General features: G+C 75.5%; 50 protein-coding genes (1 of these 50 cut by a window edge). 28 read left to right on the plus strand and 22 right to left on the minus strand.

Features of this window, described 5'->3' with window-relative positions; all coding sequences use genetic code 11:
- Positions 1-51: 51 nt before the first annotated feature.
- Positions 52-1,143 carry an alpha/beta hydrolase gene (locus OG618_RS29580; RefSeq protein ID WP_329490621.1) on the minus strand — a complete coding sequence of 364 codons (1,092 nt, stop codon included), beginning with the start codon at positions 1,141-1,143 and terminating at the stop codon, positions 52-54.
- Positions 1,144-1,500: 357 nt separating this feature from the next.
- Between OG618_RS29580 and OG618_RS29585 the strand changes: the two genes are divergently transcribed.
- From OG618_RS29585 to OG618_RS29615, 7 genes are all read left to right on the plus strand, one after another.
- Positions 1,501-2,520, plus strand: a complete 1,020-nt coding sequence (locus OG618_RS29585; protein ID WP_329490622.1) for a substrate-binding domain-containing protein — start codon at positions 1,501-1,503, stop codon at positions 2,518-2,520.
- The gene (locus OG618_RS29590) at positions 2,517-3,548 is read left to right on the plus strand and encodes an ABC transporter permease (protein ID WP_329490623.1); all 1,032 of its coding nucleotides are present in this window, start codon (positions 2,517-2,519) and stop codon (positions 3,546-3,548) included. Before OG618_RS29585 ends, OG618_RS29590 begins: the two co-directional genes overlap by 4 nt.
- Positions 3,545-4,378, plus strand: coding sequence for an ATP-binding cassette domain-containing protein (locus OG618_RS29595; protein WP_329490624.1), 834 nt, complete (start codon positions 3,545-3,547; stop codon positions 4,376-4,378). Before OG618_RS29590 ends, OG618_RS29595 begins: the two co-directional genes overlap by 4 nt.
- A gap of 41 nt (positions 4,379-4,419) precedes the next feature.
- Positions 4,420-5,481, plus strand: coding sequence for an ROK family glucokinase (locus OG618_RS29600; RefSeq protein WP_329492339.1), 1,062 nt, complete (start codon positions 4,420-4,422; stop codon positions 5,479-5,481).
- Positions 5,482-5,575: 94 nt separating this feature from the next.
- Positions 5,576-7,363: a gamma-glutamyltransferase gene (gene ggt, locus OG618_RS29605; protein ID WP_329490625.1), complete on the plus strand. Its 1,788-nt coding sequence runs from the start codon at positions 5,576-5,578 to the stop codon at positions 7,361-7,363.
- Positions 7,364-7,494: 131 nt separating this feature from the next.
- The gene (locus tag OG618_RS29610) at positions 7,495-8,298 is read left to right on the plus strand and encodes an exodeoxyribonuclease III (protein WP_329490626.1); all 804 of its coding nucleotides are present in this window, start codon (positions 7,495-7,497) and stop codon (positions 8,296-8,298) included.
- Between the two features lie 170 nt (positions 8,299-8,468).
- On the plus strand, positions 8,469-9,083 hold the full coding sequence (locus tag OG618_RS29615; protein ID WP_329490627.1) for a hypothetical protein: 615 nt from the start codon (positions 8,469-8,471) through the stop codon (positions 9,081-9,083).
- 80 nt (positions 9,084-9,163) lie between these two features.
- Here the strand turns inward: OG618_RS29615 and OG618_RS29620 are convergent, their stop codons facing one another.
- Positions 9,164-9,928, minus strand: a complete 765-nt coding sequence (locus OG618_RS29620) for a lysoplasmalogenase (protein WP_329490628.1) — start codon at positions 9,926-9,928, stop codon at positions 9,164-9,166.
- 225 nt (positions 9,929-10,153) lie between these two features.
- Between OG618_RS29620 and OG618_RS29625 the strand changes: the two genes are divergently transcribed.
- Positions 10,154-11,845: a DUF2398 family protein gene (locus OG618_RS29625; protein WP_329490629.1), complete on the plus strand. Its 1,692-nt coding sequence runs from the start codon at positions 10,154-10,156 to the stop codon at positions 11,843-11,845.
- Positions 11,846-11,966: 121 nt separating this feature from the next.
- On the opposite strand, the gene OG618_RS29630 is transcribed toward OG618_RS29625, so the two are convergent.
- The 4 genes from OG618_RS29630 to OG618_RS29645 all read right to left on the minus strand — a co-directional run bounded on the left by OG618_RS29630 (position 11,967) and on the right by OG618_RS29645 (position 15,306).
- On the minus strand, positions 11,967-12,146 hold the full coding sequence (locus OG618_RS29630; RefSeq protein WP_329490630.1) for a hypothetical protein: 180 nt from the start codon (positions 12,144-12,146) through the stop codon (positions 11,967-11,969).
- A 120-nt stretch (positions 12,147-12,266) separates the two neighbouring features.
- Positions 12,267-13,904, minus strand: coding sequence for a BCCT family transporter (locus tag OG618_RS29635; RefSeq protein WP_329490631.1), 1,638 nt, complete (start codon positions 13,902-13,904; stop codon positions 12,267-12,269).
- Positions 13,905-14,067: 163 nt separating this feature from the next.
- Positions 14,068-14,454, minus strand: a complete 387-nt coding sequence (locus OG618_RS29640; RefSeq protein ID WP_329490632.1) for a MerR family transcriptional regulator — start codon at positions 14,452-14,454, stop codon at positions 14,068-14,070.
- Positions 14,455-14,514: 60 nt separating this feature from the next.
- On the minus strand, positions 14,515-15,306 hold the full coding sequence (locus OG618_RS29645; RefSeq protein WP_329490633.1) for an alpha/beta fold hydrolase: 792 nt from the start codon (positions 15,304-15,306) through the stop codon (positions 14,515-14,517).
- Positions 15,307-15,695: 389 nt separating this feature from the next.
- Between OG618_RS29645 and OG618_RS29650 the strand changes: the two genes are divergently transcribed.
- Positions 15,696-17,081: a sulfite oxidase gene (locus OG618_RS29650; RefSeq protein WP_329490634.1), complete on the plus strand. Its 1,386-nt coding sequence runs from the start codon at positions 15,696-15,698 to the stop codon at positions 17,079-17,081.
- 6 nt (positions 17,082-17,087) lie between these two features.
- Here the strand turns inward: OG618_RS29650 and OG618_RS29655 are convergent, their stop codons facing one another.
- Together OG618_RS29655 and OG618_RS29660 are read right to left on the minus strand one after the other, a co-directional pair.
- Positions 17,088-17,726: a TetR/AcrR family transcriptional regulator gene (locus OG618_RS29655; RefSeq protein ID WP_329490635.1), complete on the minus strand. Its 639-nt coding sequence runs from the start codon at positions 17,724-17,726 to the stop codon at positions 17,088-17,090.
- A gap of 108 nt (positions 17,727-17,834) precedes the next feature.
- Complete coding sequence (locus OG618_RS29660) at positions 17,835-18,746, minus strand: acyl-CoA thioesterase (RefSeq protein ID WP_329490636.1); 912 nt, start codon at positions 18,744-18,746, stop codon at positions 17,835-17,837.
- A 147-nt stretch (positions 18,747-18,893) separates the two neighbouring features.
- Between OG618_RS29660 and OG618_RS29665 the strand changes: the two genes are divergently transcribed.
- The 3 genes from OG618_RS29665 to OG618_RS29675 all read left to right on the plus strand — a co-directional run bounded on the left by OG618_RS29665 (position 18,894) and on the right by OG618_RS29675 (position 24,052).
- Complete coding sequence (locus OG618_RS29665; RefSeq protein ID WP_329490637.1) at positions 18,894-20,279, plus strand: SWIM zinc finger family protein; 1,386 nt, start codon at positions 18,894-18,896, stop codon at positions 20,277-20,279.
- Positions 20,276-22,975, plus strand: a complete 2,700-nt coding sequence (locus tag OG618_RS29670; protein ID WP_329490638.1) for a DUF7824 domain-containing protein — start codon at positions 20,276-20,278, stop codon at positions 22,973-22,975. Before OG618_RS29665 ends, OG618_RS29670 begins: the two co-directional genes overlap by 4 nt.
- 129 nt (positions 22,976-23,104) lie before the next feature.
- Positions 23,105-24,052 carry a DUF389 domain-containing protein gene (locus OG618_RS29675; protein WP_329490639.1) on the plus strand — a complete coding sequence of 316 codons (948 nt, stop codon included), beginning with the start codon at positions 23,105-23,107 and terminating at the stop codon, positions 24,050-24,052.
- A gap of 51 nt (positions 24,053-24,103) precedes the next feature.
- On the opposite strand, the gene OG618_RS29680 is transcribed toward OG618_RS29675, so the two are convergent.
- The 3 genes from OG618_RS29680 to OG618_RS29690 all read right to left on the minus strand — a co-directional run bounded on the left by OG618_RS29680 (position 24,104) and on the right by OG618_RS29690 (position 26,628).
- Complete coding sequence (locus OG618_RS29680; RefSeq protein WP_329492340.1) at positions 24,104-25,297, minus strand: MBL fold metallo-hydrolase; 1,194 nt, start codon at positions 25,295-25,297, stop codon at positions 24,104-24,106.
- A gap of 287 nt (positions 25,298-25,584) precedes the next feature.
- Positions 25,585-26,037, minus strand: coding sequence for a MaoC family dehydratase (locus OG618_RS29685; protein WP_329490640.1), 453 nt, complete (start codon positions 26,035-26,037; stop codon positions 25,585-25,587).
- A gap of 159 nt (positions 26,038-26,196) precedes the next feature.
- Positions 26,197-26,628, minus strand: coding sequence for a pyridoxamine 5'-phosphate oxidase family protein (locus OG618_RS29690; protein ID WP_329490641.1), 432 nt, complete (start codon positions 26,626-26,628; stop codon positions 26,197-26,199).
- Positions 26,629-26,887: 259 nt separating this feature from the next.
- Between OG618_RS29690 and OG618_RS29695 the strand changes: the two genes are divergently transcribed.
- From OG618_RS29695 to OG618_RS29765, 15 genes are all read left to right on the plus strand, one after another.
- Positions 26,888-27,739 (plus strand): hypothetical protein, encoded by an 852-nt coding sequence (locus OG618_RS29695; RefSeq protein WP_329490642.1) that lies wholly within the window; start codon positions 26,888-26,890, stop codon positions 27,737-27,739.
- A 282-nt stretch (positions 27,740-28,021) separates the two neighbouring features.
- Complete coding sequence (locus tag OG618_RS29700; RefSeq protein WP_329490643.1) at positions 28,022-28,501, plus strand: hypothetical protein; 480 nt, start codon at positions 28,022-28,024, stop codon at positions 28,499-28,501.
- A gap of 71 nt (positions 28,502-28,572) precedes the next feature.
- Positions 28,573-29,436, plus strand: a complete 864-nt coding sequence (locus OG618_RS29705; protein ID WP_329490644.1) for a hypothetical protein — start codon at positions 28,573-28,575, stop codon at positions 29,434-29,436.
- An 80-nt stretch (positions 29,437-29,516) separates the two neighbouring features.
- Positions 29,517-30,314, plus strand: a complete 798-nt coding sequence (locus OG618_RS29710; RefSeq protein WP_329490645.1) for an SAF domain-containing protein — start codon at positions 29,517-29,519, stop codon at positions 30,312-30,314.
- Position 30,315: 1 nt separating this feature from the next.
- Positions 30,316-31,644: a hypothetical protein gene (locus OG618_RS29715; RefSeq protein ID WP_329490646.1), complete on the plus strand. Its 1,329-nt coding sequence runs from the start codon at positions 30,316-30,318 to the stop codon at positions 31,642-31,644.
- On the plus strand, positions 31,634-33,244 hold the full coding sequence (locus OG618_RS29720; RefSeq protein WP_329490647.1) for a CpaF family protein: 1,611 nt from the start codon (positions 31,634-31,636) through the stop codon (positions 33,242-33,244). The genes OG618_RS29715 and OG618_RS29720 overlap by 11 nt, the downstream gene beginning before the upstream one ends.
- Positions 33,241-34,230 carry a type II secretion system F family protein gene (locus OG618_RS29725; protein WP_329490648.1) on the plus strand — a complete coding sequence of 330 codons (990 nt, stop codon included), beginning with the start codon at positions 33,241-33,243 and terminating at the stop codon, positions 34,228-34,230. Before OG618_RS29720 ends, OG618_RS29725 begins: the two co-directional genes overlap by 4 nt.
- Entirely contained in the window at positions 34,227-35,105 is an 879-nt protein-coding gene (locus tag OG618_RS29730; RefSeq protein WP_329490649.1) for a hypothetical protein, read from the plus strand. The genes OG618_RS29725 and OG618_RS29730 overlap by 4 nt, the downstream gene beginning before the upstream one ends.
- Positions 35,106-35,162: 57 nt before the next feature.
- Positions 35,163-35,447 (plus strand): hypothetical protein, encoded by a 285-nt coding sequence (locus OG618_RS29735; protein ID WP_329490650.1) that lies wholly within the window; start codon positions 35,163-35,165, stop codon positions 35,445-35,447.
- Complete coding sequence (locus tag OG618_RS29740) at positions 35,444-35,857, plus strand: TadE/TadG family type IV pilus assembly protein (RefSeq protein ID WP_329490651.1); 414 nt, start codon at positions 35,444-35,446, stop codon at positions 35,855-35,857. Before OG618_RS29735 ends, OG618_RS29740 begins: the two co-directional genes overlap by 4 nt.
- 56 nt (positions 35,858-35,913) lie before the next feature.
- Positions 35,914-36,360, plus strand: a complete 447-nt coding sequence (locus OG618_RS29745) for a TadE/TadG family type IV pilus assembly protein (RefSeq protein WP_329490652.1) — start codon at positions 35,914-35,916, stop codon at positions 36,358-36,360.
- 169 nt (positions 36,361-36,529) lie between these two features.
- Positions 36,530-37,024 carry a hypothetical protein gene (locus tag OG618_RS29750; RefSeq protein WP_329490653.1) on the plus strand — a complete coding sequence of 165 codons (495 nt, stop codon included), beginning with the start codon at positions 36,530-36,532 and terminating at the stop codon, positions 37,022-37,024.
- Positions 37,024-40,845, plus strand: a complete 3,822-nt coding sequence (locus OG618_RS29755) for a BTAD domain-containing putative transcriptional regulator (protein ID WP_329490654.1) — start codon at positions 37,024-37,026, stop codon at positions 40,843-40,845. The genes OG618_RS29750 and OG618_RS29755 overlap by 1 nt, the downstream gene beginning before the upstream one ends.
- A gap of 171 nt (positions 40,846-41,016) precedes the next feature.
- On the plus strand, positions 41,017-41,451 hold the full coding sequence (locus tag OG618_RS29760; RefSeq protein ID WP_329490655.1) for a VOC family protein: 435 nt from the start codon (positions 41,017-41,019) through the stop codon (positions 41,449-41,451).
- Between the two features lie 434 nt (positions 41,452-41,885).
- On the plus strand, positions 41,886-44,069 hold the full coding sequence (locus OG618_RS29765) for a hypothetical protein (RefSeq protein ID WP_329490656.1): 2,184 nt from the start codon (positions 41,886-41,888) through the stop codon (positions 44,067-44,069).
- A gap of 120 nt (positions 44,070-44,189) precedes the next feature.
- Here OG618_RS29765 and OG618_RS29770 read toward each other — a convergent pair whose 3' ends face one another.
- From OG618_RS29770 to OG618_RS29785, 4 genes are all read right to left on the minus strand, one after another.
- Entirely contained in the window at positions 44,190-45,551 is a 1,362-nt protein-coding gene (locus OG618_RS29770) for a S53 family peptidase (RefSeq protein WP_329490657.1), read from the minus strand.
- A gap of 196 nt (positions 45,552-45,747) precedes the next feature.
- On the minus strand, positions 45,748-46,506 hold the full coding sequence (gene fabG, locus OG618_RS29775) for a 3-oxoacyl-ACP reductase FabG (RefSeq protein WP_329490658.1): 759 nt from the start codon (positions 46,504-46,506) through the stop codon (positions 45,748-45,750).
- A gap of 125 nt (positions 46,507-46,631) precedes the next feature.
- Positions 46,632-47,819, minus strand: coding sequence for a thiolase family protein (locus tag OG618_RS29780; protein ID WP_329490659.1), 1,188 nt, complete (start codon positions 47,817-47,819; stop codon positions 46,632-46,634).
- A gap of 44 nt (positions 47,820-47,863) precedes the next feature.
- A complete protein-coding gene (locus tag OG618_RS29785) occupies positions 47,864-49,012 on the minus strand; it encodes an acyl-CoA dehydrogenase family protein (protein WP_329490660.1) in 1,149 nt (382 codons plus the stop codon).
- A gap of 133 nt (positions 49,013-49,145) precedes the next feature.
- On the opposite strand from OG618_RS29785, the gene OG618_RS29790 reads away from it, so the two are divergent.
- Positions 49,146-49,853 carry a TetR/AcrR family transcriptional regulator C-terminal domain-containing protein gene (locus tag OG618_RS29790; protein ID WP_329490661.1) on the plus strand — a complete coding sequence of 236 codons (708 nt, stop codon included), beginning with the start codon at positions 49,146-49,148 and terminating at the stop codon, positions 49,851-49,853.
- Here the strand turns inward: OG618_RS29790 and OG618_RS29795 are convergent.
- The 7 genes from OG618_RS29795 to OG618_RS29825 form a co-directional block, all read right to left on the minus strand.
- Positions 49,796-51,235, minus strand: a complete 1,440-nt coding sequence (locus OG618_RS29795; RefSeq protein ID WP_442906881.1) for a nitric oxide synthase oxygenase — start codon at positions 51,233-51,235, stop codon at positions 49,796-49,798. The two genes, OG618_RS29790 and OG618_RS29795, sit on opposite strands and share 58 nt — an antisense overlap.
- A gap of 120 nt (positions 51,236-51,355) precedes the next feature.
- Positions 51,356-52,786, minus strand: coding sequence for a sugar porter family MFS transporter (locus tag OG618_RS29800; protein ID WP_329490662.1), 1,431 nt, complete (start codon positions 52,784-52,786; stop codon positions 51,356-51,358).
- 118 nt (positions 52,787-52,904) lie between these two features.
- Positions 52,905-53,888, minus strand: coding sequence for an L-histidine N(alpha)-methyltransferase (gene egtD / locus OG618_RS29805; protein WP_329490663.1), 984 nt, complete (start codon positions 53,886-53,888; stop codon positions 52,905-52,907).
- 52 nt (positions 53,889-53,940) lie between these two features.
- The gene (gene egtC, locus OG618_RS29810; protein ID WP_329490664.1) at positions 53,941-54,678 is read right to left on the minus strand and encodes an ergothioneine biosynthesis protein EgtC; all 738 of its coding nucleotides are present in this window, start codon (positions 54,676-54,678) and stop codon (positions 53,941-53,943) included.
- The gene (gene egtB, locus OG618_RS29815; RefSeq protein WP_329490665.1) at positions 54,678-56,096 is read right to left on the minus strand and encodes an ergothioneine biosynthesis protein EgtB; all 1,419 of its coding nucleotides are present in this window, start codon (positions 56,094-56,096) and stop codon (positions 54,678-54,680) included. Before egtB ends, egtC begins: the two co-directional genes overlap by 1 nt.
- On the minus strand, positions 56,093-57,346 hold the full coding sequence (gene egtA, locus OG618_RS29820) for an ergothioneine biosynthesis glutamate--cysteine ligase EgtA (RefSeq protein ID WP_396488174.1): 1,254 nt from the start codon (positions 57,344-57,346) through the stop codon (positions 56,093-56,095). Before egtA ends, egtB begins: the two co-directional genes overlap by 4 nt.
- 219 nt (positions 57,347-57,565) lie before the next feature.
- Positions 57,566-57,671 carry the end of a MalY/PatB family protein gene (locus OG618_RS29825; protein ID WP_329490667.1) on the minus strand. It continues 1,103 nt past the right edge of the window, so the window shows 106 of its 1,209 coding nt (coding positions 1,104-1,209); the start codon falls outside the window, past its right edge — the gene reads right to left on this strand; the stop codon is at positions 57,566-57,568.

Below are 57,671 nucleotides of genomic sequence, written 5' to 3' on the forward strand. Positions count from 1 at the left end.
AGGGGTCCGCCCCCCACACCGTCGGTGTGCGGGGCGGACCCTTCCGCGTGACTACGGCTGCACGGGGATAATCGAGGTGAGCCACTGGAAGACGCCCGGCACCATGTTCTTCCAGACGTCGCTGGAGTGCGGCCCGGTGGTCTCCTGGACCTGGACGGTGGTCGGCGCCTTCGCGACGGCCGCGATCGCCTGGCCGTCCTCGTAGCCGTCGCCCTTGTTGCCGCTGATGTACAGGGCGACCTTCGGCGGCTGGGCGGCGGTCTTCACGATGGTGACCGGGTTGTTCGCCTCGCGCAGCTGGGCGTCCTTGCCGACCAGCGAGGACTTCTCGACCGCCGGGTCGTTGTAGCCCGAGAGGCTGATGCCGGCCCGGTAGCGGTTGGGGTGGGCCAGCGAGAGCTTGGCGGCGCAGTGGGCACCGGCCGAGTAGCCGGCCACCGCCCAGCGGTCGGCCGACGGCTCGGCGCGGAAGTTGTCCAGCACCATCTGGGGGACGTCGCGGGTCAGCCAGGTGTCCGCGTTGACCTTGCCGGGCACGTCAGTGCAGCCGGCGTCGGTGCTGTTGCCCAGCAGCAGGGTGCGCGGCGAGACCAGGATGAACGGCGCCACCTTGCCCTCCTGCATCAGCGGCTTGAGCTGCTCGGAGACCTTGAGCGTGCCGTACCAGGTGGAGGAGGAGCCGGGGAAGCCCGGGATCAGCTCGACGACCGGGAACTTCTTGTCCTTGAACGCCGGGTCGTGGTACTGCGGCGGCAGCCAGACCAGCACCTCGCCGTCCACGCCGGACAGCTGGCCCTTGAGGTCGGTCTTCTGGACGTCGTTCGGCACCTTGGGGTCGTCCACGCTGCGGAACTGCTGGTGGACCTTGGGCGGCTGCTTGGCGGCGTCGCCGCCGGCCTGGGCCCCGCCGGCGCCCGCCTCGGCCGGGGGGACGGAGGGCACGGCCCGGACGTGGTTGCCGGTGCCCAGCAGGTCGTCCCAGTTGCCGTAGATCAGGTTGGCGTTGTTGACCATGACGAAGACCGTCGTCACGGCGGTGATCTGGCAAAAGACGATCATGGCAAGCCTGGACAGGACCTGCACCGGCCTCGGCCCGCGCACCTTTCCCCAGAGCAGCAGGGCCGCCGCGATGGAGATCGGCACGAGGACGATCGTGCAGATGAGGAATGGCGTGCCTGTCAGTTGCATCAAATTCTCGTATCCGGGTTCAAAGCCGTCCGGGGCCCCACTCGCCCGGAACGCGCTCCAATGGCATCAGACGGTCGGGAACGCGGGATCGGTTGCCGTCCGAATCTGTAAGGAACCTGAGAGGAACATCACGTTTCGGTGCTGCTTCCCCCGCGGGGCCCGCACCAGTCTGCCACCCTGACGGCCCGCACCCGGACGCTGCGCCCAGCGGACTCCCAGGAACGCCACCGGGGGCACGATACCGCCCGGGCGGATCCGGGCGGCGGGCGAGGCGGTGCGATGCCGCGCGCGGCGGGCAGCGAGACTATGGGGATGAGCACAACCCGCTTTCGCCCCTTCCGCCGGTTCCGGCCCGCCTGCGCCGTCCTCGCCGTGCTGGCCGCCGTGGCCGGCTGCAGCAGTACCGGAGGCCTCCGCGCCGAGCACGCCCGCAGCCAGGCCGCGGCCGCCGGTGGCAGTGCCGTCACCACCCCGCGCTGGAAGATCGCCATGGTGACCCACGCCGGCGCCGGCGACGCCTTCTGGGACACCGTGCGCAAGGGCGCCGAGCAGGCCGCCGCCAAGGACAACATCACCTTCCTGTACTCCAACGACGCCCAGACCCAGAACCAGGTCCAGCTGGTCCAGGCCGCCATCGACCAGAAGGTCGACGGCCTGCTGGTCACCCTCGCCAAGGGCGACGCGCTCGGTGACGTGCTCGGGAAGGCCAAGGCGGCCGGCATCCCGGTGATCACCGTGAACTCCGGCCAGGAGTACTCCGCCCGGTTCGGCGCGCTGACCCACATCGGCCAGGACGAGTCCACCGCCGGCCAGGCGGCCGGCACCGAGCTCGCCGGCCGGGGCCGCAAGAACGTCCTCTGCGTGATCCACGAGCAGGGCAACGTCGGCCAGGAGCAGCGCTGCTCCGGCGCCCAGTCCAAGGCCGGCGGGGCCTTCCAGGTGCTCTACGTGGACGGCGTCAACATGCCCGACGCCCGGGCCGCCGTCTCCGCCAAGCTGCAGGCCGACCCGGCCATCGACACCGTGCTGACCCTCTCCGGGCCGATGGCCGCCACCGGACTGCAGGCGATCCAGGACGCCCGCCGCCCCGTCGAGCTCGACACCTTCGACCTGGGCACCCAGGTGGTGGCCGGCCTCAAGTCCGGCTCGGTCGGCTTCGCCGTCGACCAGCAGCCCTACCTCCAGGGCTACGAGGGCGTCGACCTGCTCTGGCTCTACCGCTCCAACCTGGACATGCTCGGCGGCGGCAAGCCCGTGCTGACCGGGCCGCAGATCCTCACCCGCGACGACGCCGACGCCCTCGCCGAGTACGTCGCGAGGGGGACGCGTTGAGCACCACCGACCTCCTCGTCCAGGACCGCCCGGCGGCGCTGCGGCGGGTGCTCGCCCGCCCCGAACTGGGGGCGCTGATCGCCGCCGCCGCGGTCTTCCTGGTCTTCGCCGCGGTCGCCGAACCGTTCCTGCGGGTCTCCTCGCTGGGCACCGTGCTGTACGCGGCCTCCACCATCGGGATCATGGCCGTCCCGGTCTCGCTGCTGATGATCGGCGGCGAGTTCGACCTGTCGGCCGGCGTGCTGGTCACCACCGCCGCGCTGACCTCGTCGATGGTGTCCTACCAGCTCACCGCGGTGACCTGGGTCGGCGTGCTGGTCTCGCTGCTGGTGACGCTGGCGGTCGGCGGCTTCAACGGCTGGATGCTCAGCCGGACGAAGCTGCCCAGTTTCATCGTCACCCTGGGCACCTTCCTGATGCTCACCGGCGCCAACCTCGGCGTCACCAAGCTGGTCTCCGGCACCGTCTCGACCAAGCCGATCTCCGACATGGAGGGCTTCGGCGCCTGCCGTTGGCTGTTCGCCTCCGAGGTCACCGTCTGCGGGCTGACGATCAAGGCCACCGTCTGGTGGTGGCTCGGCCTGCTGCTGGTCGGCAGCTGGGTGCTGCTGCGGACCCGCTTCGGCAACTGGATCTTCGCGGTCGGCGGCGACGCGGCCGCGGCCCGGGCGGTCGGCGTGCCCGTCGCCCGGACGAAGACGGTGCTCTACCTCGGCGTCGGCTTCGGCGCCTGGGTGCTCGGCCAGCACCTGCTGTTCTCCTTCGACACCGTGCAGTCGGGCGAGGGCGTCGGCAACGAGCTGATCTACATCGTGGCGGCCGTCATCGGCGGCTGCCTGATCACCGGCGGTTACGGCTCGGTGGTCGGCTCGGCGCTCGGCGCGCTGATCTTCGGCATGGCGAGCAAGGGCATCATCTACGCCCAGTGGAACCCCGACTGGTTCAAGTTCTTCCTGGGTGCGATGCTGCTGCTCGCCGCCCTGTTGAACACCTTCGTCAAGCGCCGCGCCGAACGGGGACCGCGATGACCGAGCTGCTCCGCCTCGAAGGCGTCGGCAAGACCTACGGCTCCGTCCGGGCGCTCCAGGACGTCTCGCTCACCCTGCGGGCCGGCGAGATCAGCTGCGTGCTCGGCGACAACGGCGCCGGCAAGTCCACCCTGATCAAGATCATCGCCGGGCTGCACCGGCACGACGAGGGCCGTTTCACCGTCGGCGGCGAGGAGGTCCGCTTCGGCTCCCCGCGCGAGGCGCTGGACCGCGGCATCGCCACCGTCTACCAGGACCTCGCGGTCGTCCCGCTGATGCCCGTCTGGCGGAACTTCTTCCTCGGCTCCGAACGGGGCCTGCGGCGCTGGGGCGGACTGCGCCTGGACGCCGACGGGATGCGCGCCACCACCCGGGAGGCGCTCGCCCGGATGGGCATCGACCTGCACGACGTCGACCGCCCGATCGGCACCCTCTCCGGCGGCCAGCGCCAGTGCGTGGCGATCGCCCGGGCCGTCCACTTCGGCGCCGAGGCGCTGATCCTGGACGAGCCCACCGCCGCGCTCGGCGTCAAGCAGTCGGGGGTGGTGCTCAAGTACGTCACCGCCGCCCGCGACGCCGGCCTCGGGGTGGTGCTGATCACCCACAACCCGCACCACGCCTACCTGGTCGGCGACCACTTCACCCTGCTCAAGCGGGGCCGGATGGCCGGCAGCCACCCGCGGGCGGAGATCGGCCTGGAGGAGCTCACCACCGAGATGGCCGGCGGCTCCGACCTGGAGGAGCTCTCGCACGAGCTGGCCCGCCCGGGCACCGACACCCCTGAACCCCGTGACTCCCGTGATCCCCGTGAGGAGCGTCCGCAGCCGTGACCACCCCCAACGCCGCCTCCCGGCCACCGGTCCTGCCCAGCCTGCTCGGCCTCGGGCCGCGGGCCGAGCGCCGCCGCCGGGCCCTGCCCGCCGGCCTCCTGCGGCTGCCCACCATCGGCGTCGACATCGGCGGCACCAAGGTGGTCGCGGGCGTGGTGGACGGCGAGGGCAAGGTGCTGGAGAAGCTGCGCACCGACACCCCCGACAAGAGCAAGAGCCCCCGGGTCGTCGAGGACGTCATCGTCGAGCTGGTGCTCGAACTCGCCGACCGCCACGACGTCCACGCGGTGGGCATCGGCGCGGCCGGCTGGGTGGACGCCGAGCGCTCCCGGGTGCTCTTCGCCCCGCACCTGAACTGGCGCAACGAACCGCTCCAGCAGGCGCTCAGCGAGCGGCTGCGGTTCCCGGTGATCGTCGAGAACGACGCCAACGCGGCGGCCTGGGCCGAATGGCGGTTCGGCGCCGGGCGCGGCGAGGACCTCATGGTGATGCTCACCCTCGGCACCGGCATCGGCGGCGCGGTGGTCCGCGACGGCTACGTCGACCGGGGCAAGTACGGGCTGGCGGGGGAGTTCGGGCACATGCAGGTGGTGCCCGGCGGCCACCGCTGCCCGTGCGGCAACCGGGGCTGCTGGGAGCAGTACTCCTCCGGGAACGCCCTGGTGCGCGACGCGCGCGAGCTGGTCGCCGAGGAGTCGCCGGTGGTCCAGCTGCTGCTGGCCAGGGCCGGCGGCGCGGTCGAGGGCATCACCGGCCCGCTGGTCACCGAGGCCGCCCGGGCCGGTGACGCGACCGCCGTCGAGCTGCTCTACGAGGTCGGCACCTGGCTCGGGGTCGGCATCGCCAACCTCGCTGCCGCCCTGGACCCGGGCCGCTTCGTGGTCGGCGGCGGCGTCTCCGAGGCCGGCGACCTCCTCCTCACCCCGGCCCGGGACGCCTTCCGCCGCACCCTCACCGGGCGCGGCTTCCGGCCGGAGGCGACCATCGCGCACGCGGCGCTGGGCAACGAGGCGGGCCTGGTCGGCGCCGCCGACCTCGCCCGCCAGGTGGCCCGTCGCTTCCGCACCATCAAGCGGCGCCGGGTGGAGCGCAGCGTGCTGTAGCGCCGGACTACCCGCCGGTAGTCGCGGCGCCCTGTTGTCCGGGCCATGCCTCCTGTGAAACAACGGAGTTGACGTCGACTCAGGAGGCCTCCGGATGAGAGCTCTGGCCCGAATCGCCCCGCCGCTCCTGCTTGCCACCGCCCTGGTCTGTTCCGCCGCCGGGCCGGCCGGGGCGGCAGCCCCGCCGCCGAAGGTGCCCGAGGCGGTGGGCTGGGGCGGCGCGGTGGCCAGCGTGGACGCCGACGCCACGGCGGCCGGCATCGAGGTACTGCGCAAGGGCGGCAACGCGGTGGACGCCGCCGTCGCCGTCGCGGCGGCGCTCGGTGTCACCGAGCCGTACTCGGCCGGCATCGGCGGCGGCGGGTACTTCGTCTACTACGACCACGACAGCGGCCGGGTGTCCACCATCGACGGCCGCGAGACGGCCTCCCGGACGGCCGACGCGTCGCTCTTCCTGGAGGACGGCAAGCCGCTGGCCTTCGCGGACGCCGTCACCAGCGGGCTGTCGGTCGGCGTGCCCGGCTCCCCGGCGACCTGGGAGACGGCCGTGCGGCAGTGGGGCAAGCGCTCCTTCGCCGACGCGCTGAAGCCGGCCCGGCGGATCGCCGAGCAGGGCTTCACCATCGACCAGACCTTCCAGGACCAGACCGCGCTCAACCAGGACCGGTTCAAGGACTTCCCCGCCACCGCGAAGCTCTTCCTGCCCGGCGGCAAGCTCCCCGCGGTCGGCTCCACGTTCCGCAACCCCGAGCTCGCCGCCACCTACCGCCAGCTGGGCGAGCAGGGCACCGCGGCGCTCTACCGGGGCGACCTCGGCGCCGACATCGTCCGGACCATCCAGCACCCGCCGGTGGACCCGGCCTCCGGGCGCAACGCCCGCCCCGGCAAGGTGGACGCCGCCGACCTGGCCGCGTACCAGGTGCGCCGCCAGCAGCCCACCCACGTGGCCTACCGCGACTACGACCTCTACTCGATCGCCCCGTCCAGCTCCGGCGGCACCACCGTCGGCGAGGCGCTCGGCATCCTGGAGGACGGCGACGTCGGCCGGTACGACGACACGCAGTACTACCACCACTTCCTGGAGGCCTCCCGGATCTCCTTCGCCGACCGCAACCGCTGGGTCGGCGACCCGGCCTTCTCCGACGTCCCGGCCAAGGAGCTGCTCTCCCCCCGGTACGTCGCCTCGCGGGCCTGCCTGATCAGCCCCGACCGGGCGCTCACCAGCCCGCTCGCCCCCGGCGACCCGCGCCACCCGGCCGACTGCGCGAACACCGGCGCGGCCCAGCCCGAGCCCTACGAGGGCCTGAGCACCAGTCACCTGACCGTGGCCGACCGCTGGGGCAACGTCGTCTCCTACACCCTCACCCTGGAGCAGACCGGCGGCAGCGGCATCACCGTCCCCGGCCGGGGCTTCCTGCTCAACAACGAGCTGACCGACTTCAACTTCACCCCGCTGACCCCCGGGGTGCCGGACCCGAACCTCGCCGGGCCGGGCAAGCGCCCGCGCTCCTCGCTCTCGCCGACCATCGTGCTGCGCGACGGCGAGCCGGTGCTGGCGGCCGGCTCGCCCGGCGGCGCGACCATCATCACCACCACCCTCCAGGTCCTGCTCGGACGCCTGGACCGGGGCCTCGGCCTGGAGCAGGCGATCGCCGCGCCGCGGGCCAGCCAGCGCAACACGGCCGCCACCCAGGCCGAGCCGGCCTTCCTGGACCTGCCCGAGCGGGCCCGGCTGGAGGCGCTCGGCCACGTGTTCACCAGCACGCCCGAGATCGGCGCCGCGACCGGCGTCGAGCGCCTGCCGGACGGCCGCTGGGTGGCGGCCGCCGAGCCGGTGCGGCGCGGCGGCGGCGCGGCGGCGGTGGTGCGCCCCGCGCCCTGACGCCCGACGCCTGACGGCGGTGGCCCCTGGGCCCGCGGGCCCACGGGCCTGTCGGTGCCGGGCGGTAGATTCGGGGTGGGCGTCCTGCCGGGCGCCCACCCTCGTCCGTACCACCGGGAAGGCCGCCCGCCGTGACCGTCCGCATCGCCACCTGGAACATCAACTCCGTCACCGCGCGGCTGCCCAAGCTGCTGGAATGGCTGGAGAGCGCCAAGCCGGACGTGCTCTGCCTCCAGGAGCTCAAGTGCTCCACCGACGCCTTCCCCTACGAGCCGGTCCGCGAGCTCGGTTACGAGACCGCCGCGTACGGCACCGGCCGGTGGAACGGCGTGGCCATCGTCTCCCGGATCGGTCTGGAGGACGTGGTGCGCGACCTCCCCGGCCAGCCCGGCTTCCTCGCCGACGGCGCCCTGCTGCCCGACACCGAGCCGCGGGCCATCGCCGCCACCTGCGGCCCGGTCCGGGTCTGGTCGGTCTACGTGCCCAACGGCCGCGAGGTGGACCACGCCCACTACCGCTACAAGCTGGAGTGGCTGGAGGCCCTGCGCCTGGCCTCGCTGGAGGACGCCGCGGGGGAGCGCCCCTTCGCCGTCCTCGGGGACTTCAACATCGCCCCGACCGACGAGGACGTCTTCGACGTGGCGGCCTTCGAGGGCCTGACGCACGTCACCCCCGCCGAGCGCGCCGCCCTCGCCGCCCTGGGCGAGGCCGGTCTGCAGGACGTCGTGCCCCGCCCGCTGAAGTACGACCGCCCGTACACCTACTGGGACTACCGCCAGCTGGCCTTCCCGAAGAACCGGGGCATGCGGATCGACCTCACCTACGCCAACAAGCCCTTCGCCGACGCCGTCACGGACAGCTATGTGGACCGCGAGGCCCGCAAGGGCAAGGGGACGTCGGACCACGCCCCGGTCGTGGTCGACCTGGACCTCTGAGCCCGGCCGGGCCCGGCGTCACGCCCCGTAGCGGCTGCTCGCCCGAACGGGCCAGAGCGGTGGCCGGGCGCCGGGTGTGTGCCTACCGTCGGTGAATGACTGGGTGTGGTTGTTCGATCACGTGGACTTCGGAGTCCCCGGCCGCGCCCGAGAATCCCGGAGGTTCCGGTATGCGCCCCACGCGTACGGCCGCCGCCGCCCTGATCGGCGCGACGGTGCTGACCGGCCTGACGGCCCCCCTCGCGCTGGCCAAGGACGGCGCCGCCACGGTCAGCCCGTCCCAGGCCGCACCGGGCCAGACCGTGACGGTCACGGTCTCCTGCGAGAAGTCCGACAAGCCCGACGCCAAGACCATCACCGCGAGCTCCCAGGCCTTCGAGGGCGGCCCGGCCACCCTCACCCTGGGATCGGACGGCCGGCACACCGGCTCCGCGCGGCTGGCGGGCAAGGCCGGCGGCGACAGCAAGGTCGACGGCACCTGCCCCGACGGCGCCGCCTTCTCGACCAGCGTCACGGTGACCACCGTCGCCGCGTCCTCCGGAGCCTCCTCCTCGCCCGGCCAGAGCCTCGGCGAGTGGGGCAAGGCGGCCGGGGAGTGGGCCGGCTCGCTCGGCCAGTCCGGTGCGGGCAGCCAGCAGATCGCTCCGCACGGCGCCGTGCAGACCGGTCTCGGCGGCTCGGTCGCGGCCGACCCCGCCGAGCTGGCGGGCGGCGCGGCGCTGGTGGTCGGTGGTATCGGCGGATTCTGGCTGTTGCGGCGACGCGGCGGCGCCGGGTCCGCCTGAAGGCGCGCCCCCGCACCCGGGGCCCATGGGCCCGCCCCACGGTGCCGCCGGACCGGTCGGTCCGGCGGCACCGGCCCGTCTCAGGCCGTCGCGGCCCGGGCCGCGGAGCCCCCGGTGACCCCGGCCGCCGTGGACGCCCGGGGAGCCCGCGGGGTCTCCGGCGCCTCCGCGGCCCGCAGGAGGCCGGAGGCCAGCAGGTACTGGGCCAGGAGGTACGTCGCCATGATCCAGAACTGGTGCCCGGGCAGCTCGCGCCACTTCGCGAGCTTGGTGGCGATCAGGGTGTCGGAGAGCAGGAAGAGCGCCCCGCCGAGGCCGGTGCGCCACCCCAGCCCGGCCGAGGTGACGGCGGTCGAGGCGAGCAGCAGGCTGTACCCGGCCACCGGCGTCCGGAGGCCGCCGAGGTCCGGCCAGAGCCGGCCCACCATCACGGCCCAGGCCGTCGCGTACGCGGCCGTGACGATCAGCGCACGCCGCCGGTCCGTCAGCGCCCCCTGCCGGACGAACATCGTCACGTAGCAGACGTGCGCCGCCGCGAAGGAGCCCATCCCGGCCAGGAACGCGGTGTCGTCGCCGAGCTGGAGCAGGACGTCCCCGCCGCCGCTGAGTAGCAGCGCGGGCGCCAGCAGCTTCGGCGCCTCCCGCCCGGCCGCGGTGGCGGCCGTGACGCTGTGCGCGGCCAGCAGCGGCATCAGCGCCGGCTTGGTGGCGTGCCGCAGGGCGGGCGTGTCGGTGAGCAGCGCGCCCAGGTGGGCCGCCGAGGTGGCGGCGAAGCCGGTGAGCAGCCCGGTGGCGGAGCGCAGGCGCCCGCCGAGGACGGCGCGGGTGGTGGTGCGGATGCTCATGCGGCGGTGTCCTCCGGTGGGTGGGGGCGGGCGGCCCGTTCGTCCGCACCCTAGGCGACCGGGTCCGTCCGGGGAAGGCCGGGTTACCCGCGAGTACTACCCGGGCGTAGGCCAGCGCGCGCCGACGGCCGGGGCCGCTCCGGCGGGGTACGCGCGGACCAATTCGCCGCGAGCTCCGGTTGGGGCCACCGGCGGCCGCGCCCACCGTCTAGTCTGGTCCACGACATGGAGCAGCAGGAGTACGCGGCCGGCACCACGCGGGTGGCCGGCGGCACGTCGGACGGGCGCACGGGCGGGGCGGGGCAGGGCACCACCGTCGCCGTCGTCGCCGTACGCGAAGCCGGTCCTGACGCTCCGCAGGGGACCGGAGGGGCTGTCCTCTCGCCCGATCCGGGGCTGCTCCGGCTGGCGCACTGGTTCGCCGAGGCCGATCCCGGGACCGCCGACGACCTCTGCGTCGCCACCTTCGGCCTCTACCCGGCCCGCCACTTCGGCGTCCCGGCCGAGCCGGTGACCGGTCCGGAGGCGGCGGCCGGTGACGCCGTCAGCTGGTGGCACGGTCCCACCGCGCACGCCCCCGCCGCGCTGCGGGTGCGCGAGCCGCGGCCGGCGCGCCGCCAGCGCCGGGCCCGGCGGGACGAGGGGGCGCTGCCCGTCATCCGCTCAGGAGCCAAGCCGGGTCTGCCCGGAAAGCACCGCAAGCCCGAGCCGGCCCGCTCGGCCGCCGGCGCGCAGGACCGTTCCGCCGCCGCCGAGCGCCGGATCGCCGCCCGGCTGCTGCTCGCCCACCCGCTGGTCACCGCCTCCGGGCCGCACGCCGACGGGTTTCCGCTGATCCGGCGTCACCGCGACTGGCTGACCGGCCAGTTCGACACCCTGCTCGGCTACCGCCTGGTGGTCGGCCCCTGGCACGCCCGCCTCTACAAGGCCGGGCTCGGCCCCGGCGCCGCCCGCCGGCTCCAACACCCCGGCACCGGCGCGCCGTTCACCCCCGGCGGCTACGCCCAGCTCGCCCTCGCGCTGTCCCTGCTGGTGGACGCCCCCGAACGGCTCCCGCTCGGTCCCCTGCTGGCGGCGATGCGGGACGCCGCGCCCGGTCCGGCCACCACGCCCGCCGACCTCGCGATGGCGCTCGCCGCATTGGCCGACTGGCAGGTGCTCGGCGAGATACCCGCCGACCGGAGCGCGGACGGCGTCGTCCTGACGGTCGACCGGGAGCTGGCCCGCGCCGTACCCGCGGGCCCGCCCGCCCTCGCCGACGACGCCGCCGACCTGATCCGCCGCGCCGCCGGGGCCGAGCCCGGCACCGCCGTGCGCCGCCGCCTCGCCGAGACCCCCGCCGTGCTCGCCGCCGACCTGCCCGCGGACCAGCGCGACTGGCTCGACCTCCACCGCCGGACCGGCCCGGCGGCGCTCGCGGAGTTCCTCGGCCTGGAGGCCGAACTGCGGGCCGAGGGGGTCGCCCTGCTCGACCCCGCCGACGAACTCACCGACCTCGCCCTGCCCGGGGCCGGCACCCTCGCCCAGGCCGCCCTGCTGCTGGTCGAGCGCCTGGTCGAGGAGGTCCGCCCGCTCCCCGGCGAGGCCACCGGCGCCGACGTCCCGATCCCGGACGCGCTGATAGACGGCGTCCTCGGGGACATCGCCGACGAGTACGGGCTGCCGGCCGGCTGGCGGCGCGACTACCTCGCCGACCGCACCGCGCTGCGCCGCGACGCCCTCGACCTGCTGCACCGGATGGGCCTGATCGCCCCTACGCCGCGCGGCACCCGGCCGCCGGGCTGGCTGCTGCGCGCCCCCGCCGCCCGCTTCGCTCCGGCGCCCGATCTGCGGCCGGCCCCGGGGACGGGCCGGCACTCCCGCCGGGAGACCCCGGTGGCGGCCCCGGCCGGCCCCCGGGCGGAGCGGCGGGCCTGAGCGCCACCGGCCCGCCGTCGAGCGGGCCGCGCGCCGGGGACGACAGAAGCACCGCGTCCGTGGCCGGTGGGCCGGACGGCGGTGCCTGGGGTCGGGCGTGGAGGGCGGCGGGATCAGCGGGTCATCGTCGGGCGGTGGCCGCCGTGAGCGGGCCGTGCTGGGCGGCTTCGACGGTGGCTCCCACACCGAGCGTGCCGAGGGCGACGGAGGCGAGAACGGCGGCACAGGCCAGGAAGCGGCGGTGGCGCTGCGGGAGCGGGAAGCGCGGGTCCTGGAGGGTCGCCGGAGGGTTGGCGTTCATGTCAGGGAGCGTTCCAGGGCGGCGTGAACGAGCGGTACGCGCGGGTGAAGTCCGGATGGGGGCCAAGCGTCGGTTCGTGCCGGATCCGCCCCGCCCCGGGGCGGGGCGGATCCGGGGCGGTCACCGGGACGGCGGTCGCGGCCCCCGCCGGGCGTCGGCCATCGCCTCGCCGACGGCCACCCGGACGGCGTCCCGCAGGCCGTGCGCGGCGTGGAACCGCGAGGGCCCGGCCGCCGGATCCTCGCGCAGCTCCTTCACCAGGGCGACGCAGAGCAGCAGCATCACCACCACGAACGGCAGCGCGACCAGGATGGTGGCGTTCTGCAGCGCGGTGAGCCCGCCGGCCAGCAGCAGCGCGGCGGCGACCCCGCCCATCAGCACGCCCCAGACCACCACCAGCCAGGTGCGCGGGTGCAGCGAGCCCCGGCTGGAGAGCGAGCCGAGCACGAGCGAGGCGGAGTCGGCACTGGTGATGAAGAAGGTCATCACCAGCAGGACCGCGATGACGCTGGTCACCGAGCCGAGCGGGAGCGAGCGCAGCATCTCGAACAGCGAGGCCTCGGCGCCCTGGGGGATGGTGGCCACCAGGTCGGCCTCGCCGGTGGAGTTCAGCCGGATCGCCGTCCCGCCCATCACGCAGAACCAGACGACCGTCGCCCCACTGGGGACCAGCAGCACGCCGGTGAGGAACTGCCGGATGGTCCGGCCGCGCGAGATGCGGGCGATGAAGGTGCCGACGAACGGCGCCCAGGAGAGCCACCAGGCCCAGTAGAAGATCGTCCAGGAGCCGAGCCAGCTCTCGTCGGTGAAGGCGCCGGTCTGGGTCGACATGGCGACCAGGTCGGAGAGGTAGCCGCCGACGGTGGACGGGATCGCGTCCAAAACGAAGACCGACGGGCCGAACACGAAGACGAAGAGCATGATCAGCGAGGCCAGCACGACGTTCGAGGTGGAGAGCCACTTGACGCCCTTGTGCACGCCGGAGAAGGCGGAGAGGACGAAGGCGGCGGTCAGCGAGCCGATGATGACCAGCTGGGTGCGTTCGGTGTTCTCGACGGAGGAGATGAAGCCGAGGCCGTCCGCCACCTGGAGGGCGCCCAGGCCGAGGCTGGTCGCCGAGCCGAAGACGGTCGCGAACACCGCCAGCAGGTCGATCGCCCGGCCGGGCCAGCCGTTCGCGCCGCGTTCGCCGATCAGCGGGACGAAGGCGGCGGAGATCCGGTTGCCCCGGCCCTTGCGGAAGGTGGTGTAGGCGAGCGCCAGGCCGCCGACCGCGTAGATCGCCCAGGGGTGCAGGGCCCAGTGGAAGAGCGAGAACTCCAGCGCCTGCTGGGCGGCGGCCGGGCTCTGCGGCTCCAGGCCGGAGCCGGGCTGCGGCGCGGCGTAGAGCTGGAGCGGTTCGCCGACGCCGTAGAACATGAGGCCGATGCCCATGCCGGCGCTGAACATCATCGCGACCCAGGCGAGGGTGGAGAACTCCGGCTCGTCGTCGTCACGGCCGAGCCGGATCCGGCCGAAGCGGCTGAACGCGAGCAGGACGGTGAGCACCAGGAAGACGTCGGCGGCGACCACGAACAGCCAGCCGAAGTTGTGCAGCACCCAGCCGAGCGCGGTGTCGGACGTCCGGCCGAGCGAGTCCTCGGCGAAGACGCCCCAGGCGACCACCCCCAGCACCAGCACGGCACTGACGCCGAACACCGTCCGGTCGACGGGGAGGGTCGCGGCGGGTTCGTCCGGGCCTGGTGGCTGGCTGCTCATGAAGGTCCCTCTCCTGGCGTACTGGACGGTCGGCGACACGATCGGAAAATGGATACATGTCGTACTATGTCCAGTCCTCGGGGGTGCCGGGGGGAGGGCACGCCGGGGAGAGGCGACCGGACGGGCCGTCAGGGCGAGGATCGGCGCGCCGGGCCGCGGGTCGTCAGGCGGCCGCGTACGCGCGGGCGGAGGGCCCGGTGGTCGGGGCGGCGGTGTCCAGGTACCCGGCCAGGGCCTGCCGGCTGCGGGTCAGCTCGGCGATCCGGGTGTCGAGTTCGGCCAGCTCGCCGCGGAGGGTGGCGAGCAGGTCGGGGCAGGCCTCCAGGGCCGGGACGGGGCCGCTCGCGCACGGCAGGATCTCGGCGATCACCCGGGTGGACAGGCCCGCCGCGAGCAGGCCGCGGATCTGCCGCACCCGGATCTGGTCGCCCTCGCGGTACTCGCGGTAGCCGGCGGCCGACCGGTCCGGTTCGAGCAGCCCCTGCTCCCCGTAGTACCGCAGCAGGCGGGTGGACACCCCGGTCAGGCGGGCGAGTTCTCCGATGCGCATGACCGGGCGAACGCCCGTCCGGGCCGGGCTGTTCCCGGCCCGGACGCGGCGGGGCCGTCGCTACGCCGGCCGACCGGTCACGAAGTCCAGCAGCAGCGCGCGCAGTTCGGGCAGGCGCTCGACCACCGGGAGGTGGCCACTGGCGAGTTCGACCAGCCGGGCGCCCGGGATGCCCTCGGCCAGGGCGCGGTGCTGGCTCGGCGCGACCAGCATGTCCTCGGTGGTGCTGATCACCAGCGCCGGCACGGTGACCCGGGCCAGGTCGCCGCGCACGTCCACCCGGCCCGCCAGGCCGAACTGCTGGCGGTAGCCGGCCGGGACGGGGGCGAGCAGCGCGGCGCGCAGGTCCGCGAGCTGCTCGGCGGTGAGCGCGTCGACCCAGGTCTCGCCGAAGGCGACCGCGAGCACGAAACGGGCCAGCAGCTCCGGGTGGTCGGCCAGGCCGGCCGCCAGCTCGGCGGTGATCCGGAGCCGGTGGTCGCCGCCGGCCACCCCGGCGAGCAGCAGCAGCGAGCGGACCCGGGCCGGGTGCCGGGTGGCGGCGCGGACGGCGACGGCGGCCCCGAGCGAGTACCCGGCCAGGTCGAAGCTCTCCAGGCCCTCCTCGACGGCGGCGGCGACCAGCCGGTCCGCCAGCTCGTCGAGCGAGGGCCCGGCCGGCTCGAACGGGGTGTCGCCGGAGCCGGGGAAGTCGGGTGCGACGACGGTGCGGTGGGCGGCGAGGTCGTCCAGCAGCGGCCCCCAGTTGTCCCGGGCGCTGCCGCCGGCGCCGTGCGCCAGCAACAGGCCCGGGCCGGAGCCCCGGACGATCCGGGCCAGCGCGGGCGGGGTGGCGGGGGACGGCTCGGTCATGGCGGGGCTCCTGTTCACCTGGATGGCTCGGTGATCGGCACGCTAGGAGTTCACACCGGTGTGAAGGTCAAGTCCGGTGCGGGCCGGACCGTCCGCGCGGCGTCGATCGGCGGGATCGGCGGACGCGACACGGTTCGCGATCGTATGATCCGGGCGTGACCGGAGGCCCGAGCGCCGCGAGACCGACCGGGCGGACCGCCGCCCCGGTCCGGAGCGCCGCTGCCCGCCGGGCCGTCGCCCGCCGCGCCAGACGCACCGACCGCTGTCGCTGAGCCCCGCCCGCGCGCCGCGCCGGGCCGGAGCGGACCCGCGCCGTCGGCGCCCCGTCCCCGCCCGCCCGGCCGCGCGGCCCGCCCGACCGTCCGCCGCAACCGAACGGAAGTGTGCCCGTGCCCACCGCGAACCCCCTTCGGACCACCCCCGCGAGCCCGATCCCCGGCGAGGCCGCCTACGACCGGCTCCGCCGCCGGCAGTGGTCGGCCGGCGAGGCCCGCGCCGACGGCGTCGAGCGCCGGACCCTGCTGCGGATGCTCACCGCCGCCGGGGTGCTCGCCGCACCCGCCGCCGGCGGGCTGGTCGTCCCGGACCGCGCCCGGGCGCGGACCGCGACCGCCGCGCCGGGAGCGCTTGCCGAGCCGTCCACGGCCCTCGCGGGTACGGTGTCCCCCGTGCCCGGCATCGTGAAGCCGCTGCCCGCCGAGTGGTTCCTCCCGCGCGGGACCAACGCCGAGATGCGCTGGGACGCGCTGCGCGACGCGGAGGGCGCGATCGGCCGGCACGTCCCGGTGGAGCGGTTCTTCGTCCGCAACCACACCAGTACCCCGGTCATCGACGCCGACAGCTGGCGGCTGCGGCTCTTCGGCAGCGGCCTGCGCGGCGGCCCGGACGCCGGGCGGCCGGTCGAGTTCGGCCTGGCGGACCTGCGCGCCCTGCCCTCGACCAGGATCAGCGCCCTGATCGAGTGCGCCGGCAACGGCCGCAGCTTCTACGCCACCCAGCAGAACCAGCCCGTGCCCGGCACCCCCTGGACGCTCGGCGGGGTCGGCTCCGCCCAGTGGCGCGGCGTGCGGCTGGCCGAGGTGCTGCACCGGGCCGGGCTGACCCGGGACGCGGTGGACGTGATGCCCAGCGGCCTCGACCCGGCGTACGTGAGCGGTGGCGTCGACTTCGGCCGGGTGCGCCGCCCGCTGCCGGTCGCGAAGGCGCTGGACGACGTGCTGCTCGCCTACGAGATGAACGGCGAACCGCTGACGCCCGACCACGGTGCGCCCCTGCGGCTGGTGGTGCCGGGCTGGATCGGGATCGCCTCGATCAAGTGGGTCGGCTCGATCGAGGTCGCCGACCAGCCGCTGTACTCGCCCTGGAACACCGACTTCTACCGGATGTTCGGTCCTGACTACCCGGCCGGCGGAAGTGCGCCGGTCACCACCCAGGTGGTGAAGAGCGCCTTCGAACTCGCCCGTGACGCGGTGCTGGCGGCGGGCCGCGAGCACCGCCTGTACGGACGCTCCTGGTCGGGCGCGGCGCCGGTCCGCCGGGTCGAGGTGAGCACCGACGGCGGCCGGCGCTGGCACCGCGCCGAGCTGCGGGACGAGCCGCGCGCCGACAACTGGACGCGCTGGAGCCTCGACTGGCGCCCGGACCGGACCGGCCCGTACGAGCTGCGGGCGCGCGCGACCGACCGCCGGGGCAACACCCAGCCCGCGACGTCCGTGTTCAACCGCGAGGGCTACCTGTTCGACGCGGTGGTGGTCCACCCGGTGACGGTCGCCTGACGCCGCTCAGCCGGTGGGGCTGGCCTCGTACGGCGCCTCGTACGGGGTCAGCACCAGCCGTACCACGTCCTCCAGCCGCCGCCGGGCGTCGCCGAGCGTGGTGCGGCCGGTCACCCAGGCGGTCAGCTCGCCCTGCCAGGCGTGGCCGACGATGTGCCGCACCAGGTCGCTCGCGGCGGCCGGCACCTCGGCCATCACCGCCTGGAGCGCGGTGCTGTCGGCCCGGGCCATGCCCTGCAGCGCCTCGCTGGCGAAGGGGTCGGTGGAGGCGGCGACGGCCACCCGGAGCCGGGCCAGTTCGGGCTGGCGCTGGTAGGCGCGCATGCCTCCACGCACGAAGCGCACCACCCGGTCGGTGGCCCCCAGCCCGGCCCGCGGTCCGCGCAGCTCCGCCACCAGGTCGGCCAGCAGCAGCCGGTGCCATTCGGCGATGGCCGCGGCCAGCAGGTGGTCCTTGGAGGAGAAGTAGCGGTACGCCGTCCCGAGGGCGACTCCGGACCGCTCGCAGACCTGTTTCATCTGCAGCCGCTCGACACCGATCTCGTTCACCAGGGCGAGCGCGGCCGCGATCAGGGACTCGCGGCGTTCGAGCTGACGTGGAGACATCGCCTCCACCGGTCGTGGTGACAGGTCAACCTTGGTCACCCGCACCATGATACGGCTCGGAACCGCTCAGGAGTATGACGCCGACCGGTCGCCCCGCGTTCGTCCGCCGTCCACCGGTGGCCGGCGGACGGCGGCGCGGAACCGGGGTCAGTGCGCCCGGGGTGCCCGGTCGCGGATCAGGGCCTCCTGGACGGCGGAGGCGACCAGCCGGCCGTCCCGGTCGTAGAACTCGCCGAGCGACAGCCCCCGGCCGTCCGAGGAGGAGGGGCTGCGCTGGGCGAACAGCAGCCACTCGTCGGCCCGGAACGGGCGGTGGAACCACATCGCGTGGTCCAGCGAGGCCATGATCAGCCGGGGCGGCTCGGTGCGCTGGAAGAAGTTCGGCTGGACGTGCAGCCCGGCCGTCGAGGCGAGCGTGAGGTCCGAGAGGTAGGTCAGCGCGCAGACGTGCAGCAGCCGGTCCCCGGCGGGGAGCGGGGAGGCGGTGCGCAGCCAGACGAACTGCTGCGGCATGCCCGGGACGGCCGGCGGCACGCCGGGTGCGTCCGGTGGGACGAACCGCAGGTCCAGCGAGCCGAAGCCGCCCGTGCGGGTCAGCGCGGCGCGGGCCTCGGCGTCCCAGCCTGCCAGCGCGTCCGGCAACTCCTCCGGGCCGGGCAGCGCCGGCATCTCCCGGTGGCGGTCGGCGGCGGGCTCGGGCCGCTTGAAGGAGGCGGAGAGCGTGAAGATCGCTTCGCCGCCCTGGACGGCGGTCACCCGGCGGGTGGCGTAGGACATCCCCTGGCGGACCCGGTCGACCTCGTAGCGGATCGGCCGGGACGGGTCGCCGGGGAGCAGGAAGTAGCTGTGCAGCGAGTGCACGTCCCGGTCGTCGCCGATGGTGTGCCCGGCGGCGGTCAGCGCCTGCGCGGCGACCTGGCCGCCGAAGGCGCGCATGGGGGCGCCGGCGTGGCAGCGCCCCCGGAACGTGTTCTCGTCCAGCCGCTCGATCCGCAGCAGCTCGGCGAACGAGCCGGCGGTGTCGGCGGCCGGTCTCTCCTTCTCGGTCAGGTCGGTCACGGGGACATAGTGGCAGAAGCCGCCGTCCGGCGGTGTGACCGGGGTAACCCGGGGACCGGAGGCAGCCTGATAGAACCTGTTCCAGTACCGGCCTCGGCCCGGGCGCTCTCCGACGGATTGTCAGTCGCCCCTCCTAGCGTGCTCCGCATGACGCAAGCCGCACACGCGTACGCCTATCTGCGCCCGTCCGCCGTTCTCGACGGGGCCGACGGCCCACGCCTCGCCCTGGAGACCTCCGGCGGCACCACGCCGCTCGGCGCGGTCGCCAACCCGCGCTTCTTCGCGGGCTTCCTGGCCGACCCGGCCCCGGCCGCCGCCGCGCTGCTCGCGGTCGCCGACGTGGCCGCCGCCCGCTACTACCAGCCGCTGCTGCGCGCCTCGCTCGACCCGGTGGTCACCGCCAACGGCGACCGGCTGCGCTTCGAGTCCTTCTCCGGCTGCTGCGGCGTCTACGCCCGACTCGACGTGCTCCGGGCCGGGCTCGACGGCGACGACATCGGCCACGGCACCACCAACGTCGACGTCAACAACCCGCTGCGGGAGGCGCTCACCCGGATCGGTCCGGCCGAGCCGCTGCACCTCGCGGTGGGGCCCGACGCACTGGAGGTCACCACCTTCGACGGACCGGTCGTCGAGAAGAAGGTCCCGCTGCCCGAGCGCTGGGTGCGCGGCTTCGCCGAGACCCAGGTGACGGCCGCCGCCTTCGACCTGCGCGCCGAGCTGCCCGCCGCCGAGGCGGTCCGCTTCCTGCGCTCGCTGCCGCGCGGCGGCGGGCGGGCCCGGTCCGCCGCCGGCTGGGTCGTCCCGGCCGGCCGGACGCTGCGCCCGACCACCCGGCCCGTCCCCGGCGCGGTCTGCCTGCCCGGCCCGGAGCGGCTGGTGGCGCTCCAGCGGGTGCTGCGGCACGCGCTGGCCCTGCGGGTGTACGGCCCGGTCGCGGGCGACGCCCCGGCGGCCTCCGCCTGGGAGGTGGTGCTGCCCGGCATGCGCCTCACCCTCACCCTCTCGCCGGACGCCTCACGCGGCTTCTCCGGGGAGGGCGGCGTGCTCGGCGCGCTGGCCACCGGCGCCGCCGAGCAGGACGCCGAGCTGGTCGCGGTGCTGCTGGCCTGGGAGCCGCGGATCGACGTCGCCGAACTCGCCGAGCAGTCCGGGCTCACCCCGGCCCGGGTCCGGGCCGCCCTCACCAGGCTCGGCACCGCCGGGCAGATCGGCTACGACATCGCCGAGGCCGCCTACTTCCACCGCCAGCTGCCGTACGACGCCGGCCGGGCCGAGGCGCGGAACCCGCGGCTGCGGGCCGCGCACGCGCTGGTCGCGGCGGGCGCGGTACGGCTGGAGCCGGGCGGCGCGCTCGCCGAGGTCACCGTGGACGACCACCACCAGCGGGTGCGCACGGACGAGGCGGGCCGGGTGAGCTGCACCTGCCTCTGGTGGGCCAAGTACCGGGGCGGGCGCGGTCCGTGCAAGCACGCGCTGGCGGTCGCCGTGGTGCGGGAGCGGGTCGCGAGCGGGCGGGAGGCGGGCGCGTGAGCGGCGTCGAGGAGTTGCTGCGGGCGGTTCGCGAAGGGCGGACCCCGCAGGTGCCGGCGCTGGTCGCGGCGCTCGGCCCGGCCGAGCGGCGGGCCTGTCTGCCGGCCCTCAAGGAGCTGCGCAAGGAGCTCCGCGGCGAGTGGTCGACCGCGGCGACCGCGCGGGCCGGGGCGGTGCTGGTGGCCGGCGCAGGCTGCCACGCCGGGCCGGCCGGCGCCGCCGCCTGGATCGGCGGGCGGGACTTCGCCGGCCGCTCCTGCGCCCGCCACCCGGCGCTCGGCACGGTCGTCGAGGCCCAGCCGGTCGAGTGGCAGATCGAGGTGGTCAACCGGCTGGCGGCCCGCCGCGGCTCGGGCTGGAGCTGGGACCTCTACCCGCTGATCGAGCGGACCGTCCGGCGGACCGGCTGCCCGGTGCCGGCCACCGAGGCCTTCACCGGCGAGTGGCTCGACCGGGTCGGGGCCGGCGACGGCCGCCGGGACCGCAGCCGGACGCTGCTGGAGCACCTCCGCGAGGACGCCTTCACCCCGCTGCTGGCGCCCCGCGTGTTCGAGCTCGCCGACGTCGGCTGGCGGTTCGAGCACCGGCGCACCGAGCGGCCCGGGGACTCCTGGCCCGCCGCCCTCACCGCGCTGGCGGCCGAGGGCCGGGTGGACCGCGCCGAGCTGATCGACCGCTGCCTGGCCCGGCTGGTGCGCGGCGGCAAGCCGGGTGACCAGCGGGCCTTCCTGGGCGTCCTGGCGGCGCTCGCGCCGAGCCCGGACGAGTACGCGAAGCAGGTCCGGAGTCTGGTCGCCATGCTGGACACGCTCTCGGTGATCGCCGGCCACGCCCAGCAGGTGCTGTCCGAGCTGGACGCCGCCGGGCTGGTCGAGCCCGAGGTGCTGGCGGAGGCCTCGGCGGTGGTGCTGTTCCGGACCGAGAAGAAGCTGGTGCGCGCCCAACTGGGCTGGCTGGACAAGGCCGCGAAGCGCTCGCCCGAGCGCGCCGGCCCGGTGGTGCTGGCGGCCGCCGAGGCCTTCGGCCACCCCGACTCCGCCCTCCAGGAGCGGGCCCTCGCCGTGGTCGCCCGCCACCTCCGGGCGGCGGGCGAGGCGGTGCTGCCCGACCTGCGCCTCGCCGCCGAGGGGCTGAACCCGGCCCACCACGCCCGCGCGGGCGAGCTGTTGGGCGCGCCGGTCGGCGGCGACGACCCGGACACCGGCTGGAGCGAGCTGCTCCCGCCCGCTCCGGTGCCGAGGCCGCTGGGCGAGCCGATCGCGACGGCCGCCGAGGTCGCCGAGGAGCTGTCCGTGCTGCTGGCCGCCGCGCAGCCCGAGGTCGCGGACTTCGAGCGCACCCTGGACGGCCTCGTCCGGCACGCGCACCTGGACCGCGCGGCGCTCGCCGAGGCGCTGGCGCCGGTGCTGAGGGTGCACCCGTGGACCGGGTTCGGCCGCTGGCACGACTGCGGGCCGGAGGACGTGCTGTACGTCGCGGCCGTGATCGCCGGTGCGGCCGACCCGCGCCTGCGCGGCGCCGTCTTCCGGGACAAGAACTCGGTGCCGCTGCGCGGCGGGCACAACACGGTGTACGGCAACGTGTTCGCCGTCCGGCTGACCGAGGCGGCGGAGCGGGTCATGGCCGACCGGCCGCCGCTGCTGCTCGCCACCCCGACCGACACCACCGGCGCGCTGTCGGCGCGGGCCCTGGTCGACCGGCTGGGCCGCTACCAGGAGGCCGGGGTCGAGCCGGGGGAGGCCGATCTGCACGCGGCGCTGCTGCGGCTCACCGTGACCGCGGACGAGGCCGTGCTGGCCGCCGCCGACCGGCTGACCTCGCCGGCCGGGCGCTGGACGGCCCGCTGGCTGCGCGAGGGCGGTCTGCCGGGCCAGCCCTCCGAACGGGTGCGGTTCGCGCCGCCCGCCCGGGACGCCGGCGCCCGGTCGTTCTTCTGGGAGCGCCGGCGGGAGCACCAGTGGGAGGGCGTCAAGCGGATCTGCGTCGCCCAGCCCGGCGTCGGGGCGGGCCCGCGGGGGCCGGCCGGCGAGCGGCTGGGCGCCGAGTTCCGGGCGCTGCTGGCGGCCACCGAGCCCAGCGTGGTGCGGGCGTCGGCCCAGGACGAGTGGCTCTGGCGGCCGACCGCGCACTGGGCCGCCGTCCTGCCGCACCACCGGGAGGAGCTGGCCGCCCGCTGGCTCGACGGGTTCGCCGACGGCGCCGACCGGGAGCAGCGCGGCGCCGCCGGGCTGCTGCCCGTCCTCGCCGAGGCCGGCGGACCGGCCGGTCTCGCGCTCCACCTGGCGCTGGCGTACGGGCTGGGCGCCCGCTTCCCCGAGGACCGCACGGCCGCGGTGGACGCCCTGCTCGTCCTCGCCGCCCGCGGGTGCCTCGACGGCGGGCTGCTCGGCCGTGAGCTGGGGGAGCTGGTCACCGAGGGCACGGTGAAGCCCAACCGGCTGGCCCAGGCGCTGACCGCGGCCGCCGACACCGGCGCGTACGGCACGGTCTGGTCGGTCCTGGCGCCCGCGCTGCCGGCCGTGCTGGCGGGCGCCGCGGGCCGGGGCACCGGTGAGCTGGTCGCGCTGGCCGCCGACTGCGCCCGGCGCAGCTCGGCCCGGGGCCCGATCCCCGAGGTGACGGAGGCGGCGGCCCGGCCCGGTACCGCCCGACTGGTGAAGGAGGCCCGCGCCCTGCGCGACATCCTGGCGGGGTGACGCCCCGGGTGACCCGTGGAGCCCCGGCCGCCCGCCCCGGGCTGCCGGGGCCCGCGCGGCAGGGGCCCGGGCGGCAGGCCCTAGGGTGAGCCGGTCCGTTCCTCGCCGAGACCACTGCCCGGAGCCCCCGTGCTGCACCTGCGCCTGATCGTCCCCCACGACCTGCGGAAAGCCGTCCTCGACAGCCTGGACGGCTTCGTCGGCGTGACCCACGTGGTGGTCCTGCCGGACGCCGCCGTCCGGCCCGCCGGGGACGTGGTGCTCTGCGACGTGGCGCGCGAGTCGGCGGACGAGGTGCTCGGGGCGCTGCGGGAGACCGGGCTCTCCGAGCGCGGGGCGATCAGCGCCGAGGAGGTCGCGCTGACCCTCTCGGCCGCCGCTGACGAGGCCGAGCGGCTCGCGCCGGGAGAGGGGGCGGACGCGCTGGTCTGGGAGGCGGTCTCCGAGATCACCCACGAGGAGTCCACCCTCACCGCCGTCTACCTGGCCTTCCTCACCGTCGCGACCATGCTGGCCGCGTGCGGGGCCGTGCTGGACAGCGCGATCCTGGTGGTCGGCGCGATGGCCGTCGGGCCGGAGTTCGGGCCGCTGGCCGGGTTCTGCGTCGCGCTGGTCCAGCGGCGGGCCCGGCCCGCCCTGCGGTCGCTGAACGCGCTGGTGGCCGGCTTCGCGGTCGCGATGGCGCTGACCGTCCTGTTCTCCCTGCTGATGGACGCCCTCGGGCTGTTCAGCCAGGCGGCTTTCGACGGTGCGCGGCCGAACACCTCGTTCATCTGGCAGCCGGACGCGACCTCCTTCGTGGTCGCCCTGCTCGCGGGGGTCGCCGGTCTGCTCTCGCTGACCTCGGCGAAGGCCGGGATGCTGGTCGGCGTGGCGATCTCGGTGACCACCGTACCGGCGGCCGCCAACGCGGCGGTCGCGCTCGGCTACGGCGACCTGAACCAGTTCTGGGGCTCCAGCTGGCAGCTGCTGGTGAACATGCTGGGCATCGTGGTGGCGGGGGTGCTGACGCTGCTGGTGCAGCAGGGTGCCTGGCGGGTGATCCGCCGCCGGGCGAAGCAGGCGGCGGCGAGCTGACGGCGGCGGCTGACGGCGCGGCGGGCTGACGGCACGCCGGGCCGCCGCGGCTCAGACGGGTACGCCGTCGTCCTCCGCGGCGCCCTGGGGGCGGACCGGGGGGTGGCCCGCCGCCCCGGCCAGGCCGTCCGGGACGAGCAGTTCGCGGTCGTCGCGGGGCAGCGCCGCGACCGCCCGCCACCAGAGCCGCGGGGCGGGCGGGTCCGCCGGCTCGAAGGGTTTGCCGGGGCGCGGCACCGCCAGCCGGGCACCGAGCGCCTGGGCGGCGGCGACCACCCGTTCGGCGGGCTCCTCCCAGGGGTGCGGCGCCAGGTTGAAGGTGCACCAGTGGATCGGCAGCAGCAGCTCGCCGCCGAGGTCGAGATGGGCCCGGACGCCCTCCTCGGGCGTCATGTGCACCTCGGGCCAGAAGTCGCTGTACGCGCCGACCTGCATCATCGTCGCGTCGAAGGGCCCGAACCGGCGGCCGATCTCGGCGAACCCGGGGAAGTAGCCGGTGTCGCCGCTGTGGAAGAGTCGGTGCCCGCCGCCGGACACCACCCAGGACGCCCAGAGGAACAGCGCGCTGGTGCGCGGGCCGCGGCTGCAGTAGTGCCGGGCCGGGGTGGCGGTCAGCGTCAGGCCCGCCACCTCGGCCGACTCCCACCAGTCCAGCTCGACGATCCGGTCGGCCGGCACGCCCCAGTGCTCCAGGTGCGCGCCGACCCCGAGCGGGACGGCGAAGACCGCGCCGGTGGCGGACAGCGCGCGGACGGCGGCCATCTCCAGGTGGTCGTAGTGGTCGTGGGAGACCACCACGACGTCCACCGGGCCGAGTTCGGCGAGCGGCAGCGGGACGGGGTGCAGCCGCTTGGGACCGGTCCAGCCGAACGGTGAGCAGCGCTCGCCCCAGACCGGGTCGAAGAGCACCCGGCGGCCGCCGATCTCGGCCAGCACGGTGGCGTGGCCGAGCCAGCTGAGCCGCAGTCCGGACGCGGGGGGCCGGGCCAGGTCGACCGGGAGCAGCCGGTGCAGCGGCACGGCGGCGGTCGGCACCCGGCGGGTCTTGTCAGCGGTGAGCTGGGCGCGGGTCATCTCCAGCGGGCTGCGCTCGTACACCAGTCGGCGGGTCGGCAGCGGGTTGCGGAACGCGCCGTCCGCGAACTGCGGGGAGCGGTGGATCCGGGCCAGCCGCTCGCCCCGCGGGTCGGCCCCGAAGGCGTCCGTCCGGACCCGCTGCCAGGCCGCGCGGGGGAGTCCGGCCAGGCCGGGGGCCGTCGTGGTCGCTGAGGGGACGGAGAACTGCGAGGCCAGAGCGGCGACGCGGGAGAACCACGGGACGGGGCGGGGCACGGCACCTCCAAGGGCGGCTGCGGCTACCGGGCATGCCGGGGCGCGTACCCACGGCGGTGAGACCGAAGCGGTACGACGACCATCTCGTCGGAGGTTACTCGCAGTGGGCGGTCCGGACCCGGTGGACGGCCCCACGCGTGCCGTTCGGCGTACGCCGGGCCGAACGGCACGCGCGGGAGGGCCCGGCCCGGCCCCCGGGCTCAGGCGTAGAAGCGGGTGATCGTCTCGGCGACGCAGTGCGGCTTCTCGCTCTCCGCGCTGGTGATGGTGAACCGGACGACCGCCTGGACGCCGCCGGGCACCTCGGTCGCGGAGACCAGCTCGGCGGTGGCCCGCAGCGCGGTGCCGACCGGCACCGGAGCCGGGAAGCGCACCTTCTCGGAGCCGTAGTTCAGCGCCATCCGGACGCCCTCCACGCTGTAGCACTCCTTGGCCAGCACCGGGATCATCGAGAGCGTGAGGTACCCGTGCGCGATGGTCGAGCCGAACCGGCTCTCCTTCGCCCGCTCCGGGTCGACGTGGATCCACTGGTGGTCGCCGGTGGCCTGGGCGAACAGGTCGATCCGCTCCTGCTCGACGGTGTGCCACCGGCTGGTGCCGAGTTCGGTGCCGACGGCGGCGGTCAGGTCGGCGAGGGAGGCGAAGGTCGTCACGGTGCGCTCCAGGTGGCAGGCGGAGGTGGGGGAACTCCGGGAGAGTATGCCTACTCGCCGGTCACCTGTCAGGGGGCCGTCCCCGGCGGGCGCTCCGCCGTCCACGGCGGGCCGGTCACCGGTCCGGCGAGCTTCGGGGCCGGTCGGACGAGCACACCCCTAGGACCGCTGCACCGTGCGGCCGGCGGGCAGCAGTCGGCGGCCGCCCACGAGCTCGGGCACCAGCGCGACGAACATCGGGTCGGGATCGCCGACCCAGGGGCGCAGCCCGCTGCGCAGTGCCCGGCGGACCAGCTCCGGGTCGCGCACCACGTCCGCCCGGCCGTGCACCAGGACGCTCCAGCCGGTCCGGGTGACCGCGTCCAGCCGGTCGGCCTGGAAGGCGACGACGGTGCCGTCCAGCCCGCGCGCGGTGGTGCTGCTCCGGCGCACCGCCAGCAGCAGCCGCCCGTCCGGCGTGACGTCGAAGGAGACCGGCAGCACGGCCGGCAGCGCGTGCTCGGTGTACACCACGCGTCCGACGGGCACGGTGCTGAGCAGCCGAAGGCACTCGGCCTCGCACAGGGTCTCCACCCGGTCGTCACGGTCCATGGGTCCGATCGTGCCCCCGCCGGTGTGCGGCCGATAGGGCCCATGGTCCCGGAGCGGCCGGGCCGGGAGCCCCGCCGCCGCGGCCCGGGGCGGTAGCTTGTCCGGCGGCGGGTGGAACGTGCCGCCGGCACGGGCGGCACCAGGCGACCGGGACCGGGCGGGCCCGGCGGCGCACGCAGGACAGGGCAGGACAGGGGCCGCGGCGGTACACGGGCGCGGCGGGCGGTCCCGGGTTGCCGGGGCCGGCGAGGAGGGGGCGGTGCGGGTGGTCAGTGGGGTCGACCTTGTGGTGATCGGGGCGGACGGCGGGCCGGACCGCGGCTTCGGCGGTTCGGCGCTCGCGGCGGACGGCGCCCGGCTGCTCGCCGACGTGCTGCCCGGGATGTGCTTCGACGCCGGATCGGCGGGCTGCCGGGTGGCCGTGGTGGAGCCGGGCGCGGACGCCAACACCATGCTCACGACGGTGCGGGAGGCGGCCGCGCGGCCGGGCCGGTGGCTGCTGGTCTGCCTGGTCGGCCAGTTGGTGGCGGATCCGCGTGGGCGGCGGCTGGCCCTGGTCACCGGCGGCAGCACCGCCGACAACGCGTACCGGCGCGGGCTCGCCTGGGACTGGGTGGTCAGCGCGATGGTCCACGGCGACCAGGAGGAGGCGCTGCTGCTGGTCGACGCCGTCGTGGACCGGGACACCTGGTCGGCCCTCGAACGCGGTGGCGGCGAGGACGGCGTCGGCGAGCTGCTCAGCTACTCGCGGGTTCCGCTCTGGGGCCGGATCGGCCGCTACACCCCCGGCAGACGCGGGCGGGACGCCGTACTGCCGGGCGGCGAGGGGTCGTTCAGCCGGGCCCTGACCGGGGTGCTCCGGCAGGGGCTCCCCGGCGCACCGGCCGCCGTCGCCCCGCTCGACCTCCAGCCGGCCGTCGCCGGTCTGCTCGACGGCGGTGATCCGGCCGGTGCGCCGGGCGCGCGCCTGCTCGTACCGCCGCCGGGCGGGCGCCTCCTGATGCGCAATCGGGCCGCGGTGCGGGGCGCATTGGCCGGATTGTCGCTTTCCGAAGAACTGTTGGCCGTCCTGTGGCGTGAAAGTGCCCCGACGGATCCACCTTCCACGTAAGGTCAGGTGGCCCGGGGTGTTGCCGTGAAGGGGTGGCTTGGCGAAGAATCGATGCTCTCGCGGCAACACCGGCGGGGCAGCGGAATTCTTCTGGCGACCACAGACCACGGACGGGGTCGGTCGCGACGAGGTGGGGCGATGCGGCGGCGCGGAAATGTATTGCGCCCTGGGGCGGTTGGGGTCGCTGGGCTGGTTTTGGCGATGCTTCTGACCGCCTGTGGGAGTGGTGGTGGCGCCGGTTCCGTCGATCGTCTCGGGACGGCTGCGCCCAGTGTTGCGGGAGTGAACCCGGTAACTCCTTCGGGTGGTTCGGCAAACGTCGGGATCGCGCCGACCGAAGGGCCCGAAGGCGCGGCGGGGCGCCTGGCGCTGAGCACCTATCAGGACTGGTGGCAGACCCAGGCGGCGGACTTCGCCCGGGCCGATTCGGACGGCTCCCAGTTGGAGACGTACTCGTCCGGGAAGGCACTGGCCGACGCCCTCGTCAATCTCCGTCAGCTCCATGACGCCAAACTGGTGATGATCGGCGCCCCGCGGAATTCACCCGTGGTGAAGAGCGTCGATCTGAAGGCGGACCCGCAGGCCGCCGTCATCGAGGACTGCCTCGATGTGACCGACTGGCACCAGGCCGATGCGACCACCCGCGCGGTAAAGGATCCACCGCGGCGGCTCACCCGGTACATCGCGACCGTTTCCCTGCGACAGTTCCAGACGCGCTGGCTGATCTACGAGTTCAAGCGGGAGGTGGACCGAACATGCTGAAACCGGTACGGCGATTCGTGATCCGCACGCTGTTGGTCGCGGGATTGCTGTTATCCCCGGCCGCGCCTGCGATGGCGGACGAACCACCGATCGGCGGGGACGTCACGCACTGCGCCGTCAACGTCATCTGCGAGGGCGGCACCATCCCCGGCGGCACGCCCTCCCCGGGCGGCGGCGGGACGGGCGGCGGGAGCACCGGCGGCCCGCAGATCTGCCGCTGGAACGGCCAGGACTGGCCCTGCCACGACCCGGAGCTGGGCTGGTTCAGCGGCTCGACCGGCTGCTACTACCGCGAGGTCTCCCCGCAGCCGCCGGCCGGCTCCGAGGCCTGGGAGGGGCACCAGCCCTCCGAGGGCACGGTCTACGCGGTGACCTGCCGCTTCACCGACGGCGGCATCGGCGCGCCCGCGCCCAGGTTCTTCGCCCAGGCGCCCGCCGGGCCGCCGCCGCTCAATCCGGTGGCGGAGGCGCGCAGGATCATGGACACCATCGTCCTGCCGTTCCCCGAGCCGGGCGTGGCGCCCAAGGACACGGCCGTGGTCGGGGTGCCGGTCTGGCTCTGGCTGGAGAACGCCAAGGCGCCGGCGGCCAAGTCGGTGAGCGGCGGCGGGATCACGGTCACCGTCACCCCGCGGCTGGACTCGGTGGTCTGGGACCTCGGGGACGGCCGGAAGGAGACCTGTGACAAGCCGGGCGCCGCGGCCGGCACGCCCTACGAGGCCAAGTACGGCGCCGCCAAGTCGCCCACCTGCGGCCACGAGTTCACCACCGGCTCGGGCGGCAAGCCGCGCGGCACCTTCGTCGGGAGCATCCAGGCCAACTGGGTCGGCGTGGTGACCGTCACCGGCAGCACCCAGAAGGTCGATCCGATCAAGGTCCCGCTCACCTTCGCTCCGCTGGAGCTGCGGGTGGGCGAGGTGCAGGTCCTCAACTGACGCGGGTGCGGCGGGGGCGACCCCCGCCGCACCGGCGCGCACGCAGCAATGTCCGAACGACGTGGGAAGGCCGGAACCCGGTGGAGAACCGTACATTTGCGACGCCCGGGGCCAGTACGGCCGGGGCCGCGGCGGTGTCCGTGGCGGTGCCGGAGCAGGGGCGCGGGGCGCCGCACGCCCCCGGGCGGAACCTGCGGGCACGACGCCGGCGCCCGGCCGTGCTGGCGATGGCGGTGGCGCTGATAGCCGCCGGCGGGCTGGGCGGCGCGGTGCTCTACAACAGCACCGGCCAGCGGGTCGCCGTCCTGGCACTGGCCCGTGACGTGCCGTTCGGACAGGTGGTGACCGACGCGGACCTGGTGGTCGCGCGGATCGCGACCGATCCGGCGCTGAAACCGCTGGCGGCCGCGGAACGCGGCAAGGCGGTCGGGATGCGGGCCAGCACCGACCTCAGGCGCGGCGCGTTGCTGCTGACGGCGGACCTCGCGCAGGCCCTGACCGTCCAGCCGGGCCAGCTGCTGGTCGGCGTGTCGGCCAAGCGCACCCAGCTGCCGGCGGCCCGGCTGACCCCCGGCGTGTCGGTCGTCGTCGTCTACACGCCCGACAGCGGCCGGCCGGACTCGCTGTCCGCGCTCGTCGTCACGGTCGGCCGGGTGGACACCGACGGCAGCCAGGTGGTGGACGTGGCGGTGGCGGCGGCCGACGCGCCCCGGCTGGCCTCCTGGGTCGCCAGCGGGCGGATCCAGGTGGTGCTGGCGCCGCGCGGCGCGGCCGCGCCGTCCGGGGCGCCCTCGGGGGCGCCTTCGGGCACGGGCGCGCCGACGGCCTCCGCCGCGCCGTCCGGCTCCGCGACGCCCTCCGGGGCGGGTGGGGGCTGAGATGGCGGTGATCGCGGTGGTGGGCGGCCCGGGAGCTCCGGGCGCGACCACGACGGCCCTGGCGCTGCTGCTGGCCTGGCCGCTTCCGCCGGGGCGCCGGATCGTCCTGGTGGAGTGCGACCCGGACGGCGGAGCCGTGCTGGCCGGCGCCCTGGAGGGCCGGGTCGAGGCGGTCTACGGGCTGCGCAACCTGGCGGTCGCGGACCGGCGCGGCCTGCTCGCCCAGACGCTCTGGGAGCAGCTGATCGACCTCTCGCCCGAGGGCAACGCCGAACGGCTGCTGCTGCCCGGCCTGACCGACCCGACCCAGGCACCCGGGCTCGCCTACACCTGGGAGCCGCTGATGGAGGTGCTGCACGGGCTGGAACCGCAGGGCTACGACGTCATCCTGGACCTCGGGCGCTCCGGCGCCACCGGGACCAGCGCCGTGCTGGCCCGCCGGGCGGACGTGGTCGCGGTGACCGTGCGGACCACCCTGCGCGGGCTCAGCGCGGCCCGGCCACGGCTGTCCGCGCTCGCCGAGGACCTCACGGCCGCCGGCACCGGGGCCGACGCGCTCGGGCTGCTGCTGGTCACCGAGGGCCCCTACTCCGGCGCGGAGGTCTCGCGCGAGTACGGCCTTCCGGTGCTCGGACTGCTGCCGTACGCGGCCCGCACCGCGCGGGTGCTCTCGGACGGCGGGGACATCACCGACCGGCGGTTCATCCGCTCGGAGCTGATGCGGACCGCCCGGTCGGCGGCCGACGAAGTGCAGCGACTGGTGCGCCGCCGCAGGCAGCGGCTGGCGCCCTCGGCGGCGCCCGCCCAGGTCGGTCCGGCGCCCGTGCCGGACGGGGAGGGCGCGGCCCCCGGGTACCCGTCGGCGCCCCAGTCGTACGGGCCGGTGCCGCAGGCTCCGGTCATCACCACCGGGCCGGTGGCCCCGCTCGCCGGGCTGGCGCCGCAGCCGGCCGCGCCCGCGCCGTTCCCGGCGCACGTCCAGCCGCCGCGGCAGGGGCCGTCGCCGCGGTCCGACGCCCCGGGGGCCCACGGCGGGGCGGAGCAGTACGGCCAGCAGCAGTACGGCCAGCAGCAGTACGGCGGGGCGGAGCAGTACGGCCAGGCGCCCCACGGGCAGCCGCAGTTCGGCGCGGCCGAGCCGTACGGGCAGCAGCCGTACGGGCAGGCCTCGTACGGGCCCCAGTCGTCGCAGCAGCCACAGCCACAGCCTCAACCGCAGTCGCAGCCCCAACCACCGCAGCCCCAGCCGCCGTTGGCCCAGGGGCCGCAGCACCCGTCCGCCGGTCCGGAGTCCCACGTCAGCTACGGGGAGGTGCTCCGTGCGCGGTAGCCCCCTGCACCAGCGTCCGGCGGCCGACCCGGCCGCACTGCCCTGGACGGCTCCCCAGCCGGAGCCCCCGTCGGCGCCCCGGCCCGGCCACGTCACCCCCGGCCCGGTCGGGCCGGCCGCCGCGCCGTACCCGGACGGGTATCAGGCCGGTGCGACCCCGACCGCCGTGCCCGCCCCGCTGCCCGCGCTCGACCTGCGCGGCGCCGGCACCCGGTCGGCCGTCGACCCGCAGGTGGCGCGCGAGCTGAAGCGCCAGGTGGCGGCCGAACTGCACCAGCAGATCGCCCGGTTGACCGCGACCTCCGGCGTCGAGCCGGACCGCGCCACCCGCCGCCAGCGCGGGCGGGCCCTGATCGAGGAGGCGGTCGCCCGCTGGTCCGACGCCTACGCGCAGACCCACGGCATCCCGCCGACCCGCGAGCAGGACCGCTCGCTCGCCGAAGCCGTCTTCGACCTGCTGTTCCGGGCCGGGCGGCTCCAGCCCTACCTCGACGACCCGGACATCGAGAACATCCTGATCAACGGCTGCGACGACGTCTGGGTCTCCCGGGTCCACCAACCCCTGCGCCAGGTGCCGCCGGTGGCCGACAGCGACGCCGAGCTGATCGAACTGCTCCAGGACCTCGCCCGCCAGCACGGCGGCGGCGAGCGCAGCCTCTCCACCTCCAGCCCGACCCTCGCGCTCCGGCTGGAGGGCGGGATGCGCCTCCAGGCGCTCACCGAGGTGACCCCGCGCCCGTACGTGGCGATCCGCCGCCACCGGGTGGCCTCGGCGACGCTGTCCGAGATGGTCCAACTCGGCACCCTGGACACCACCCTGGCCGCCTTCCTGGCCGCGGCGATCCGGGCCCGGAAGAACGTGATGATCACCGGCACCCAGGGCGTCGGCAAGACCAGCCTGCTGCGCGCGATGGCCGCCGAGATCCCGCCCGACGAGCGGATCGGCACCCTGGAGTCGGAGTTCGAGCTCTGGCTGCACACCCTCGGCCACCTGCGCCAGGTCGTCCCGATGGAGGCCCGGGAGGGCAACGGCGAGCGCGTCGAGGGCCGGCTGGCGGGCGAGTTGAGCATCGGCGACCTCATCCCCGCCGCGCTGCGGATGACGCTCTCCCGGATCATCGTCGGCGAGGTCCGCTCCGGCGAGGTCGTCCCGATGCTGCGCGTCATGACCAACGGCGAGGGCGGCTCGATGTGCACCCTGCACGCCCGCGGCCCGCACATGGTGGTCGACCGCATCGCCGAACTCTGCCTGGAGTACGGCTCGCACATGACCGACACGCTCGCCTACCGGCTCACCGCCAACGCGGTGGACCTCATCGTGCACGTCGCGATGGTCGACGAGACGGCCGTCGGCGGCCGCCGCCACCGCTTCGTCTCGCACGTCCTGGAGGTGGCCGGCCTCGGCGAGAGCGGCCGGCCCGCGCTGAACACCGTGTTCGGCCCGCGCCCCGAGCTCGGTGAGCCCCGCGCCGTCCCGCACACCCCGCCGAACTGCCTGGACGACCTGCGCCGGGCCGGTTTCGACGCCGCGCTGCTCGGCTCCCGTTACGGGAGCTGGGGCCAGCCGCTGCAACTGCGGATCGGCGGTGGGGCGCGATGACCCTGCTCTTCGTCCTCTGCGGCCTGCTGGTCACGGCCGGCCTGGTGACCCTGGTGTTCTGGGCGCTCGGCAGCGAGGAGACCGGCGACCCGGACGAGGACGGCCGGAGCCCGCTGGCCTCCCGGGGCCACGTCCTCTGGTACGGCGCGCCCGGCACCGCCTCCGCCCGGACGGCGCGGCTGCGCCGGATCCAGCTGCCGGTCGCGCTCGTCGCCGCGCCGCTGGGCTGGCTCTTCACCGGCATCCCGCTCACCGCGCTGCTGGTGCCGCTGGCTGTGTTCGGCCTGCCCTGGCTCTTCGACACCACCCGCTCGGACACCCACCGCATCGAACGGCTGGAGGCGCTCTCCGAGTGGACCCAGCGCATCGCCGACGTGCTGCTGCTCGGCGTCGGCCTCAACCAGGCCATCGTCACCAGCCGCCGCACCGCGCCCGCCGCCCTGGAGCAGGAGGTCGGCGAGCTGGCCGCCCGGCTGCAGGCCCGCTGGCGGCCGGAGGAGGCGCTGCGCGCCTTCGCCGACAGCCTCGCCGACGCCACCGCCGACAAGGTGCTCGCCGCCCTGCTGCTGCGCGCCGGGGACAGCGGCCCCGGCCTGGCCCGGGCGCTCTCGGACATGGCCGAGTCGGTCCGCGAGGAGGTCCGTCAGCGCCGCACGATCGAGGCCGACCGGGCCAAGCACCGCACCACCATCCGCTGGCTGGTCGGGATCATCGTGCTGGTCGTCGTGATCGGATCGTTCAACACCGACTACACCCGGCCCTACAGCACCGCGCTGGGCCAGATCGTGCTCGCGGTGGTCGCCGCGCTCTTCGTGGCGATCATCGCCTGGATGCGCGCGCTCGCCGCGCACCCGCCGGTGCCGCGTCTGCTGGAGCCCGAACGGCGCGGCCGCGGCGGGGGCCGGCGGCGCGCCGCCGAGGCGCCGGCCGAGGGCGAGCCGCAGGAGACCGGGGACGACCGGCGACTCCTCGGGGAGGTCCGGTGATCTCCCCCTGGTCCGTGCTGGCCGGCGCGGTCGCGGCCGGCGGCGTCGCCCTGCTGATCTCCGAACTCCGGCCCGCGCCGCCCGACCTGAGCCAGGCCCTGGACCGGCTGCACCGCACGCCCGCCGACCGGGCGCCGGACCCGGACGAGCGGCCGCGCTGGTTCGACCGGATCGGCGAGCGCTCGATCGGGCTGCGCGGGGTGCGCGTCCCGCAGCGCGAGCTGTCGCTGATCGGCCGGGCCCCGGCCCGGTTCATGGCGCACAAGCTGCTGTTCGCCGTGATCGGCCTCGTGCTGCCGGCCTACCTGTCGGCGATGGCGGTGCTGCTGGACATGGGCCTGCCGTTCGCGCTGCCGCTGCTGGTCGGGCCGTTGCTCGGCGGGCTGCTCTGGTTCGTCCCGGACGCCATCGTGCGCGGCGAGGCCAAGGAGGCGCGGACGGAGTACCTGCACGGCATCGCCGCCTACCTGGAGCTGGTCGCGCTGGAGCGGGCCGCCGACCTCGGGCCCGCCGAGGCGCTGCGCCGGGCCGCCGCGGTCGGCCGCGGCCCCGTCTTCCGCCGGATCCGGGACGCCCTGGACCGCGCCGCGACCGACCGGCTGCCGCCCTGGGCGGGGCTGGACGCGCTCGCCGCCGAACTCGGGCTGACGCCGTTGCAGGACGTCGCCGACATCATGCGGCTCTCCGGTACCGACGGCGCCGCCGTGTACGACACCCTGCGTGCCCGGGCCAAGGGCCTGCGGGGCGAGTTGCTCGCCGAGGACCTCGCGCGGGCCAACGCCGACAGTGAACGGATGGTCGCGCCCGGGGCGGCGCTGACCCTGCTGATGACCGCCCTGATCGTCTTCCCCGCGCTCCACCAGATGCTCGCCTGACACCGTCCTGGTGCCGGTGAGCGCCTGTCACCACACCCAACCCCCGGGAGTCCTCCGATGTCCGACCAGCTCAAATCCCTGGCAGGCCGACTGATCCGGCCCACCCTGCTGCCCGTGCAGTTCGCCCTGCTGCTCTTCCAGTTCCGGGTCGGCCGGCTGAAGGCCGCCCGGGCGCGCGGCGACCGCGGCGCGATCAGCATCGAACTCGCGCTCGCCATCATCGCGCTGGTGTTCGTCGCCGGAGCGGTCGCGGTGGCGCTGTACGCGTTGAAGGACAAGGTCGTGAAGAAGGTCGAGCAGGACCCGAACCTGCCCGGCGGGGGCGGTGCGGCCACCCCGTGAGGCACCGACCCCGTCGCCGTCGCGACCGCGGAGCGATAAGCCTGAGCCTGGCCATCGTCTTCCCGGTCGTCCTGCTGCTCGTGCTGCTCGTCGTCCAGGGCTCGATCTGGTGGTACAACCGCCAACTCGCGCTCACCGCCGCCCGGGAGGGCGTGGACGCCGGCCGCGTACAGGGGAACCGGAGCGACGAGGTGAAGGACGCCGCGGCCAGGCGGCAGGCCGAGGACTTCCTGCGACGGCAGGACGGCCCCGGCTACCGGGTGCGGACCGACGGGAGTACGCCGGAGCTGATCAGGGTCACGGTGGAGCTCACGCCACCGGTCCTGATCCCCGGCATCACCCCGCCGACCATCACGCAGCACGCCGAGGCGCCGCGCGAGCGCTTCGTCCCGCCGGCGGCCGCGCCGTGAGGCGGGCCCCGCGCCCGGTCCGACCCCCGTGGCCCGTCCGGTGGGGGCACGGGCTCGTGAGCCTGCGCCCGGCCCGGTCGGCGCGCGGGCGGGACCGCGGCGGGGTGGCGATCGAGGCCGCGATCGTCGCCCCCGGCGTCGTCGCGCTGGTGCTGGTCGCCATCGCCGCCGGGCGGGTGCAGACCGCGGCCGGCACGGTGGAGGCGGCCGCCCGCTCGGCGGCCCGGACGGCCTCGCTGGCACGCAGCGTGGACGGAATGGACGAACTGGTCCGGAAGACCGCCGCCGAGACCCTGCGGCAGCAGGGCGTCAGCTGCCGGGACAGCGACACCGCGGTCAAGCACGGCGAGCTGACCAGCCACGGGGTGACGCTGGCGACGGTCGAGGTGACGGTCCGGTGCGACGTGGGTCTGAGCGACCTCCTGGCCGGGCCGGGCATGCCCGGGACGAAACGGCTGGTGGGCCGGTTCGTCTCGGTGGTCGACCACTACCGGGCCGGGTGAGCCGGCCGATGGCGGTGGGGCGGACGGCCGGTGCCGACGAGGGCTCCGGGCGGGGATTGGAGACGGCCCGCGCGGGGGAAACGCAAGCGGAGAGCTCCCGGGGGACGGCAGGACGAGGCGGAGCGGTCCCCGGTGGGACCGCCAGGGAGACGAAGGTGCGGGAGGGGGCGTGACGGTGCGCAGACCCGGGGGGGAACGGTGGGGCGGCCAGGCCGTCCTACGGCGGACCGGGGGCCGGCGCGGCCGGGACCGGTCGGACCGCGGCGCGATCGCGATCTTCGTGGCGATCTGTGCGGCGTTCCTGGTCCTGGTCATCGCGCTCGTCGTGGACGCCGGCGGCCGGCTGCGCGTCGCCGAGCGCACCGACGGCTACGCCCAGGAGGCCGCCCGGGTGGGCGGCCAGCAGCTCGACGAGGCCGCCGTGCTCCGGGGCGAGGGGTACAAGGTCAAGCAGGACTACGTCAAGGACGCCGCCAACAGCTACCTCGCCCTGTACCACCTCGCCGTCCACGACGTGGCGTTCTCGGACGACGGTTCGTCCGTGACCGTCACGGTGCAGGCCGACTACAAGCCGGCCCTGTTGGGCGAGCTCGGCAAACAGAAGGTCACGGGCAAGGGCAGTGCCACCCTCGTCCACGGAGTCGAGAAAGCGGAGACCGACTGATGGTCGCGCCACGTGCCAAGGACCAAGCCCGCGCCGGACGCCCGGCCCGGGGCGTGCCCGCCGCGGCGGGAGCCCGCCACCGGCCGGCACCGCTGCCACCGCGCCGAGGGCGGGGCGGCGCGCTGCTCGGCGCCCTCGCCGCGCTGGTCACCCTGCTCGTCCTGCTGGTCGGCGTACCCGCGCTGCTGGTGTACGGCACCGGGGCGGTCGCCGCGATGGGCGAGGTGGCGCCGGACGGCGTCGGACAGCTGCTGACCAGTCCCGACGACGGGCGGCTCTTCCTCTGGCTGCTCGTCGTGGTCGGCTGGCTGGGCTGGGCCTGCTTCGCGCTCTCCGTCCTGCTGGAGGTCCCGGCCCAGCTGCGCGGGCGGATCGCCCGGCGGATCCCGGCCTTCGGCTGGAGCCAGCGAATGGCGGCCGGCCTGGTCGGCTCGGTGATCGCGCTGCTGCCGGTGGCCGGTTCGGCCTTCGCCGCGGTGCCCGACCGGGCGCCGGCCGTCGCGCAGATCCAGCCGGCGGCCGGTGTGCAGCGGGCCGCGCTGCCCGCGGCCCAGGCCGCGCCCGCGCTCGCCCCCGCCGCCGACCAGCAGCCCACCTACACCGTCCGGGACAGCCGGCCGGCCGACAGCCTCTGGTCCATCGCCGAGCGCCAACTGGGCTCGGGGGAGCGGTGGGTGGAGATCGCCAAGCTCAACGACGGCCGGACGATGGGGGATTCGGGTCTGCGCTTCGACGCCGAGCGGCCCATCCAGCCCGGCTGGGAGCTGCTGATGCCCGGCGACGCCAAGGCCGACGAGGCCAAGGCGCCCGCCCCGGCGCCAGCGCCCGTGCCGCCGGCGCCGAGCGCGCCGCAGACGGGCACGGACGGGAGCGCCGGGAGTGGCCGCGGCACCGTCACGGTGGCGGCCGGTGACAGCCTGTCGGCCATCGCCGAGCGGGAGTTGGGGGACGCCGAGGCCTGGCCGAAGCTGTTCGAGGCCAACCAGGGCGCCCAGGCGCCGGACGGCGAACGGCTGACCGATCCGGACGTGGTCGTGCCGGGGATGGTGCTGACCCTGCCCGGTGCTCCGGCCCCGGCGCCGGCCCCGGCTCCGCAGGCCCCCGCCCCGGCCGACCAGGCGCCCGCGCCGGCTCCGCAGGCCCCCGCCTCGCAGGCTCCGGCCCCACAGGCCCCGGCCCCGCCGGCGCCCTCCACCCCGGCGCCGGTGCCCGCCGACGCCCAGGCCCCGGCCGCGCACGCCGAACAGGCCCAGGGCGACGACTACACCGTCGCCCTCACCGCCTCCACCGTCGGCGTGCTGCTCGCCGCGATGATGGTCGGCACCGTCGCCCACAAGCGCGGCACGCAGCTGCGCGCCCGCCGGCCGCGCCACCGCATCGCGCTCCCGGCCGCCCCCGCCGCCGCGTTCGAGGCCGAACTGAAGGTCCGCCAGGACGACCGCGGCCTGGACCTGCTCGACCGCGCCCTGCGCACCATGGCGCGCAACACCGTGCGCGGCGGCAAGCGCCTGCCCGCCATCGTCGCGGCCCGGATCACCCCCGGCCACACGGTCGAACTGCACCTCTCCGGGCCGGCGGCCCCGATCGCGCCGTTCCGGGCCGCCCACGCCCCCAACGTCTGGTGGTGCGCGGACGACTCCGGCGAACTCCTCTCGCCCTCCCAGGCGCGCAAGACCGCCTCGCCCTACCCGGCCCTGGTCACCCTCGGCGGCGCGCCGGACGGCTCGGTCGTCCTCGCCGACCTGGAGACCGTGCGGCTGCTCCACCTCTCCGGCCACCCGGACGACGCCCGGGACGTGCTGCGCACCCTGGCCATCGAGCTGGCCCACAGTCCGCTCGCCGACCGTCTCCACCTGCACCTGGTCGACCTCGCCGAGGAGTTGCCGATCAGCGGGCCGGCCGCCGAGCGGATCCACCGGCACGCCACGCTGGAGGCGGCGCTCGGCGCGCTCGGCCCGCGCACCGCCAAGGCCCGCGCCACGCTCGTCGCCGCCGAGGCCGCCAGCCCGCGGGACGCCCGCAGCCGGGGCCTGGCCGACGAGTCGTGGGTGCCGGAGATCGTGCTCTGCGCCCAGCAGCCCGGCGGCGACGTCCCTGCCGAGCTCGGCCGCCTGCTCGACGCCCGGCCGCGGACCTGCGTCGCCGTGGTCACCCGCGCGCCCGAGCGCGGCACCGGCCCGGTCGCCCGCTGGACGCTGCCCGCCACCGGCCAGGCCACCATTCCCGGCCTGCACGTCACGGTGGAACTCCAGCGCCTCAGCGACGGGCAGTACGAGCAGGTCTCCGAGCTGCTCCGGGCCGCTGACGACACCACCCAGCACCCCGCCCCCGCCTGGACGCTCGACGGCCCCGGCATCGACCTCGAACCGGCCGAACTCCCGGCGCCCGTACCGGTACTGGCGGCGGTCGGGGCCTCGGCACCGTTCGGTGACGGTGCCCTCGGCGGGTCGCTCGGCGGCGGCTTCGACAGCGCTTCCGCCGCCCGGTCCGACGGCACCGAAGCGGCCGGTCCGCGGCTGCTCGCCCGGGTGATCGGCACCGGTGCCAGCCCGTTCGCCGGCACCGACCCGGCCGCGCCCGCCGCGGCCGGTGGACCGGGGTCCCGCTTCCTCGTCAACGGTCTCGGCCGGCAGGCGAGCAGCCCGGCCGCCTTGTCGGCGGCGCCGCCCGCGCTGCCGCCCACCCCGGCGGTCGCCGAGGAGGGCGAGGCCCCCGAGGGGGACGCCGACGACACCACCCAGAACCTCCGGCTGCCGGCCGCGGCCGAGACCCGGGCCGTCGAGGTGGTCGTCCCGGTCCAGCCGGTGCCGCCGGCGGCTCCCGGGCCGGAGCCGGCCGCGGAGCCCGCGCCGGTACCGGAGCCGGTCCCGACGCACGAACCCGCGCCGGCGCCCAGCGGCGGCGCCCCCAGGGTCCCGGGCCGCCCGGAGCCGACCCCGGAGCCGGCCCCGGAGCCCGACGTCGAGCCGGAGCCCGCCCCGGTGGCGCGCACCACCCCGGTGCGCAGCGACAGCGACGACCTGCTCGCCATCCTCCGCTCCCCGGAGGCGCACGCCGTCCGCACCGCCCCGCGGATCCGGCTGCTCGGCCCGGTGGACGTGGCCGGCGCCGCCGGCACGGTCGAGCCCGCGAACCTGCCCCGGCTCACCGAGCTCGCCGCCTACCTGGCGCTGCGCTCCGGCGCCGACCACGCCGCGCTCGACCACGACCTCCACCCGGGCGCGGCCCACCTGGACACCCACCCCACCGTCGCCGACGCGAAGAGCCCGCTGCCCGGCAAACTCGCCGATCTGGCGGCCTGGTTCGGCTCCTCGGCGGAGGGCCGGGCCTTCCTGCCCACCGACACCACCGACGGCTACGCCTTCGCCCCGACCGTCACCTGCGACTGGGACGAGTTCCGCGGCCTGTACCGGCGCGGCATGCGCAGCACCAGTGCCACCGCGGACGCGGCGCTCGCCCACGCGCTCGCCCTGGTCCGGGGGGCGCCGTTCGCGGAGGCTCCGCCCGCCGCCTACGGCTGGGCCGAGGCCGAGCGGCAGGACATGATCGCGGCGATCGTCGACACCGCCCACGAACTCGCCGCCCGCCGCCTCCAGTACGGCGACCACCGCAGCGCCGAGGCCGCCGTCTTCCGCGGCCTCGCCGTCGCCCCGGACGTCGAACTCCTGCACCGCGACCTCTTCTACGCCTACGCCTCCGCCGGCGCCCGGGACCAGCTCCTGCGCGCCGTCAACCGGCTGGACGCACTGAGCCGGCGCACCGGCCGGGACCTCGACGCCGACACCGTCGCCCTGCTGCGGGACCTGCTCTCGGGGGCCTGAGTCCGCTGCTGCCCCGGGCGGCACGGAACAGCCGTGCCGCCCGGGGCAGCAGTGCCGCCGGGGCGCCCGGTCCCGTGATCCCCTGATGGCCGGTGGCCGGTGGCCGGTGGCCGGTGACGGGCGCGGGTCGGTGCGCCTGCGGGTGTCGGTGGCGGGCGGTACGGTCCTGTCATGGCAGCCAGAATCGACCTGACCCTCGATTGCGCGGACGCTCAGCTCCTCGCCGCCTTCTGGAAGACGGCGCTGGGCTACGTCGACGAGCCGCCGCCCGCCCCCTTCGCGACCAGGGCGGAGTGGCTCGCGCAGTTCGACCTGCCGGAGGACGAGTCCGAGGATGACGGGGCCTGGCTCTGCGACCCCGACGGGGTCGGCCCCCGGCTCACCCTGCTCAAGGTCCCCGAGCCCAAGACCGCGAAGAACCGGCTCCACGTCGACGTCCGGGTCCCGGGGCACGGCAGCCCCGAGGAGCGGTGGGCCCGGATCCGGGCGGAGGCCGGGCGGCTGGTGCGGGCGGGCGGGAGCGTCCTCGCGGAGTTCGACGGGCACCACGTGGTGATGGCCGACCCGGAGGGCAACGAGTTCTGCGTCGCCGCGGGCCCGGCCTGAGGCCCGCGGCGACGCCGGGGCGGACGCCCCGTCACCGGGGCGGCCCGTTGCACGATGGGGTCGGATCACGGGGTCGGAAGGGCAGGCCGGCCGACCGGCGGCGGCTCGCGTCAGGGGCGGCGGCCCTTCGGTCACCGGCCGTCAGAAGCCCCGGGGCGCAGGGCCGCCCGCGCGGCGGGCGGAGCGCCGACCGTGCCGTCCGCCCACGGCCGTTCGGGCGCGTACGTGCGTGCGGGCCCGCCCGGCGGACGCCCGGGCGCGGCGGCTGAGCAGCGGCGACACGGCGGGCCCCGGCGGCGGGGCGGTGATCGCCCACCCGGCCTGGCTCGAGTGTGCCGGGATCTCGTAGGGTGGCGCTGACGGACGTGGTCGCAGGCGCCACGGGGCAAGGGCAGCAGACGCCGCTCAGCGGCGGGGCGGGGCGGTGACCAGAGATGGCGGAGTCGACAGCTGTCCCAGGAGGCCCCGATCCCGGTGCGGACCAGGGCCCCGGGGATGCCGTACCGCCGTGGCCGCCGCGCAATCCGTACGAGGAGCACCCGCCCGGTCCCGCGGCCCTCTACGAGCCGCCCGCGGCCGTCCCGGCCGCCGTGCAGACCGCCGCGCCGGTGTCCGTCCCGGCTCCGGCCCTGTACGAGCCGCCCGTCCCGGCCCCGGCCGCGCCGATGGCGCCGCCCACCGGCTGGACCATGACCGGGATGTCCGTCGTCGCCCCGCCGCCCGCCGCGGCGGCGCCCGCCGCACCGTCCACCGCCACCCCGCTGCCGTTCGCCGTCCCGGGCGGCACCCCGGCGCACGGCACCACCCCCGCGCACGGCACGGCCCCCGCCCACGGCTTCGGCGCCGGACCGGGCGGTCTCGGGTCCGCGCCGCGCGGGCGGATCCTGGTGGTCGAGGGCGGCTACGGCAACGCCGGCCGCCGGACCTGGGGGCGCGGCGGACCCGCCCAGGCGCCCGTCCTCTCCGCGATGCTCGCCGCCGTCTCGCCCCAGGTGCTCCTCGCGGCCGACGCGGTGGACGCCGTCCACCTCCCCGGCGCCAGCGACCCGCACACCGTGCTCGCCCACCTGCGCGCCGCCGCCCGGCACCCCGGTCCGCTGCTCGTCCACCTCGGCGGCCACCTGCTCGCCGACAAGCGCGGCGGCCAACTCCACCTCACCCTGCGTGACTCGAAGTCGGGGAGCATCCGCCAGGACGGCATCGCCTGGCAGTCCGTCGCCGCCGAGCTGCGTCACCGGCCCGCCGACTGGCAGACACTCGTGATCGCCGACCTGAGCGCCGATCAGAACGCCTGGCCCTACCTCCAGGGCACCGTCTCGCCGCTCGCCGACGGCCTTCCGCTCTGGGCGGTGGTCAGCCCGGACCCGGAGCAGATCGGCACCTTCACCCGCGCGCTGATCGAGGCCCTGCACGGGGGACGCCCGGGGGCCGAGGCCGTCCTCGCGCCCGAACAGCTGCGCCAGCAGGTGTACTCGGTGCTGCGCCCGGACGTCGTCATCCTCGCCACCCACGCGCCGAACCGGCCGTTCTTCCGCAACACCGCCCGGCGGACGGACGGCGTGCTGCCGGAGGCCGTTCCGTACGAGGGCCCGCGCCCCGCCGCGCTGCTGCCCCGTCCGCCGGTCCAGCGCGACGCCGCCCCGGCCGCCAGGCCCGCCGTGACCCTCGACAAGGCCGCCGCACCGGTCTTCCCGGCACCCGGCTCGGCACCCGCGGCCGGCTCGGCACCCGCGCCCGTGCCGCTGAGACCTGCCGCGGTGGCGCCGTCCGACGGGCCGGTGAACCTGCTGAAGCCCGGCGTGCCGCCGACACCCCCGCCCCCGGCGCGGCCGGTCGACCTGCTGAAGGCCTACGCCTGGCGCCCGCCGGTGACGTCGGGCGTGACCCTGGGCAAGGCGCCGTCCACGGACGCGCGCCCGGCGGCCGAGGCGGCCGCGCAGGCGGCACCCGTTGCCGCTGCACCCGTTGACGCGGTGCCCGCCGACGCGGTGCCCGCGGACCGCGGGCCGGCCGAGGAGCCGCCGGTGGACGGGCTCGCGGAGGCGCAGCCGAAGGACGCCGCGCCCGAGCCGGAGCCCGCTCCCGAGCCGGAGCCCGCCGCTGCGCCCGGGCCCGAACCGGCTCCCGAGCCCGCCCCCGCCCCCGAAGCCCCCGCCCCCGAGGCGCCCCGCCCCCGCGACGACTACCGCGAGGTGATCGGCCGCATCGTCCGCAGTGCCGACGCCGGGGACCACGCCGCCGCCACCGACCTCGCCTTCGCCCTGGAACTGGAGGCGATCGCCGAGCACGGCGCCGTCTCCGCGCCCGTGCTCCAGGTGCGGCAGGTCCGCGCGCACGTCTGCCGGCTGGCCGGGAAGTCGGTCGAGGCGGCGGACATCTACCGCGAGGTGGCCCTGACGCTGCTGCGCTCCCAGGGTCCGGACTACCCGGAGACCCAGCAGGCGGCCACCAACGCCGAGGCCTGCTGGCGGGCGATCGCGGACCGCGCGGAGGCGATCCGGATCGCCCCCGAGATCATCGAGATGCGGGCCCACCTCCCGGGCCCCGACGGGCGCAAGCTGCGCGCCGCCGAACGCCACCTGGCCCAGCTCGCCGCCCCCCGCCCCGACCCCGCCTGAGCCGGCGCCCAGACGCACCGCCGCACCGGTGCCCCGGCACGGCGGAGCGGGCGGCCCACCCGGCCGCCCGCTCCGCCGCACCCGGCTCCAGGCTCCCGGCGCCCGGCGCCCGGACCGGCGCTACCGGCCCGCGAGGGCGTGCACGAACCTGGCGGCGTCGATGGTGCCGAGCCCGCTGGCGAGGTCGTAGCCCTTGGCGGCCCGGTAACCCGTCACCGTGTCCCAGGAGTTGTCGCCCGCCGTCACGTCGACCAGGCCGCTCCACTGCTGCGGGAGCAGGGCGAGCCCGTAGAGCCGCCCGTTGAGCTGACCGAGCCGGCGGCCGGCGAGCTGGTCGGCGAGCGCGACGACGCCGGAGAAGATCGGGGTCGACTCGCTGGTGCCGCCGGTGATGTGCCAGCCGGCCGTCGCCGGGTCGTAGGACTCGTACGTCCAGGCCGCGCCGTCGACCGCCGCGCTCATGCTGAGGTCGGGCGTGCCGCGGTGGTTGCCGGTGACGCGGGCGACGCCGGCCTGGTACCAGGGGCGTGCGAAGACGGCGGAGGTCCCGCCGCCGCCCGCGCCCCAGTTGTCGTGCCAGACCTGGTCGGGGGCGGTCCGCCGGCCCGCGTCGTCCAGGCTGAGCCGGGTGCCGCCGACGGAGGTGACCAGCGGGTCGGCGGAGGGCCAGGAGTTGACCCTGCCCGGGTAGAGGTCCTCGCCGTTGGCCTGGTAGTCGGTGGCGCCGGTGTCGCCGGAGGCGGCGAGTACGGTCACGTCGTGTGCGGCGGCCTCCTGGAAGGCGTACCGCAGGCCGGTGAGTGAGCTGAAGTCGCCCTTGTCGAAGCCGGGGAAGGTGTTCTCGGTGGCGCCGAAGCTCTGCGAGATCACATCGGCGCGGCCGGACTTGATGAGGGCCTTCTCGGCGTCCATCATCTCGGGCAGCCCGGTCGTCCCCTCGGTCTCGGAGACGCCGGTCTCGACCAGGATGATGTGCGCGCCGGGGGCGACGGCGTGGGCGTACTCGACGTCGAGGGTGCTCTCGCCGGCCCAGCCGGTGTGATCGGGGTTGGTCGGGTCGAAGACCGGGACGTCGCCCCACTTGACCACCTCGACCTGGGTGTCCGGGATGCCCCACTGCTTGTCGAAGACCTCCAGGTCGTGCTGGATGGTCGGGGAGCCGAAGGAGTCGACGATGACGATCGTGCGGCCCTTGCCGGTGATGCCCTCGCGGTACAGCGGGTCGAGGTTGTAGGCGGTCCGGTACTGGAGCGGGGAGTAGCAGTGGATGCCGATCTGGCTGACGCACTGGGAGGTGGGCAGGGGCGCGTCCCGGCCGACGGCGCTGAGGTGGCCCGTCGAGGCGGGGCGGACGTGGACGCCCGCGAGGCCGGCGGCGGCCGCCGGGTGGACGGCCGGGACGCCGAGCGTGCCGGCCGTCAGGGCGGTGGCCCCTACGGCGAGCAGGGCCAGGGCACGGCGGAGGGTGGCGGGGCTGCCCATGGGACTCCTTGGGACGCAGGGCCCGACCTGGACCGGTCGGGTCGGTCCGGCCATCCCATCGACAGCAGCATGATCATGCCATAGTCATTCCGTACCCGTCGGCATGCTCGCGCAGGCCACCGGAAAGGGTAAAGGCCGTCCCAGGTGAAGGTAACCCACCACCCAGGACGGCTATCTGACGAAACGTCAGAAAATCTCAGCGTGCCCCACCGTTGACGTACAGCGTCTGCCCGCTGACGTAGGAGGCGTCCTCGCTGGCGAGGAAGGCGACCACCGAGGCGATCTCCTCCGGCCGGCCGACCCGCCGCAGCGGCGTCCGGGCGGAGACCTCCGCCTGGTGGTCCTCGGCCGTCGCGCCGACCCGCTCGGCGGTGGCGGCGGTCATCGCGGTGGCGATGTAGCCGGGGGCGACGGCGTTGACGTTGATGTTGAACGGACCCAGCTCGATCGCCAGCGTGGCGGTCAGGCCCTGGATGCCCGCCTTGGCGGCGGCGTAGTTGGCCTGGCCCCGGTTGCCGAGCGCCGAGCGCGAGCTGAGCGAGACGATCTTGCCGTACTTCTGGGCGGTCATGTACTTCTGCGCCACGTGGCTGCAGTTGTAGGCGCTGGTCAGATTGACCGTCAGCACCGCGTCCCAGTCGGGCCTGGTCATCTTGAAGAAGAGGTTGTCCCGGGTGATCCCGGCGTTGTTCACCAGGATGTGCACGCCGCCGAAGTCCCCGGCGACCTCGGCGAAGACCGCCTCCACCGCGTCGTAGTCGGCCACGTCGCAGCCGTACGCCCGCGCGGTGCCGCCCTTGGCGGTGATCTCCTCGACCGTGCCGGCGGCCCGCTCGGCGGTCAGGTCGACCACCGCGACGGCGGCCCCCTCCTCGGCCAGCAGCCGCGCGGTGGCCGCGCCGATGCCCTGGGCCGCACCGGTGACGACGGCGACCTTCCCTGCGAAACGGGTCACGACAACTCCTTCGACTTCGACTTCGACTTCGGCTGCGATGGGAACTGCGACTGCGACTGCGCCTGCGACCGCGAGGTCGGCCTCGCGGTCGGCCTCGATTCGGAGGACGGGACGGCGGCCGGCGCTCAGGGGGATTCGACCAGGACGGCGGTGCCCTGGCCGACTCCGACACACATGGTGGCCAGCCCGCGCCGGGTGCCGTTGCGGCGCATCCGGTGCAGCAGGGTGGTGAGGATCCGCGCGCCGGAGCCGCCCAGCGGGTGGCCGAGCGCGATCGCCCCGCCGGTCGGGTTGACCAGCTCGGGGTCGAGGCCCAACTGGTCGACGCTGGCGAGCACCTGCGCGGCGAAGGCCTCGTTGAGCTCGGCCTCCTCCAGGTCGGCGACGGACCAGCCGACCCGGCCGAGCGCCTTGCGGGTGGCGGGCACCGGGCCGATGCCCATCACGTCCGGGTGCACCCCGGCCGAGGCGCCGGCCACGTACCGGCCTAGCGGCCGCAGGCCCAGCTCGCCCAGGACCTCCTCGCTGACCAGCACCAGGCCGGCCGCCCCGTCGTTCATCGGCGAGGCGTTGCCCGCCGTCACCGTGCCGCCCGGGCGGAAGGCCGGCTTCAGCCGGGCGAGCTTCTCCGGGCCGGTGTCCTCCCGGATGCTCTCGTCCTGGTGGACGGTCACGCCGTCCGGCCGCTCGACCGGGACCAGCTCGGCGTCGAAGTGGCCGTCCTTGCGGGCGGCGGCGGCCAGCCGGTGGCTGCGGAGCGCGAAGGCGTCCTGGCGCTCCCGGGTGATGCCGTGGCGGGCGGCGACCTCCTCGGCGGTCTCGCCCATCGAGAGCACGCCGTGCAGCTCGGCCATCCGCGGGTTGGTGAGCCGCCAGCCGAGCCGGGTGTCGAAGGTCTCGATCCGGTGCGGCAGCGCCTCGTCGGGCCGGGGGAGGACGAAGGGGGCGCGGGTCATCGACTCGCAGCCGCCGGCCAGCACCACGTCGGCCTCGCCCGAGCCGATCGCCCGGGCGGCCTGGGTGACGGCCTCCAGGCCGGAGGCGCAGAGCCGGTTGACGGTGGCGCCGGGGACGCTGTCGGGCAGGCCGGCGAGCAGCACGGCCATCCGGGCGGCGTTGCGGTTGTCCTCGCCGGCCTGGTTCGCGGCGCCCCAGTAGACGTCGTCGATCCGGGCCGGGTCGAGGGTGGGGACATCGGCGAGCAGGGCGCGCAGCACGGTGGCCGAGAGGTCGTCCGGGCGGACCGTGGCGAGCGCTCCGCGCAGCCGGCCGATGGGTGTGCGGCGGGCTGCGGCGAAGTAGACAGGACGCACGTCGTCGGGCTCCTTATCCGGTGGGGTTGTCCGGTGAGTGGCGGTCAGAAGGCGTTGACGCCGGTGAGCGAACGCCCGATGAGCAGCTTGTGGATCTGGCTGGTGCCCTCGTAGAGGGTCATCACCCGCGCGTCGCGCAGGTACTTGCCGACCGGGTACTCGTCGATGAACCCGTAGCCGCCGAAGACCTGGAGCGCGTTGTTGGCGGCCCGGACGGCGGCCTCGCTCGCGTAGAGCTTGGCGACGGAGGACTCGGTGGCGAACGGCAGGCCGCGCTCGATGTGGTCGGCGACCTTCCAGGTGAGCAGCCGGGCGGCCTCGACGTCCACGGCGATGCCGGCGAGCAGCTCCTGGACCAGCTGGTGCGAAGCGATCGGCCGGCCGAACTGCTCGCGCTCGCCGGCGTAGTGGACGGCGGCCTCCAGGCAGGCCCGGGCGATGCCGACGCAGCCGGCCGCCACCGACATCCGGCCCTTGGCCAGGGCGGCCATCGCCACCGTGAAGCCCTTGCCGAGCTCGCCCAGCCGGGCCCCGTCGGGGACGCGGACGGCGTCGAAGGCGAGTTCGGCGGTGGCCTGGCCGCGCAGGCCGAGCTTGCCGTGGATCTCGGTGCGGGTGAAGCCGGGCAGGTCGGTGGGGACGAGGAAGGCGGTGATGCCCCGGTGGCCCGGTCCGCCCGTGCGGGCGAAGACCAGCGCGACATCGGCCCACGTCCCGTTGGTGATGAACATCTTGGCGCCGCTGATCAGCCAGCCGTCGCCGTCCCGGACCGCCCGGGTGGTCAGGTTGGCGGCGTCCGAGCCGGTGCCGGGTTCGGTGAGGGCGAAGCAGCCGAGCGACTCGCCGGAGGTGAGCCGGGGCAGCCAGTGCCGCTTCTGCTCCTCGGTGCCGTAGCCGTTCACCGACTTGGCGACCAGGCCGAGCGAGACCGAGACGATGCCGCGCACGGCGGAGTCGCCCCGGCCCAGCTCCTCCAGGGCCAGGCAGTACGCGAGGTGGTCGCCGCCGCTGCCGCCGTACTCCTCGGGGATGGTGAGGCCGAGCAGGCCGATGCCGGCGAGCTTGCCGATCACCGCGCGGTCGACGGACTCGGCCCGGTCCCAGGCGGCCGCGTGCGGGACGATCTCGCGGTCGGTGAAGGCCGCCGCGAGGTCCCGGAGGGCGGCCTGCTCCTCGGTCAGCTCCAGATTCATCGCGCCACCTCGTCGGGCTCCGGTAAACTAGCGGTGCAAGTTTTACCGGGACTGTAGCCCCGACCGGGCCGCGCTGGGAAGAGGCGCCTGCCAGAATCGGTCCTCACCCCACTCGACCGGAGGAACCGCGACGATGGCCCGCCCGCGCACACCCCTGCTCAGCCGCGAGCTCATCGTCGCCACCGCGCTGCGGCTGATCGACGCCGAGGGGCTGGACGCCCTCTCCACCCGCCGCCTGGCCACCGAGCTGTCGGTCAGCGGGCCGTCGCTCTACAACCACGTCGCGACCAAGGACGAGCTGCTGGACGCGGTGGTGGACAGCGTGATGGGGGAGGTCGACCTGTCGATGTTCACCGCCGGCGCGCCGTGGCCGCGGGCGCTGCGCGACTGGGCCCGCTCCTACCGCGCCGCGCTGGCCGCGCACCCCAACATCGTGCCGGTGCTGGCCCAGGGCCCCGGCCGCCGCCCGAACGCGCTGCGGCTGGCCGACGCCGTCTTCGGCTGCCTGGTCGAGGCCGGCTGGCCGCGCGGGCAGGCCACCCGGATCGGCGCGCTGATGCGGTACTTCGTCACCGGCTCGGCGCTGGCCTCCTTCGCGGCGGGCTTCCCCGAGGACGCCGGGCTGTACGACGCCGCCGACTACCCGCACCTCGGCGAGGCCCACCGGCTGGCCGAACACCGGGGCGCGATCGACGAGGGCGCCTTCGAGACCGGTCTCGAAGCGCTGCTCGACGGGCTGCTGCTCCGGTACGAGCGGACGGTCGACGGGGCGGCGCCGCGGCCTCACCAGGGCTGGCGCGCCACGAAGGCGGGGCGCAGCGACGGGTCCACCGGGTCGTAGTAGCGGTGGTAGACCGGGGTCAGCCCGCCGGAGACCGGCGGCACGATCCAGCTCCAGTCGGCGGGGGTGGGCCGCCCGAGCCGCTTCTCCTGGGCGATGTGCTTCAGGAACCGCTCCGACTCGGTGTGGTGGTCGGCGATCGTCACCCCGGCCTCCTGGAACGAGTGCAGCACCGCGACGTTGAGCTCCACCAGCGCGCGGTCGCGCCAGAGCGTGCGGTCGCTGGAGGTGTCCAGGCCGAGCCGGTCGGCGACGGTCGCCAGCATGTCGTACCGGTCGGCGTCGGCGAGGTTGCGGGCGCCGATCTCGGTGCCCATGTACCAGCCGTTGAACGGGGCGGTGGGGTAGCGCACGCCGCCGATCTCCAGCGTCATGTCGCTGATCGCGGGCACCGTGTACCAGCGCAGGCCTAGCTCGGCGAACCACGGGTGGTCGGGGTGGCTGAGCTCGACCTCGGGGGTGGTGTCGTCCGGCAGTTCGTACCACTCGGGGCGGGCGCCGGGCCGCTCCTGCACCAGTAGCGGCAGGACCTCGAAGCGCTCCTCGCCGCACTTCCAGCCGAGGTCCCGGGCGCGGGCCGCCAGCCGCGCGCCCGCCGGGTCCCCGACGAAGCCGTGCCCGGTGGGCCGGCCGGCGTAGCGGACCAGCTGCTGGTTGAGGATGCGGGCGGCCGGGCGGCCGGGCCGGTCGGGGGCGAACACCGAGATCACCGGGCGGATCCGGCCGCCGTTGGAGGCCACCCGCAGGTGCTCGAAGCACTCGGTGGCGATGTCGTCGGCCGAGGCCAGGTGCCGCAGGTCGCGCACCACCAGGCTGCGCCAGTACAGCCGGCCGATGCAGCGGGCCGCGTTGCGCCAGGCGAGCCGGGCGCCGTAGGCGAGTTCGGCAGGGGTGTGCTGGTAGGTGCCGGTGCGGTCGATCTCGTCCAGGACCGCCAGCACCCGCCCGGTCGGGTCGCCGGTGCCGGGCTGCTCGCGGTGGAACTGGCGGACGAAGTCGGCGGCCGCGTCGGGGTCGGTGAAGGGCTCGCTGAACGGCTCGGCCACGGGTCCGGTGAACGCCTCGCCGAACGGCTCTGCGAGCGGATCGGTGCGGAGACCGGCGAACGGATCGGTGCCGGTGGGGCGGTCGGCCACGGTGGGCCGCCCCGGGGTGGTCCGCCCGGCCTCGGCGCGCCCCGGGTCGACGAGGTACCGGACGCCGGTGCCGTGCACGGTGGTGGGCAGGGGTTCGGGCCCGTGCGGCGAGTCGGCGGCCGGGTGGGCGTGGGCGAACGGGCAGCCGCCACTCGGGGCCGGCACCGCGGCCGGCGTCGGAGCCGGTGCGGGGCGACGGGACGGGCGGGTGCTGCGGGTGCGAAGCCGGTTGAAGATCAAGGACACATCCCTCCTGCCGAACAGGAGTACCGGAGGTAGGCGCCCCGCCGCAGAGAGTGAACGATTCGGCCCCCGCACCCGCGCCGAGGGCGCTAGGGTGCGGGGGCCGAAGGTCCGACAGTCGGATCAGCCCATGTCCTCCAGGCGGACGCCCTTGGTCTCCTTCATGTACTTCGCCACGAAGACCAGCGACAGGGCCGCGAAGCCCGCGTAGACCAGGTAGGTCGCCGACAGGTTCCAGCGCGAGAGCGAGGGGAACGACACGGTGATCGCCCAGTTGGCGATCCACTGCGCCGAGGCGGCGACGGAGAGCGCGGCGGCCCGGATCCGGTTGGGGAACATCTCGCCGAGCATCACCCAGACCACCACGCCCCAGGACATCGCGAAGAAGAGCACGAAGGCGTTGGCGGAGATCAGCGCGACGGTGCCCTGGAGGTCGGGCAGGGCGACGTCGTCGCCGGTGCCGGTGGCCGAGGAGAACGCCCAGCCGCAGGCGGCCAGCGCGACGGCCATCCCGGCCGAGCCGATCAGGGCCAGCGGCTTGCGGCCGATCCGGTCCACCAGCAGGATCGCGACCACGGTGCCGAGGATGTTGATGACCGAGCCGATGAAGCTGATCAGCAGCGAGTTGCTCTGGTCGATGCCGACGGACTGCCAGAGGATCGACGAGTAGTAGAAGATCACGTTGATGCCGACCAGCTGCTGGAAGACCGAGAGGCCGATGCCGACCCAGACGATCGGCAGCAGGCCGAACCGGCCGCCGAGCAGGTCGCCGAAGCGCGGCCGGTGGTCGGAGGCGATCAGGCCCTGGATCTCGGCGATCCGCGCGTCGGTGTCGGAGCCCTCGCCCTCGACCTCGGTGAGCACCGTGCGCGCCTCGTCCAGCCGGCCGGCCGAGATCAGGTAGCGCGGGGACTCGGGGATCATCGAGGCGAGCACGAAGTAGACGGCGGCCGGCACGACGCAGATGCCGAGCATCCACTGCCAGGCCTCCAGACCGAGGAGCCGGCCGCGGGTGTCGCCGCCGGCGGCGTCCGCCAGGACCCAGTTGACCAGCTGCGAGATCGCGATGCCGAGGACGATCGCGGCCTGCTGGAAGGAGGCCAGCCGGCCCCGGTAGCGGGTCGGCGCGACCTCGGCGATGTAGGTCGGGGCGATCACCGAGGCGATGCCGATGGCCGCGCCGCCGAGGACCCGCCAGCCGGCGAGGTCCCAGGCGGCGAACGGCAGCATCGAGCCGACCGCGCTCACCGCGAAGAGCAGCGCGCCCGCCTTCATCACCTTGATCCGGCCGTACCGGTCGGCGAAGCGGCCGGCCAGCGCGGCGCCCACCGCCGAGCCCAGCAGCGCGGACGAGACGATCAGACCGGTGACGCCGTCCCCGACGCCGAACTTCTCCTGGATGCCGGAGACGGCGCCGTTGATCACGGAGCTGTCGTAGCCGAACAGGAACCCGCCGAGGGCCGCGGCGGCGGTGATGAACACGACGAAGCCGAGGCGGTCGGAGGATCGAACCTCCGCCGCCACGGGCTCCGAGGGCTGCTGGGTGACGCTCACGATCTTGACTCCTGATACTCAACGCTGAGCTTGGTAGCCGCGATCGTAACCCGTCAATGTTCAAGTGTTGTACGTGGGATGCCCGACAAGTCCCCTTGCCTATTAGTAAAGTGAACTGTCAAACCTGTTCGGCCACCGGCGAGGCCAGGGACAGCCCGAACCGGCCCTCCTCGTCCGTCCACCAGTGGCTCAGCCGCAGGCCGGCCGCCGCCAGCTCCTCGGCCACCCGCTCCCGGCGGAACTTGGCCGACACCTCGGTGCGCAGCTCCTCGCCCTTCTCGAAGTGGATCGGCAGGTCCAGCGCGGGGATCTTCACGGTCTGCTCCTGCAGCGAGCGCAGCCGCATCTCGATCCACTCCCGCTCCCGGTCCCAGAGCGCCACGTGCTCGAACGCGGTCGGGTCGAAGTCGGCGGACAGCTCCCGGTTCAGCACGTTGAGCACGTTCCGGTTGAACTCCGCCGTCACCCCCGCCGCGTCGTCGTAGGCGGCCACCAGCACCTGCGGGTCCTTGACCAGGTCGGTGCCGAGCAGCAGGAAGTCACCGGGGTCGAGCGCGGCCCGCAGCCGGCGCAGGAAGACCGCCCGCTCGGCGGGGAGCAGGTTGCCGAGGGTGCCGCCGAGGAAGGCGACCAGGCGCGGCCCGCCCTCCGGCGGCAGGCCGAGCCGGGCGGTGAAGTCGGCGAGCACCGCGTGCACGGACAGGCCGGGGAAGTCCAGGGCCAGCGCCTCGCCCGCACCGGTCAGGGCGCTCTCGCTGACGTCCACCGGGACGTAGCTGTCCAGCGTGCCGAGGTCGCGCAGCGCGTTCAGCAGCAGCCTGGTCTTCTCCGAGGAGCCCGAGCCCAGCTCCACCAGCGTGCGGGCCCGGGTGGCGGCGGCGATCTCGCCGGCCCGGTCGGTGAGGATGGCCCGTTCGGCGCGGGTCGGGTAGTACTCGGGCAGCCTGGTGATCTCCTCGAACAGCTCGCTGCCCCGGGCGTCGTAGAACCACTTCGGCGGCAGCCATTTGGGATCGGCGGTCAGCCCCTCGCGCACGTCGTGCCGCAGCGCGGTGCTGAAGTGGTCGGCGGGCAGCAGTCGGGTGAGATCAAAGATGCTCATGACAGATGGATCCTCTGTTCAAAAAGTGAAGGTGAGAGGAGCGAGGGAGATTTCAGAGCGGGCGGACCACGACGCCGTCCGGGCCGGCCAGCAGCAGCGAGCGGTCCGGGACGACGGTCCAGTCCGGGTGGTCGTCGTAGGGCTCGGAGGCCACCAGGACGCCCGCACCCGGCAGGCTCCGGTGGTGCAGCGTGTCGCCCCAGGCAGTGGCGGCGATCGCCCGGCCGTCGGTCAGCAGCAGGTTGAGCCGGCCGGTGGTGTGCGCGGTCACGTCCGCGACGGCGCCGGCCAGGGCCTCGCCGAGGCCCGCGCCCGCGCGCAGCCGGTGCAGCGCGAGGCCCCAGAGCAGCGCCGAGTCCGTCCGGGCCGGCAGCTCCAGCAGCTCGGCCGGGGAGAGCCGCCCGGCCGGCGCGTCCAGCTTGTCCGGCCAGCCGGCCACCGCGCCGTTGTGGCTGAACAGCCAGGGCCCGGCGGCGAACGGCGCGGCCGCGTCCTCGCCCGCCGCGCAGCCCTCGGTGGCCGAGCGGACGGCCGCCACCAGCGCCCGGGTGCGGATCACCCGGGCGAGGTCGGCGAAGGAGGCGTCCGCCCAGATCGGCCCCGCCCGCCGGTAGCGGGCCGGGGTCGGGTCGCCGTCCGCGTACCAGCCGAGGCCGAAGCCGTCGGCGTTGACCGTGCCGTACTGCTGCGCCCGGGGGGCCCAGGACTGCCGGTAGAGCCCGAACGGCGGCTCCACCAGCAGCTCCCCGGGCGTCACCGGTGCGCCGAGGTAGGCGAGGTGGCGGCACATCAGCCGGCCGCCACGTCGGCCGCGGTGCGGAACCCGGCGAAGATCTGCCGCCGGACCGGGTAGTCCCAGTTGCGGAACGTGCCGCGGCAGGCCACCGGCGCGACCGCGAAGCAGCCGCCGCGCAGCACCTTGTACTCGGGCCCGAAGAAGACCTCCGAGTACTCCCGGTAGGGCCAGGCCCGGAAGCCGGGGTAGGGGTGGAGGTCACTGGCCGTCCACTCCCACACGTCGCCCATCAACTGCCGTACGCCGTAGGGGGACTCGCCGGCCGGGTAGCTGCCGGCCGGGGCCGGGCGCAGATGGCGCTGGCCGAGGTTGGCGTGCTCCGGGGCGGGCGGGCCGTCGCCCCACGGGTAGCGGCGGGAGCGGTCGGTGGCCGGGTCGTGCCGGGCGGCCTTCTCCCACTCCGCCTCGGTCGGCAGCCGCCGCCCCGCCCAGCGGGCGTAGGCGTCCGCCTCGTACCAGCTGACGTGCAGCACCGGCTCGTCCTCGGGGACGGGCTCGACCGTGCCGAAACGGCGGCGCAGCCACTGGGCGCCCTCGCGGTGCCAGAACAGCGGGGCGGTCAGCCCGGCCCGCTGCCGGTGCTCCCAGCCCTCGGCCGTCCACCAGCGCGGGTCGTCGTAGCCGCCGTCGGCGATGAACCGCAGATAGGCGCCGTTGGTGACCGGCGTGGTGTCCAGCCGGAAGGCCGGCAGGTCGATCCGGTGCGCCGGGCGCTCGTTGTCCAGCGCCCACGGCTCGGTGTCCGTCCCCATGGTGAACGGGCCCGCGGGGACGAGCACGTCGGCGGGCAGCGCCGCCGCGTCCGCCGGTGCGGGCGGCGGCGGGGGAGCGGCCAGCGCGGGCTCGCCGCGGCGCAGCTGGTGGGTGACGAGCATGGTCTCGTCGTGCTGCTGCTCGTGCTGGGCGATCATGCCGAAGGCGAAGCCGGCGTCGAGCAGCGGAGCGCCCTCCAGCGGGCTGGCCTCCAGCAGGTCGAACACCCGGCCGCGGACTTCGTGCGCGTAGGCGCGCGCCTCGGCCGGCGGCAGCAGCGGCAGGCTGGGGCGTTCGGCGCGCGGGTGCTCGAAGGCGTCGTAGAGCGGGTCGATCTCGGGGCGCATCGGCTCCCGGCCGCCGATGTTGCGCAGCAGCCAGAGCTCCTCCTGGTTGCCGATGTGCGCGAGGTCCCAGACCAGCGGGGACATCAGCGGGGAGTGCTGGGCGGTGAGGTCGTGGTCCTCGACGCAGTCGGTCAGCGCGGCGGTGCGGGTCCGGGCGGCCAGCAGCTCGGTGGCGATCGCCTCGCGCAGGGCCGCCGGGGGCAGGCCCTCGGGGGACGGGCCGGCGGGCGGGGCGGGGGAGGCCGCGGGCGGAGACCCGGGGCCGGTCGCCCCGGCGGTGCGGGAGCCGGTCGGGCGGGCGTCGTCGATCATGGTGCGGCCTCCTCCGGGGGAGTGCGTCGGGTGCCGGAGCGCAGGGCGTCCAGCTGGTCGTCGGCCGGGCAGCGGCCGCGCGCGGGGTAGCGCTCGGCGAACTCTGCGACGGCGGTGCGCAGTCGCTCCGCGCCGGGCAGGCGGCCCAGCGCGGCGTCGGCGGCGGCGAAGCAGGCGAGGGTGGCGCGGCGCAGCGCGGGATCGGCGACCGCCAGGGTGGCGGCCCGGCGCCACGCGTCGCTGCGCGGCGGGAGCGGCCCGGTGGCGCTCTCCAGCGGCTCCAGCGCGGCCAGCGCCGCGTCGGCGGCCTTCGGGTCGTCCAGCAGCGCGGTCACCAGGGCCGCGGGGACGATCCAGCCGTCGCCCGGCTGGGCGTCGATCATCCGCAGCTCCAGGTGGCCGTGCGGGCGGACCGGCGGGAACAGCGTGGTGCGGTGGTAGTCCAGGTCGGCGAGGGTCGGCGGGCGTTCGCCGCCGCCGCGCAGCCAGTCGAGGAAGGTCAGGCCGGCCGGCGCCGTCCACGGCAGGCCCTCGGGGCGGCGGATGCAGAGCACCTCGGCGTCCAGCACGTACCTGGTCCAGGCCTCGCGCGGATCGCCGTGGTCGGGCGCCGGGGCGAGCGTGCGGGTGGGATCCATCCGGGACCAGACGATCTGCCGGGTGGACCGGTGCCCGGTGGGCTTCCCGTCCAGCAGGGGGGAGTTGGCGAAGGCGGCGACCAGGACCGGACCGAGCTGGTGGGTCAGGCGCCAGCGCCGGTCGAGCGCGTGCGGGCCGTCGGCGGCCCCCGCGTCCAGGCAGACCTGCACGGAGGCGGTGCCGGTCATCATGATCCGGCCCCAGGGTCCGGCGGAGTCGAAGAACCGTTCCATCGCGAGATAGCGGGGGTGGTCCAGCACCATCGTGCGGGGACGGGCCAGGGGGTCGGTACCGGTGCCGGTGAGCCGCAGACCCTGGGCCGCGAAGGCGGCCCGCAGGGTGGCGAGATCACGGCGGGTGTCGTCGACGCAGGCGACGATGCCGTCGGCGGGCGGGGAGCTGAGCTCGACCTGTCCACCGGGTTCGAGGGTGAGGCGGGCACCGGACGGCAGGACCGTCCCGTCGGCGCCGCCCAGTGGCAGTGACTCCAGTGCGGCGTGCAGCCGCTCCGGTAGCACGGGGCCGGTCGGACATCGGTCGTCGTGGACGAACCACTCGACCTCCACGCCGACCAGCCGGGGCGGCCCGATCTTGAAGCAGACGCCGGCCATGTGGCGGCGCGCCGTCGACTCGGTGAGCGGGGTGACGCTCCCGGTGGGCGGATCGGTGCCCTGGCGGTCGGTCGGGCTGGTCGGGCTGGTCGGGCGAACGGGTATCACCGGACTCACCATCCTCGGGATCACGATTGCGGCCCGGTCTACCCTGCCCAGTCTGCTACGGACCATGCCGGGGCGCTCCGCAAACATCTCGTGAAGAGATGTCGTCGCAGGTCAGAGGCGGTGCAATCGGGTGATGCCGGGATTTCGGAGCCGTTCCAGCCGACCCACGGCAGCCGCCAGCGCGGGCTCCGGCAGGGCGTAGTTCAGCCGCAGCGAG

The organism is Kitasatospora sp. NBC_01246, assembly GCF_036226505.1.
In the GTDB taxonomy this organism is placed as follows: domain Bacteria; phylum Actinomycetota; class Actinomycetes; order Streptomycetales; family Streptomycetaceae; genus Kitasatospora.

Excerpts from the sequence above, each read along its gene's own strand:
- OG618_RS29585 (WP_329490622.1), top strand. The coding sequence starts at position 1,501 with ATGAGCACAACCCGCTTTCGCCCCTTCCGCCGGTTCCGGCCCGCCTGC.
- OG618_RS29735 (WP_329490650.1), top strand. The coding sequence starts at position 35,163 with ATGTCCGACCAGCTCAAATCCCTGGCAGGCCGACTGATCCGGCCCACC.
- OG618_RS29615 (WP_329490627.1), top strand. The coding sequence starts at position 8,469 with ATGCGCCCCACGCGTACGGCCGCCGCCGCCCTGATCGGCGCGACGGTG.
- OG618_RS29760 (WP_329490655.1), top strand. The coding sequence starts at position 41,017 with ATGGCAGCCAGAATCGACCTGACCCTCGATTGCGCGGACGCTCAGCTC.
- OG618_RS29725 (WP_329490648.1), top strand. The coding sequence starts at position 33,241 with ATGACCCTGCTCTTCGTCCTCTGCGGCCTGCTGGTCACGGCCGGCCTG.
- OG618_RS29765 (WP_329490656.1), top strand. The coding sequence starts at position 41,886 with ATGGCGGAGTCGACAGCTGTCCCAGGAGGCCCCGATCCCGGTGCGGAC.
- OG618_RS29755 (WP_329490654.1), top strand. The coding sequence starts at position 37,024 with ATGGTCGCGCCACGTGCCAAGGACCAAGCCCGCGCCGGACGCCCGGCC.
- ggt (WP_329490625.1), top strand. The coding sequence starts at position 5,576 with ATGAGAGCTCTGGCCCGAATCGCCCCGCCGCTCCTGCTTGCCACCGCC.
- egtD (WP_329490663.1), bottom strand. The coding sequence starts at position 53,888 with ATGAGCATCTTTGATCTCACCCGACTGCTGCCCGCCGACCACTTCAGC.
- egtB (WP_329490665.1), bottom strand. The coding sequence starts at position 56,096 with ATGATCGACGACGCCCGCCCGACCGGCTCCCGCACCGCCGGGGCGACC.
- OG618_RS29790 (WP_329490661.1), top strand. The coding sequence starts at position 49,146 with ATGGCCCGCCCGCGCACACCCCTGCTCAGCCGCGAGCTCATCGTCGCC.
- OG618_RS29690 (WP_329490641.1), bottom strand. The coding sequence starts at position 26,628 with ATGGACCGTGACGACCGGGTGGAGACCCTGTGCGAGGCCGAGTGCCTT.
- OG618_RS29715 (WP_329490646.1), top strand. The coding sequence starts at position 30,316 with ATGGCGGTGATCGCGGTGGTGGGCGGCCCGGGAGCTCCGGGCGCGACC.
- OG618_RS29705 (WP_329490644.1), top strand. The coding sequence starts at position 28,573 with ATGGCGGACGAACCACCGATCGGCGGGGACGTCACGCACTGCGCCGTC.
- egtA (WP_396488174.1), bottom strand. The coding sequence starts at position 57,346 with ATGGCCGGCGTCTGCTTCAAGATCGGGCCGCCCCGGCTGGTCGGCGTG.
- OG618_RS29645 (WP_329490633.1), bottom strand. The coding sequence starts at position 15,306 with ATGACCGAGCCGTCCCCCGCCACCCCGCCCGCGCTGGCCCGGATCGTC.
- OG618_RS29770 (WP_329490657.1), bottom strand. The coding sequence starts at position 45,551 with ATGGGCAGCCCCGCCACCCTCCGCCGTGCCCTGGCCCTGCTCGCCGTA.
- OG618_RS29665 (WP_329490637.1), top strand. The coding sequence starts at position 18,894 with ATGACGCAAGCCGCACACGCGTACGCCTATCTGCGCCCGTCCGCCGTT.
- OG618_RS29620 (WP_329490628.1), bottom strand. The coding sequence starts at position 9,928 with ATGAGCATCCGCACCACCACCCGCGCCGTCCTCGGCGGGCGCCTGCGC.
- OG618_RS29595 (WP_329490624.1), top strand. The coding sequence starts at position 3,545 with ATGACCGAGCTGCTCCGCCTCGAAGGCGTCGGCAAGACCTACGGCTCC.
- OG618_RS29785 (WP_329490660.1), bottom strand. The coding sequence starts at position 49,012 with ATGAATCTGGAGCTGACCGAGGAGCAGGCCGCCCTCCGGGACCTCGCG.
- egtC (WP_329490664.1), bottom strand. The coding sequence starts at position 54,678 with ATGTGCCGCCACCTCGCCTACCTCGGCGCACCGGTGACGCCCGGGGAG.
- OG618_RS29630 (WP_329490630.1), bottom strand. The coding sequence starts at position 12,146 with ATGAACGCCAACCCTCCGGCGACCCTCCAGGACCCGCGCTTCCCGCTC.
- OG618_RS29640 (WP_329490632.1), bottom strand. The coding sequence starts at position 14,454 with ATGCGCATCGGAGAACTCGCCCGCCTGACCGGGGTGTCCACCCGCCTG.
- OG618_RS29625 (WP_329490629.1), top strand. The coding sequence starts at position 10,154 with ATGGAGCAGCAGGAGTACGCGGCCGGCACCACGCGGGTGGCCGGCGGC.
- OG618_RS29635 (WP_329490631.1), bottom strand. The coding sequence starts at position 13,904 with ATGAGCAGCCAGCCACCAGGCCCGGACGAACCCGCCGCGACCCTCCCC.